This is a genomic window from Acinetobacter sp. SwsAc5, assembly GCF_013391485.1.
Lineage (GTDB): Bacteria > Pseudomonadota > Gammaproteobacteria > Pseudomonadales > Moraxellaceae > Acinetobacter > Acinetobacter towneri.
In genome coordinates this window covers 1-57671 of sequence record NZ_JACAXD010000015.1, presented here as the reverse complement: position 1 = coordinate 57671, position 57671 = coordinate 1, and the positions used below count along the sequence as shown (strand labels likewise).

General features: G+C 41.9%; 55 protein-coding genes and 2 pseudogenes (1 of these 57 running past the window's edge). 37 read left to right on the top strand and 20 right to left on the bottom strand.

The features are described 5' to 3' along the window. A protein-coding gene (locus HYG89_RS10060) for a thiolase family protein (RefSeq protein ID WP_178867343.1) crosses the window boundary here: on the bottom strand, positions 1-483 show its 5' portion. 693 nt of this gene lie to the left of the window's left edge; only the first 483 of its 1176 coding nucleotides appear in the window; the start codon lies at positions 481-483; the stop codon falls past the left edge of the window. A gap of 130 nt (positions 484-613) precedes the next feature. After that, a complete protein-coding gene (locus tag HYG89_RS10055; RefSeq protein WP_178867341.1) occupies positions 614-1132 on the bottom strand; it encodes a GspH/FimT family pseudopilin in 519 nt (172 codons plus the stop codon). A 375-nt stretch (positions 1133-1507) separates the two neighbouring features. Between HYG89_RS10055 and omp38 the strand changes: the two genes are divergently transcribed. Further along, positions 1508-2548, top strand: a complete 1041-nt coding sequence (gene omp38, locus HYG89_RS10050; protein WP_004972434.1) for an outer membrane protein Omp38 — start codon at positions 1508-1510, stop codon at positions 2546-2548. A gap of 502 nt (positions 2549-3050) precedes the next feature. Here the strand turns inward: omp38 and HYG89_RS10045 are convergent. From HYG89_RS10045 to HYG89_RS10035, 3 genes are all read right to left on the bottom strand, one after another. Continuing rightward, positions 3051-4514: an amino acid permease gene (locus HYG89_RS10045; RefSeq protein WP_178319470.1), complete on the bottom strand. Its 1464-nt coding sequence runs from the start codon at positions 4512-4514 to the stop codon at positions 3051-3053. Continuing rightward, entirely contained in the window at positions 4511-5548 is a 1038-nt protein-coding gene (locus HYG89_RS10040; protein ID WP_178867339.1) for a methyltransferase, read from the bottom strand. Before HYG89_RS10040 ends, HYG89_RS10045 begins: the two co-directional genes overlap by 4 nt. A gap of 65 nt (positions 5549-5613) precedes the next feature. Next, positions 5614-6984 carry a uracil-xanthine permease family protein gene (locus HYG89_RS10035; RefSeq protein WP_178867337.1) on the bottom strand — a complete coding sequence of 457 codons (1371 nt, stop codon included), beginning with the start codon at positions 6982-6984 and terminating at the stop codon, positions 5614-5616. Positions 6985-7156: 172 nt separating this feature from the next. On the opposite strand from HYG89_RS10035, the gene typA reads away from it, so the two are divergent. Beyond that, positions 7157-8995 carry a translational GTPase TypA gene (gene typA, locus HYG89_RS10030; protein ID WP_178867336.1) on the top strand — a complete coding sequence of 613 codons (1839 nt, stop codon included), beginning with the start codon at positions 7157-7159 and terminating at the stop codon, positions 8993-8995. A gap of 202 nt (positions 8996-9197) precedes the next feature. Continuing rightward, a complete protein-coding gene (gene mscL / locus HYG89_RS10025) occupies positions 9198-9632 on the top strand; it encodes a large conductance mechanosensitive channel protein MscL (RefSeq protein WP_178867335.1) in 435 nt (144 codons plus the stop codon). Between the two features lie 91 nt (positions 9633-9723). Here mscL and HYG89_RS10020 read toward each other — a convergent pair whose 3' ends face one another. Both HYG89_RS10020 and mutM read right to left on the bottom strand, forming a co-directional pair. Further along, on the bottom strand, positions 9724-10002 hold the full coding sequence (locus HYG89_RS10020; RefSeq protein ID WP_004972420.1) for a peptidylprolyl isomerase: 279 nt from the start codon (positions 10000-10002) through the stop codon (positions 9724-9726). Further along, on the bottom strand, positions 9999-10859 hold the full coding sequence (mutM, locus tag HYG89_RS10015; RefSeq protein ID WP_178867334.1) for a bifunctional DNA-formamidopyrimidine glycosylase/DNA-(apurinic or apyrimidinic site) lyase: 861 nt from the start codon (positions 10857-10859) through the stop codon (positions 9999-10001). Before mutM ends, HYG89_RS10020 begins: the two co-directional genes overlap by 4 nt. Positions 10860-11159: 300 nt before the next feature. Between mutM and HYG89_RS10010 the strand changes: the two genes are divergently transcribed. Then, positions 11160-12296 carry an NADH:flavin oxidoreductase/NADH oxidase gene (locus tag HYG89_RS10010; RefSeq protein ID WP_167845804.1) on the top strand — a complete coding sequence of 379 codons (1137 nt, stop codon included), beginning with the start codon at positions 11160-11162 and terminating at the stop codon, positions 12294-12296. A 124-nt stretch (positions 12297-12420) separates the two neighbouring features. Beyond that, positions 12421-13353 (top strand): AEC family transporter, encoded by a 933-nt coding sequence (locus tag HYG89_RS10005; protein ID WP_178867333.1) that lies wholly within the window; start codon positions 12421-12423, stop codon positions 13351-13353. A 102-nt stretch (positions 13354-13455) separates the two neighbouring features. On the opposite strand, the gene HYG89_RS10000 is transcribed toward HYG89_RS10005, so the two are convergent. Continuing rightward, positions 13456-14262: a tetratricopeptide repeat protein gene (locus HYG89_RS10000; RefSeq protein WP_178867353.1), complete on the bottom strand. Its 807-nt coding sequence runs from the start codon at positions 14260-14262 to the stop codon at positions 13456-13458. Positions 14263-14448: 186 nt separating this feature from the next. Next, a complete protein-coding gene (locus tag HYG89_RS09995) occupies positions 14449-15171 on the bottom strand; it encodes a folate-binding protein YgfZ (protein WP_004972410.1) in 723 nt (240 codons plus the stop codon). 256 nt (positions 15172-15427) lie between these two features. Here HYG89_RS09995 and acnD point away from each other — a divergent pair, with 256 nt between their 5' ends. The 14 genes and pseudogenes from acnD to HYG89_RS09925 all read left to right on the top strand — a co-directional run bounded on the left by acnD (position 15428) and on the right by HYG89_RS09925 (position 27830). Beyond that, complete coding sequence (gene acnD, locus HYG89_RS09990; protein WP_178867332.1) at positions 15428-18034, top strand: Fe/S-dependent 2-methylisocitrate dehydratase AcnD; 2607 nt, start codon at positions 15428-15430, stop codon at positions 18032-18034. Positions 18035-18183: 149 nt separating this feature from the next. After that, a complete protein-coding gene (locus tag HYG89_RS09985; protein WP_178867331.1) occupies positions 18184-19629 on the top strand; it encodes a hypothetical protein in 1446 nt (481 codons plus the stop codon). 44 nt (positions 19630-19673) lie between these two features. Continuing rightward, positions 19674-19913 (top strand): annotated as a pseudogene (locus tag HYG89_RS09980) (PIN domain-containing protein); the annotation flags it as partial. A gap of 130 nt (positions 19914-20043) precedes the next feature. Next, positions 20044-20187: a zinc ribbon-containing protein gene (locus HYG89_RS09975; protein ID WP_004972403.1), complete on the top strand. Its 144-nt coding sequence runs from the start codon at positions 20044-20046 to the stop codon at positions 20185-20187. A gap of 106 nt (positions 20188-20293) precedes the next feature. Next, on the top strand, positions 20294-20866 hold the full coding sequence (locus HYG89_RS09970) for a DUF4126 domain-containing protein (protein WP_178867330.1): 573 nt from the start codon (positions 20294-20296) through the stop codon (positions 20864-20866). A 563-nt stretch (positions 20867-21429) separates the two neighbouring features. Beyond that, positions 21430-21681: a DUF6868 family protein gene (locus HYG89_RS09965; protein ID WP_004972400.1), complete on the top strand. Its 252-nt coding sequence runs from the start codon at positions 21430-21432 to the stop codon at positions 21679-21681. Between the two features lie 119 nt (positions 21682-21800). Next, positions 21801-22514, top strand: a complete 714-nt coding sequence (locus HYG89_RS09960; protein WP_004972399.1) for an SIMPL domain-containing protein — start codon at positions 21801-21803, stop codon at positions 22512-22514. A 165-nt stretch (positions 22515-22679) separates the two neighbouring features. Continuing rightward, the gene (locus HYG89_RS09955; RefSeq protein WP_167845806.1) at positions 22680-23345 is read left to right on the top strand and encodes an RluA family pseudouridine synthase; all 666 of its coding nucleotides are present in this window, start codon (positions 22680-22682) and stop codon (positions 23343-23345) included. A gap of 280 nt (positions 23346-23625) precedes the next feature. Then, positions 23626-24558: a DUF5660 family protein gene (locus tag HYG89_RS09950; protein WP_178867328.1), complete on the top strand. Its 933-nt coding sequence runs from the start codon at positions 23626-23628 to the stop codon at positions 24556-24558. 182 nt (positions 24559-24740) lie between these two features. After that, complete coding sequence (locus HYG89_RS09945) at positions 24741-25118, top strand: ribonuclease E inhibitor RraB (protein WP_096901552.1); 378 nt, start codon at positions 24741-24743, stop codon at positions 25116-25118. Between the two features lie 115 nt (positions 25119-25233). After that, positions 25234-25599 (top strand): DUF488 domain-containing protein, encoded by a 366-nt coding sequence (locus HYG89_RS09940; protein WP_004972391.1) that lies wholly within the window; start codon positions 25234-25236, stop codon positions 25597-25599. 93 nt (positions 25600-25692) lie between these two features. Beyond that, positions 25693-26034, top strand: a complete 342-nt coding sequence (locus HYG89_RS09935) for a zinc ribbon domain-containing protein YjdM (RefSeq protein WP_004972388.1) — start codon at positions 25693-25695, stop codon at positions 26032-26034. Positions 26035-26274: 240 nt separating this feature from the next. Further along, complete coding sequence (locus HYG89_RS09930) at positions 26275-26616, top strand: YegP family protein (RefSeq protein WP_178867326.1); 342 nt, start codon at positions 26275-26277, stop codon at positions 26614-26616. 146 nt (positions 26617-26762) lie between these two features. Next, the gene (locus HYG89_RS09925; protein ID WP_178867324.1) at positions 26763-27830 is read left to right on the top strand and encodes a DUF1176 domain-containing protein; all 1068 of its coding nucleotides are present in this window, start codon (positions 26763-26765) and stop codon (positions 27828-27830) included. Positions 27831-28161: 331 nt separating this feature from the next. Here the strand turns inward: HYG89_RS09925 and HYG89_RS09920 are convergent, their stop codons facing one another. Together HYG89_RS09920 and HYG89_RS09915 are read right to left on the bottom strand one after the other, a co-directional pair. After that, a complete protein-coding gene (locus HYG89_RS09920) occupies positions 28162-29097 on the bottom strand; it encodes a tRNA-dihydrouridine synthase (RefSeq protein WP_178867321.1) in 936 nt (311 codons plus the stop codon). A 316-nt stretch (positions 29098-29413) separates the two neighbouring features. Continuing rightward, positions 29414-30223, bottom strand: a complete 810-nt coding sequence (locus HYG89_RS09915; protein WP_178867320.1) for an inner membrane protein YpjD — start codon at positions 30221-30223, stop codon at positions 29414-29416. Positions 30224-30362: 139 nt separating this feature from the next. Between HYG89_RS09915 and ffh the strand changes: the two genes are divergently transcribed. Continuing rightward, positions 30363-31772, top strand: coding sequence for a signal recognition particle protein (gene ffh / locus HYG89_RS09910; protein WP_096902093.1), 1410 nt, complete (start codon positions 30363-30365; stop codon positions 31770-31772). Between the two features lie 139 nt (positions 31773-31911). Here the strand turns inward: ffh and HYG89_RS09905 are convergent, their stop codons facing one another. Together HYG89_RS09905 and HYG89_RS09900 are read right to left on the bottom strand one after the other, a co-directional pair. Next, positions 31912-32652 (bottom strand): type III pantothenate kinase, encoded by a 741-nt coding sequence (locus HYG89_RS09905; protein ID WP_178319266.1) that lies wholly within the window; start codon positions 32650-32652, stop codon positions 31912-31914. Continuing rightward, positions 32649-33416 (bottom strand): biotin--[acetyl-CoA-carboxylase] ligase, encoded by a 768-nt coding sequence (locus HYG89_RS09900; RefSeq protein ID WP_178867319.1) that lies wholly within the window; start codon positions 33414-33416, stop codon positions 32649-32651. Before HYG89_RS09900 ends, HYG89_RS09905 begins: the two co-directional genes overlap by 4 nt. A gap of 28 nt (positions 33417-33444) precedes the next feature. On the opposite strand from HYG89_RS09900, the gene HYG89_RS09895 reads away from it, so the two are divergent. The 5 genes from HYG89_RS09895 (at position 33445) to ligA (ending at position 41940) form a co-directional block, all read left to right on the top strand. Continuing rightward, positions 33445-34254, top strand: coding sequence for a sulfite exporter TauE/SafE family protein (locus tag HYG89_RS09895; RefSeq protein ID WP_004972366.1), 810 nt, complete (start codon positions 33445-33447; stop codon positions 34252-34254). Between the two features lie 219 nt (positions 34255-34473). Next, complete coding sequence (locus tag HYG89_RS09890) at positions 34474-35169, top strand: GntR family transcriptional regulator (protein WP_004972365.1); 696 nt, start codon at positions 34474-34476, stop codon at positions 35167-35169. Positions 35170-35179: 10 nt separating this feature from the next. Further along, a complete protein-coding gene (gene smc / locus HYG89_RS09885; protein WP_178867318.1) occupies positions 35180-38644 on the top strand; it encodes a chromosome segregation protein SMC in 3465 nt (1154 codons plus the stop codon). 1 nt (position 38645) lies between these two features. Then, the gene (locus HYG89_RS09880) at positions 38646-39719 is read left to right on the top strand and encodes a cell division protein ZipA C-terminal FtsZ-binding domain-containing protein (protein ID WP_178867317.1); all 1074 of its coding nucleotides are present in this window, start codon (positions 38646-38648) and stop codon (positions 39717-39719) included. Positions 39720-39903: 184 nt separating this feature from the next. After that, the gene (gene ligA / locus HYG89_RS09875; protein ID WP_178867316.1) at positions 39904-41940 is read left to right on the top strand and encodes an NAD-dependent DNA ligase LigA; all 2037 of its coding nucleotides are present in this window, start codon (positions 39904-39906) and stop codon (positions 41938-41940) included. A gap of 86 nt (positions 41941-42026) precedes the next feature. Here the strand turns inward: ligA and HYG89_RS09870 are convergent, their stop codons facing one another. Further along, complete coding sequence (locus HYG89_RS09870) at positions 42027-43088, bottom strand: aldehyde reductase (protein WP_178867315.1); 1062 nt, start codon at positions 43086-43088, stop codon at positions 42027-42029. A 324-nt stretch (positions 43089-43412) separates the two neighbouring features. Between HYG89_RS09870 and bfr the strand changes: the two genes are divergently transcribed. From bfr to bioD, 6 genes are all read left to right on the top strand, one after another. Further along, complete coding sequence (gene bfr / locus HYG89_RS09865) at positions 43413-43877, top strand: bacterioferritin (protein WP_178867351.1); 465 nt, start codon at positions 43413-43415, stop codon at positions 43875-43877. A gap of 188 nt (positions 43878-44065) precedes the next feature. Next, complete coding sequence (locus HYG89_RS09860) at positions 44066-44797, top strand: hydrolase (RefSeq protein WP_178867314.1); 732 nt, start codon at positions 44066-44068, stop codon at positions 44795-44797. Between the two features lie 99 nt (positions 44798-44896). Further along, positions 44897-46180, top strand: coding sequence for an adenosylmethionine--8-amino-7-oxononanoate transaminase (gene bioA, locus HYG89_RS09855; protein WP_178867349.1), 1284 nt, complete (start codon positions 44897-44899; stop codon positions 46178-46180). Then, positions 46177-47334, top strand: coding sequence for an 8-amino-7-oxononanoate synthase (locus tag HYG89_RS09850; protein WP_178867312.1), 1158 nt, complete (start codon positions 46177-46179; stop codon positions 47332-47334). The genes bioA and HYG89_RS09850 overlap by 4 nt, the downstream gene beginning before the upstream one ends. An 8-nt stretch (positions 47335-47342) precedes the next feature. Continuing rightward, positions 47343-48152, top strand: coding sequence for a malonyl-ACP O-methyltransferase BioC (gene bioC / locus HYG89_RS09845; protein WP_178867311.1), 810 nt, complete (start codon positions 47343-47345; stop codon positions 48150-48152). Next, positions 48149-48799: a dethiobiotin synthase gene (bioD, locus tag HYG89_RS09840; protein WP_096902081.1), complete on the top strand. Its 651-nt coding sequence runs from the start codon at positions 48149-48151 to the stop codon at positions 48797-48799. Before bioC ends, bioD begins: the two co-directional genes overlap by 4 nt. A gap of 368 nt (positions 48800-49167) precedes the next feature. On the opposite strand, the pseudogene rluB reads toward bioD, so the two are convergent. The 6 genes and pseudogenes from rluB to HYG89_RS09810 all read right to left on the bottom strand — a co-directional run. Further along, positions 49168-50088 (bottom strand): annotated as a pseudogene (rluB, locus tag HYG89_RS09835) (23S rRNA pseudouridine(2605) synthase RluB); the annotation flags it as partial. 41 nt (positions 50089-50129) lie between these two features. Continuing rightward, positions 50130-50723 carry an SMC-Scp complex subunit ScpB gene (scpB, locus tag HYG89_RS09830; protein ID WP_004972340.1) on the bottom strand — a complete coding sequence of 198 codons (594 nt, stop codon included), beginning with the start codon at positions 50721-50723 and terminating at the stop codon, positions 50130-50132. Further along, positions 50720-51514, bottom strand: a complete 795-nt coding sequence (locus HYG89_RS09825) for a ScpA family protein (RefSeq protein WP_178867309.1) — start codon at positions 51512-51514, stop codon at positions 50720-50722. The genes scpB and HYG89_RS09825 overlap by 4 nt, the downstream gene beginning before the upstream one ends. 219 nt (positions 51515-51733) lie before the next feature. Beyond that, the gene (locus HYG89_RS09820; RefSeq protein ID WP_004972337.1) at positions 51734-52015 is read right to left on the bottom strand and encodes a hypothetical protein; all 282 of its coding nucleotides are present in this window, start codon (positions 52013-52015) and stop codon (positions 51734-51736) included. A 68-nt stretch (positions 52016-52083) separates the two neighbouring features. Beyond that, positions 52084-52701 carry an L-threonylcarbamoyladenylate synthase gene (locus HYG89_RS09815; protein ID WP_004972336.1) on the bottom strand — a complete coding sequence of 206 codons (618 nt, stop codon included), beginning with the start codon at positions 52699-52701 and terminating at the stop codon, positions 52084-52086. 91 nt (positions 52702-52792) lie between these two features. After that, positions 52793-53455 (bottom strand): elongation factor P hydroxylase, encoded by a 663-nt coding sequence (locus tag HYG89_RS09810; protein WP_154320993.1) that lies wholly within the window; start codon positions 53453-53455, stop codon positions 52793-52795. Positions 53456-53553: 98 nt separating this feature from the next. On the opposite strand from HYG89_RS09810, the gene HYG89_RS09805 reads away from it, so the two are divergent. The 6 genes from HYG89_RS09805 to lysM all read left to right on the top strand — a co-directional run bounded on the left by HYG89_RS09805 (position 53554) and on the right by lysM (position 57339). Further along, on the top strand, positions 53554-54111 hold the full coding sequence (locus tag HYG89_RS09805) for a DUF177 domain-containing protein (protein WP_131260705.1): 558 nt from the start codon (positions 53554-53556) through the stop codon (positions 54109-54111). Between the two features lie 76 nt (positions 54112-54187). Then, a complete protein-coding gene (gene rpmF, locus HYG89_RS09800) occupies positions 54188-54373 on the top strand; it encodes a 50S ribosomal protein L32 (RefSeq protein WP_000290730.1) in 186 nt (61 codons plus the stop codon). A 204-nt stretch (positions 54374-54577) separates the two neighbouring features. Then, positions 54578-55564, top strand: coding sequence for an ACP S-malonyltransferase (fabD, locus tag HYG89_RS09795; protein ID WP_096902067.1), 987 nt, complete (start codon positions 54578-54580; stop codon positions 55562-55564). Next, positions 55561-56295 (top strand): 3-oxoacyl-ACP reductase FabG, encoded by a 735-nt coding sequence (gene fabG / locus HYG89_RS09790; protein WP_019837736.1) that lies wholly within the window; start codon positions 55561-55563, stop codon positions 56293-56295. The genes fabD and fabG overlap by 4 nt, the downstream gene beginning before the upstream one ends. 83 nt (positions 56296-56378) lie before the next feature. Beyond that, positions 56379-56615: an acyl carrier protein gene (gene acpP / locus HYG89_RS09785; protein ID WP_001279871.1), complete on the top strand. Its 237-nt coding sequence runs from the start codon at positions 56379-56381 to the stop codon at positions 56613-56615. Between the two features lie 250 nt (positions 56616-56865). Continuing rightward, the gene (gene lysM, locus HYG89_RS09780) at positions 56866-57339 is read left to right on the top strand and encodes a peptidoglycan-binding protein LysM (RefSeq protein ID WP_004972325.1); all 474 of its coding nucleotides are present in this window, start codon (positions 56866-56868) and stop codon (positions 57337-57339) included. Positions 57340-57671: the final 332 nt, after the last annotated feature.

Here is a 57671-nt window from a genome sequence, read left to right as displayed (position 1 = left end):
TGCGAATGAGCCCATTAAACGCCCTGTTTCTGCATCTTCTAAGCCATCTAAGAACATGTGATCTTTCACATCACCGTGTCCCATGCGGTAACCTGCACGTGCTTTAGTCAGAATATAAGGTGCATTACTCATCGACTCCATGCCACCTGCAACAATGATGGAAGCAGAACCTGCTTTAATTGCATCGGCAGCTTGCATGACAGCTTTCATGCCCGAACCACACAGTTTATTGATGGTCACTGCACCTGTTGAATCTGGTAAACCTGCTTGACGCATAGCTTGACGTGCAGGACCTTGTTTTAAGCCAGCAGGCAAAACACAGCCCATAATGACTTCATCGATTTCTGTTGCTTGTACCCCCGCACGTTGAATGGCCGCTTGGATACTCGCCGCACCTAATTCTGGTGCAGTCACATTGGCTAAACTGCCTTGAAAGCCACCCATTGCAGTGCGTGCACCATTTACAATAACGATATCCGTCATTTTATTCTCCCAGTTTTTTATATGTGCTTTTGTCTAGATTTAATTCCAAGCAGGAATAGATCACTTCAGCAGTATAGGCAAAAAAAGATGAGAATAAAGTGACAATATAAAGATCATTTAGACTGCTCAGTTAACATCCATTGATGTCTTCAGCTCGAGTTTGCCCCATTTTACTAAGCACCAGTCGTTTGCTCGCGACGTGAGTAGAGCAGTAAAAGAAACTACCATTCGAGCCGATCGGCAAACCTTGTTGTGCATTAAAAGTTACACTGGGTATGTTTAAAGTGCCACGCCAATCCAAGGTACCGTATTTAAGTGCAGTTTTTTCTGTATAAAGAATGTATTCATTGTTGTCTATCTGACGATTTTTATTTCGATCAATAAAAATCATAAAACCCGTATTCCAGTTTTGCTTACTGCATTGGCTAAAGTCATGTGTTGGACAGATCACAACATTACTATGATGGGTGAAGGCATGGGAGCGTGCTATTTTCAGGCTGGACTGTAATGAATACTGAATTCGCTTGAGTTCTTGTTGTGCCATCAGCTGATGAAAATAGGGCAGGGCAATCATGACTAAAATCGCACTAATTGCTAACGTGACGATCAATTCAAACAGCGTGAAGCCGTTTTTGCTTATATTTGACATAAGTCTATACCTGTTATTGTTATGTTTTTTTATGATTAATTTGAGTAATTTGTTGTTTTATAGCGCTTTATCTGCTGTATAATAAATATTAAACAACTTTCGAGAAAGCTGTTAAAATAAAGCGCAAGAAAGATAAGCTATTCACAATAAAAAATTGAGTAGAAAGTTACCGAATTACAACGGAAATTGTAAGTAATTTTGTCAATAATTTACTTGATTAAAATTATCAAGCACTTGGAAAAGTAATAAAGTGTTTGTATGATTCAAAGTGACTAGCTTAAAAATAATACTGGGGTATAAGAAAGCCTATCTCAGGGTAGTCGAAAATTTAGGCTTGAGCTTGAACAACAATTGTTATCTCTGGAGGATAAATCCATGAAAATGAGTCGTATTGCATTAGCAATGCTCGTAGCTGCTCCTTTAGCTGCTGCAAACGCGGGAGTAACTGTTACCCCATTAATGCTTGGTTATACTATGTTTGATACACAGCATAACAATGGTGGTAATGATGGTAGTTTAACAAGTGGCGCAGAACTTGATGATGACTTGTTCGTTGGTGCAGCACTTGGTGTTGAGCTTACTCCTTGGTTAGGTTTTGAAGCTGAATATAGCCAAATCAAAGGTGATGTGAGTAACGGTGGTGAATACAAGGGTCAAAATATCGCAGGTAACTTCTATGCGACTTCTGATCTAATCACTAAAAATTATGACAGCAAAATCAAGCCATACGTACTTTTAGGTGCTGGTCACTATAAATATGACGTAGAAGGTGCTAATGGTGTCGGTTATATCCGTGATGGTGAAGAAGGTACTTTAGGTAATGCAGGTGTGGGTGCGTTCTTCCGTTTGAACGATGCTTTATCTCTTCGTACTGAAGCACGTGGTACTTACCACTTTGATGAGCAATTCTGGAACTACACAGCTTTAGCTGGTCTTAATGTCGTTCTTGGTGGTCACTTGAAGCCAGCTGCTCCTGTAGTAGAAGTTGCCCCAGTTGAAACCGTTGCTCCAGTTCAACCAGCTCCACAAGAGTTGACTGAAGACCTGAACATGGAACTTCGTGTGTTCTTTGATACCAACAAATCAAACATCAAAGATCAGTACAAGCCAGAAATTGCTAAAGTTGCTGAGAAGTTAGTTGAATATCCAAACGCTACTGCTCGCATCGAAGGTCACACTGACAACACTGGTCCACGTGCATTGAACGAACGTTTATCTTTAGCTCGTGCGAACTCTGTTAAATCTTCACTTGTAAATGAATACAATGTAGATCCAGCTCGTTTGTCTACTCAAGGTTTCGCTTGGGATCAACCGATTGCTGACAACAACACTAAAGAAGGTCGTGCTATGAACCGTCGTGTATTCGCGACGATCACTGGCAGCCGTACAGTGACTGTTGAACAACAAGCTCAATAATTTGAGTTAAGTTGAAAAAACGACTCTTCGGAGTCGTTTTTTTATACTTCTTTTTTTATGAGGTGTTTGGATTAAAGAGTGCCTGAAATAATTTACATTCAATACGTTTAAAAAATATTGTAAAAGTGTGATTTTTAGAATAAAGAGTAAATAAGGTAGAGGCTGATGGTGCTTAATATTTCGGTCTGTTGACTCGTAAACTTAGTCGAATTTTTATACCAAGTTTATCGTCAATTCATTAAAAAACTCCAAAGCGTCGTCGCAGATCAAAATTTTAAAATAAGATATATGTACTCGATGTCTATCAGTCGATCAAGTCGTTGTTTAGCGATTATAAAATCAACATTGAGCAGTCTGTGGCGTGATCTCTCGCCGTAATAATGATAACAAAATATGTTGTAAATCGAATTTGGTTTAAATTTACCCTAAAAAAACAGCCAAATGTTGGCTGTTTTTTTGAACCTTAGCTTCTTAAATGAAGTGAAATAGAAGAAGAACTTTTTTAGTCATGATCAGGGTGTAGTGGTTTCACATCCATATCCTGGTATGCAATCAGTTTGGTTTTGTGTTTCCATTTATAGCCTAACCAAATGACCAAGAACAAAAGAATACCAATATAAGTCGATAAAACTGCGAGCCATTCACCTTCAAGCACTGCTTGGTAGTTTTGCCCTAATACAACAATTGCACACAAAATAAAGGCAAACCATGGCGCAAAAGGAAAAAATTTAGCGCGGTAATCTAAATCTTCAAGTTTGTAGCCTTGTGCCAAATAGCCTTTACGGAAGCGATAATGCGATACAGCAATTCCGAGCCAAACGATAAAACCACACATGCCTGACATATTCAGAAGCCAGTTAAATACTTGTTTTTCGCCAATAAATGTTGTTAAAAAACATAGTGCAGCGATTGCTGTTGTGGCATACAGTGCATTCATTGGGACGCCACGAGCATCCAAGCGGGCAAAAGCTTTTGGTGCACTGCCTTTACGTGCCATATCAAATAGCATACGGGTCGATGAATACATACCCGAGTTACCAGCAGAAAGAATCGCAGTTAAAATTACTGCATTCATGACACTTGCGGCAAAGGCAAAGCCTGCCTGTTCATATAGTAAAGTAAACGGAGAGAGTGCAATGTTATCGGTGGCGGCTGCTTGAAGTAAACGTGGGTCATCATAGGCGATTAAGGTACCAATAATAAAAATACACACGATATAAAACAACAAAATACGCCAGAAGATTTGTTTAATTGCAATTGGAATGGTTTTCTTTGGATTTTTAGATTCACCCGCTGCAACGCCCACCATTTCAGTCCCCTGAAATGAGAATCCTGCAATCATCGCCACACCAATTAAGGCAGACAATCCACCTACAAATGGTGCTTCGCCTTTGCTCCAATTGGCAAATGTCGAAACATCAGGGTTGAGCATGATTTTGACAATCATGAAAATACCAATGATGATGAAGGCGACAATCGCAAGGACTTTGACCAGTGAGAAGAAAAACTCTGATTCACCAAATCCTTTTACGGTTAATGCGTTAATTGCGAAAACTACCGCTAAAAACAAGGCACTCCAGTAAAAGCCAGGAATATCAGGAAACCAAAATTTCATGATGAACTGCACCGCAACCAATTCAAATGCCACGGTAATGGCCCAGTTGTACCAATAGTTCCAACCCAGTGCAAAACCAAAACCACCTTCGACATATTTACTGCCATAGGTAAAGAACGCGCCGGAAGTTGGATTATGCGTTGCAAGTTCACCTAGACTGGTCATCAAAAAATAAATCATGACGCCAATTAGCGCATACGCAAGCAAGGCGCCACCAGGACCTGCATTGGCAATCGTCGCACCTGAAGCAAGAAATAAACCTGTACCAATTGAGCCACCAATGGCGATCATGTTTAAATGACGCGCACCGAGCTTACGCTGCAGTTTTCTACTGTTGTGTGAGTCGCTCATCCTACTTCCTTTGTATTTTTCTGTGTGCTGGCAAACAGCACTTTAAAGCCTTGTTGATCTGCCTTGATTGTGCATTGACCGAAACTTTGTTCAATTAAGAGTGGATAATTCAAAAAGCGATTAGCCACAATCCAAAGTTCACCACCCGATTTCAGGTGACGACGTGAGGTTTTACACAGATTTTCACTGGCATCGTAATGTGTGTGAATGCCTTGGTGGAACGGGGGGTTACTCACGATGGCATGCAAAAATAGCGGTGCATCCTCAATGCCTGTCACGGCTTTAATTTCAAGCTGTTGTGGATTGAGCTGATTTTTTTCAAACGTCATTTGCGTTGACGCTAAAGCAAAGGCATCGACATCTAAGGCAAAAATACGATTTTCAGGGTTAAGTTTGGCTAAGTAAGCACTGATCACACCCGCACCACAGCCAAAATCTGCAATTTTCCCAGCAGTAATCTGATTCAAATAAGGCAGTAATACAGCCGTGCCAACATCCAAGTGTTTTTGGCTAAATACACCCGGCAAGGCACAAATCTGTAAATCGCCTTTAGGTGTAGCAACTGTATAGTTTTGCGCCCAATCTGCTAAGGCTTTAGTTTGAACCTTGCAGTCTAAAATCAGCTGCCATAGTTGGCAGTGGCGGGCGCTATCTAGTTTGAGTGTTTTGCCATAAGGTTGTAATTGCTTTGCAGCCCGTTCAATTCCTGCTTTCTTTTCACCGACTAAAAATACGCTGCTGCCTTGTGGGAGTTGTGCGGCAATGGTGTGAATCAGGTAATTGAGCAGTTCCTTGGATTTCGGCACAAAAATAACAGCCTGATCAAATTCACCTGCAGGCGATTCTGCACCAAAATGCACTTGCGCCTGTCGATTTTGAAAGTATTGATAGTCGTTAAAATTCCATGTCCAAACAGAAGCTTGGATTGAGTCACCCAATTCTGCGAGGAGTTGATCGGTCGGGGCATTGATCAGTAGAACGCGACCAGACAAATAGTCATATTGTCTGAGTAAAACTTCGCTTTGGGGGTTCATGGTTCTCTCTCCAATAGAAAAACACTGCCCAAGTTCAGCTCAGACAGTGTTTTTTGGACATGCAATTACTTTTTAGTTTCAGGAAGCACAATATTTAAAATGAGTGCTGCAATACCGCCTGTTGCAACGCCTGAACTGAAAATATTACGGAATAATTCAGGTAAGTGTTCCAGAATTTGTGGCACTTGTGCAACACCTAAGCCTAAGCCCAATGAAATTGCAATAATCAGTAAGGCACGACGATCTAAAGCGACACCTGAAAGAATATTGATTCCCGAAGCGGCAACGGCACCAAACATCACCATCACAGCACCACCTAGTACGGCTTGAGGCACAGCCTGAATCACACCTGCAACTGCAGGAAGTAAACCTAAAATGATGAGTAGGGCAGCAATCCAAATACCGACATAACGGCTAGCAACACCTGTAAGTTGAATCACGCCATTATTTTGGGCAAATACCGAACTTGGAAAGGTGTTGAAAATCCCTGCCAAGAATGAGTTAGCGCCATTTACCAATACACCGCCTTTAATGCGTTGCATCCATTGTGGGCCATCGACAGGTTGATTGGAGAGTTTAGAGGTCGCGGTAATATCAGCAATCGCTTCCAATGAAGTCACCAAATAAATAAATGCCAATGGAATGAATAAGCTCCAAGAGAAATCCAGTCCAAAATGCATCGGAGTCGGCACTTGTACCAGAGGGGCATCTTTCAGACCTGAAAAGTCGAGATGACCCATCATGCCTGCCATTGCATAACCAATCACCAAGGCAATTAAAATGGCAGAGCTTTTAATCCACGTGATATTGATGCGGTTCAAAATAATAATAATTGCCAAGACGGTACACGACATAATCAGGTTGTCGGTATTGGCAAAGGTATTATTGCTCATGGCTTGGTAGCCACCGCCCATACTGATTAAACCTTCTTTAATTAAGGTCAAACCAATGAGAAGTACCACAATACCAGTGACCAATGGGGTAATCAGCTTTTTGACCCACGGTAAAATTTGCGATACGCCCATTTCAATAAACGAACCTGCAATGACCACGCCAAAAATTGCCGCCATGACCGATTCAACAGGTGTGCCTGCGGCGACCATAGCAGAGCCAATACCAATGATTGGGCCAATAAAGTTAAAACTGGTGCCTTGCACAATGAGCAAACCTGCACCAAAAGGGCCGACTTTTTTACATTGTAAAAAGGTTGCAATGCCTGAAATGACCAAAGACATTGACAAGATCATGTTGGTATCTTGTTTGGAAACACCTAAAGCCAAGCAAACTAAGAGACCTGGTGTGACAATTGGAACAATAATTGCCAGTAAATGCTGAAAAGCTGCTAAAAAAGCGATGAATGGTTTTGGACGGTCATTCAGACCATAGACCAAATCGAGCTGGTCTTTTGGGTGGGGAGAGTGGTTTAAATCAGACATGAGTCATAAAAAATTGCAAAAGTGGCGCTATTCTAATCGAGTTACACAGCTTTACAAAACCCAAAGCACGCCACTCATCAAAAAAAATTGTGTGTGTCAATAAAGTGTCACTATAAAACTTTAGTATTTTTCTGTATAATTTGCCCTCAAATTTATAGCGTATTGAATTTAAATGTCTGATATTAAAACTCTCCGCAACATCGCAATTATTGCGCACGTTGACCACGGAAAAACAACTCTTGTGGATAAACTTTTACAACAATCGGGCGCACTCGGTGAACGAGCGGGCGAGATTGAGCGTGTCATGGATTCAGGCGCTATTGAAAGTGAACGTGGTATTACCATTCTTGCAAAAAACACTGCAATCAAATGGTTAGACAAACGTACTGATACTGAATACCGCATTAACATTGTGGACACCCCGGGACACGCCGACTTCGGTGGCGAAGTTGAACGTGTAATGTCGATGGTGGATTGCGTACTTCTTTTGGTTGACTCACAAGAAGGCCCAATGCCACAAACACGTTTCGTAACGCAAAAAGCGTTCGCACGTGGTTTGAAGCCAATCGTGATCATCAACAAAGTAGACAAGCCAAACGCGCGTCCAGACTGGGTTATTGATCAAGTATTTGACTTGTTTGATAACTTGGGTGCAACCGATGACCAATTAGACTTCCCAATCGTATATGCATCAGGCTTACGTGGTGTTGCTGGTCCTGCGCCAGACGAATTAGCGGAAGATATGACACCGTTGTTCCAAACCATTGTCGATATCGTTGAGCCACCAGCAGTTGATGTTGATGGTCCATTCCAAATGCAAGTATCTTCACTGGACTATAACAGCTTCGTGGGTGTGATTGGTGTGGGTCGTATTCAACGTGGTTCTGTGAAGCTGAATACACCAGTAACCGTGATTGACCAAGAAGGTAAAACACGTAACGGTCGTATCTTAAAAATCATGGGTTACCACGGTTTAGAGCGTGTTGATGTTGAATCTGCTTCTGCAGGTGACATCGTTTGTGTAACAGGCATGGACGAATTACATATTTCTGACACGATTTGTGATCCGAAAAATGTAGAAGCTTTACCGCCGCTTTCTGTAGACGAACCAACCGTATCGATGACTTTCCAAGTTAACAACTCACCTTTTGCGGGTAAAGAAGGTAAGTTTGTGACTTCACGTAACATCCGTGAACGTCTTGACCGTGAATTGATTCATAACGTTGCACTTCGTGTAGAAGATACTGACAGTCCAGACCGTTTCAAAGTATCTGGTCGTGGTGAGCTTCACCTTTCTGTATTGATTGAAAACATGCGCCGTGAAGGCTTCGAAATGGGTGTATCTCGTCCGCAAGTCATCTTGAAAGAGATTGATGGCGAAATGCAAGAACCATACGAAAACGTGACTTTTGACGTAGAAGAACAGCACCAAGGCGCTGTGATGGAACAAATGGGTAACCGTAAAGGTGAGATGACCAATATGGAAGTAGACGGTAAAGGCCGTATCCGTATTGAAGCCACTGTGCCTTCACGTGGTTTAATTGGTTTCCGCTCTGAATTCATGACCATGACTTCTGGTACGGGTATCATGACGTCAAGCTTCTCACACTATGGCCCAATGAAAGCAGGTCAAGTTGCGAAACGTCAAAACGGTGTGTTGATTTCTATGGTTCAAGGTACTTGCCTTGGCTATGCATTGTTCACATTGCAGGACCGTGGTCGTCTATTTGCTAAACCTCAGTTAGAAGTTTACGAAGGTATGATCGTAGGGATTAACTCTCGTTCAGACGACATGACAGTTAACCCAACTAAAGCGAAACAGTTAACTAACGTACGTGCTTCTGGTACTGATGATGCGTTGACACTGGTACCTGCAATTGAATTCACGCTTGAACAAGCGCTTGAATTTATTGAAGATGATGAATTAGTTGAAGTAACACCGAAGTCAATCCGTATCCGTAAACGCTGGTTGACTGAAAACGAACGTAAACGTAACCGTTCTGGTAAATAAGTTTTAAAAATGATGTTGTCCTCATGCGGGGCAGCAAAATTTAAAAATGCCATCAATTTATTGATGGCATTTTTTTGTTTAAAATTAGCAAAGCAATATATAAAAGCAGATGATTTCCGAGTAAATTACGTGGAAATGAAGCTATAAAATTAATGTATACTTCGTCACATAAATTAAAGTCAAAAAAAAACTGGAGATTTAAATGAGTATTATTCAAGAGTTCCGCGAGTTTGCGGTAAAAGGCAACATGATCGACTTGGCTGTCGGTGTGATTATTGGTGGGGCATTTGGTAAAATTGTTGACTCATTAGTGAAAGATATCATCATGCCATTGATTACTGTGATCACTGGAGGTGGTGTGGATTTCACACAAAAGTTCTTTGTTTTGGGCGATAACCCAAACAATTTACAGTCTTTAGATGAGTTAACCAAAGCAGGTGTAAATGTCCTGACCTATGGTAACTTCCTTACGATTTTAATTAACTTCATTATTTTGGCATGGGTGGTGTTCTTAATGGTGAAAATGATTAATCGTATGCGCCGTAAACAAGAAGAAGCAGCGCCAGAACCAGCAGCAACTCCAGAAGATATTGAATTATTACGTGAAATTCGTGATGAATTGAAAAAACGTCAATAATTTTTAATACGCAATCAAAACAAACGGCGCTTTATGCGCCGTTTGTTTGCACCCTATTCTCTAGGATGGAGAGGCGCTGAAGGCATAAAAATTACATCCGAAACTTTACTTCTACCAAATGAAAACCAAACTGACTTTTTACAGGGCCGTGTAGTACGCGTTCTGCTGCGGTAAACACTAATTTATCAATCACGGGTACCAATTGTCCTTTTTTGACCTCACCCAATTCCCCACCTTTTTTTCCTGAAGGGCAGGTCGAAAATTGTTTGGCAATTTTGGCAAAATCAGCACCTGATTGAATACGCTTTTTCAGTTGTTCACAGGTTTCTTTATCTTTCACTAAGATATGACGCACAATAGCGGTTCTCATACTTTTTTACCTCGTTTGCTTGTTGCAGCTTTAGTCGAAGTGAGTACTTTTTTCAAAGGCTGACATTCAGGACAAAATACCGAGGCACGTTGGCCCAGTTTTAAATTTTCTAGTGTGGTTTCACAGTTCACACACATTTCACCTGCACGTCCATACGCCAACAAGGTTTGCTGAAAATAGCCATTTTCGCCCATCGCATTACTGTAATCACGCAAGGTCGAACCGCCTAAATCAATCGCTTGTTTTAAAATGCGTTTGATTTCGAGCACCAGTTTTTCAATCTGTTTCAAACTGAGTGATGATGCAGGTTGTGCAGGGTGAATACCTAAATTAAACAGACTTTCCGTGGCATAAATATTGCCCACACCCACCACGACATGGTTATCCATAATTGCAACTTTGATGCCAACATTTTTGTTTTTGAGCTTCTGTGCAAGATAGTCGGGGTTAAAAGCATCACTCAACGGCTCAGGGCCAAGTGGATCTATCAGTTTGAGTTGAGAGCTTTCATTTAGCCATAAAATACAGCCAAAGCGACGTGGGTCATGGTAGCGCAATTGTATATCTTCAAACTGAATAATCAGATGGTCGTGTTTGCGTAAATCTTCCTGCGCATCGCAAAGACGAAAACTGCCCGACATGCCTAAATGCCACAACATGCTGTCCTGTTCAAATTGCGCCAGAATGTATTTGGATCTGCGGGTCAATTGCAGTAATTTTTGTCCTGTGAGTTTATGTAGGTTTTCTGGAATGGGCCAGCGTAAATTGGCTTGACGCACTTCTACATTCAGGACTTTTTGATCAAGTAGCGGCAATAGACTAGTTTTGGTAGTTTCAACTTCTGGTAATTCTGGCATGGTACAAATTCAATCCGCTTGTAGAAATTAAGCAGGCAAGGACATACAGTAATGCGCTTAATATTGGGCATTATCCATAGAATGCAAGCCATAGAATACAAGCCATGGTGTGCTGTCGCAAAATTATTCTGTGTAAAACAAAAGCAGGCTTTGCAAAAACCATACAACACGTTATAAATAAATCATTTTTAAACATTTATTATAGAAAAAACCATCTAAAACAGATGGCAGATTCTGGGTGATTACTTCTTTATTTAATGATTCGCTTTTGGTGAATAGCACAGTATGAGGGCTTGCAGCGTGACATTACTTTTTCAGCCGATTCAATTTGGATCACTGCAACTTGCCAACAAAATTGTTATCGCCCCGATGTGTCAATATTCTGCCAATGAACAAGGTGAATTGAGCTATTGGCATGAGCAGCAATGGGCCAATTATGCCTTGTCGGGCGCTGGGATGTGTATTGTAGAAGCCACGGCAGTGCAGGCAGCAGGACGTATTAGTTATGCAGATTTAGGCTTATGGAATGACATGCAGCGTGCGCAGATGAAAGCACTATTGCATAAAGTCAAAAGTATATCGCCTATGCCATTTGCTGTGCAGTTGGCACATGCGGGTCGTAAAGCTTCAACCGATAAACCGTGGCAGGGCATAGGACAGTTTGCACCGAATGAAGAACATGGTTGGCAGACGGTATCGGCCAGTGAGTTGCCATTTCAATCGCACGAACATCCACCGCATGCTTTAACGCAAGATGAAATTCAACAGGTCATTGCAGACTTTGCCAGTGCTGCAGTACGAGCGGTGGATGCAGGTTTTGACTTAATCGAAATTCATGCCGCACATGGCTATTTATTGCATCAATTTATGTCGCCATTGTCTAATCACCGCCAAGATGAATATGGCGGCAGTTTGGAAAATCGGATTCGCCTTACATTGGAAGTATTTCAAGCGATTCAAAATGCTGTTCCACAAGGCTATCCAATTGGGGTGCGAATTTCTGCAACAGACTGGATGGATGATGCAGAGGGTTGGAATGTGGAATCTTCAGTAGGTTTGGCAAAAGCACTGGAGCATTTAGGTGCGGCTTATATTCACGTGTCGAGCGGTGGTTTGCATGTCGATCAAAAAATTGATTTACATGCGGGTTATCAAACACCATTTGCACATGCCATTAAGCAAGCTGTAAAAATTCCTGTAATTGCGGTGGGTTTGATTACCGAAGCGATGCAGGCAGAAGGTATTTTGCAATATGAACAGGCCGATGCGATTGCGATCGCACGTGCGATTTTATATGACCCTCGTTGGCCATGGCATGCTGCGGCAGAATTGGGTGAAAAAATTGAGATTGCCCCGCAATATTTGCGCTGTCAGCCGCATGGGTTTCGTACTTTATTTGCGCCGTTTAAATCCACAGATACGGAAGTGGAATCCTAATATTTTATCTGCTTAAAATAAGTGAAACTTACACTATTTTGCCGTGCTTTATCGGGAGCTTCGGTGTAAGCTAAATCAGTAAAAACCATGTCGATCATGGGCAACACTGAAAAAGGATGTCAGGGTGTTACTGAGTATTTTATTTCCCATTTGTACCGTAGTACTGTTGGGATATTTTGCCGTCAGAAGCCAATTTATTGAAACCAGTGCGATTCAGTTTCTAGGTCAATTTGTCATGAAAGTGGCGTTGCCTGCATTTCTATTGCAGGCATTGGCCAGTAAAAGTTTGTCAGAAATCTGGCATCCTGCTTATTTCTTAGGTTACGGTGGCGGTTCTATTCTGCTGTTTATCTTTGCCTTTTTACTGTATCGGCATTATTTTAATTCAAATTTGACCCATGCCAGTGTATTGGCAATGGGTGCATCAATGTCAAATACAGGGTTTATTGGCACTGCTATTTTGACTTTGTTGATTGGCAGTCAATCGGCAATTTATTTGTCTTTAACTTTAATTGTCGAAAATTTAATTATTGTAGCTTTGATGCTGATTTTGGCAGAACGAGGGCTACAATCTTCAGCGAAATCAGGTTGGCAGGTGTATGCCGAAACTGTGCAGCGTTTACTGAAAAATCCAGTAATTTTATCTATTTTATTGGGTATGCTGTGCGTATTGTTGAATTTCAAACTGCCGCAAGCTATTGCACAAGTGCTGGAAATGTTGGGCAAAACTGCTTCACCTTTGGCTTTATTTGTGATTGGTGGAAGTTTGGTCGGAATGCAAATCAAGTCGTTGAATTTGCAAAGTATTGTTTTGGTTGGATTCAAAGTATTGCTGATGCCACTCACGATTTTTGGGATTTTATGGGCTTTGGATGTGAACCGAGAAATGCTATTTGTCGGGACTTTACTAGCAGCTTTGCCAATGCCAATTGCCTTTGGTATTTTCGGGCAGCACTATGGTTTACATGAAAAAGCCTTAGCCCCCTTGGTGTTAAGTACAATTTTGGGTTTTGTGATGGTGGCGATTTTATTGACACAATCGGGTAAGTATTTATAGCATCGGTATCGAAGTGCTCAAATCATAAAAAAAGTCTGTACCATGCTGATACAGACTTTTTTAAAAATTTCTCTGATTAATAGCCTTTATAAAGAAACTATCTTAACTTTTCTTAGCGGTTGCCTTGTTTGAACCTTTGGCTTGATCGGCCATCATTTTTTCTACCGCAGCCAGTGACTCTTTGGCTTGAGGTACATTTTCCTGTGCCAATGATGAAAAAATCTTTTTCGCCTCAGGTAAATTTTGTGGCACAATATTGCCATTCACAAACATATTGCCCACCGCCATGAGCGCAGGAATATAGCCCTTTTGTGCCAAGTTTTGGATACTTTGTAGACCTTGTTTAATTGGTGCTTCATTTTTGTTTTTAAAGCCCGTGCTAATGTCGTATAAAGCTTTGGCATGAATAGCTTGAAAATGATCTTTTGCTATTAAAGGCTGTAATAACTTTAGTCCTTGTTGATCTGACGCTGCCGTATTTTCTGAGAAATATACAACGGCTAAATCTACAGTTGCATCGTGAAAACCTAGTTTAGAGGCACTTTGTAAATGCTGTTTAGCTTTGGCAGTATCTTGTTTTAAACCCAAAGCACCCGTCAGATAGTTTTTACCTAACACATAATGCGCAACAGGGTAGCCTTTTTGAGCAGATTGCTCGTACAACTGTAGGGCTTTCTTTTCATTTTTAGCGGTGCCTTGCCCTGTTTGGGTTAAATAACCCAAGTTATACATGGCTTGAGCATTGCCAGCTTTGGACAGTTTTTCTAACTCCTGATAGGCATCTTTGACTTTATTGGCTTGCATTAATTGTTCAATTTTGGCAAAAGCAGGATCGGTTGGAATGTTGCTATTTGCCATGCTGATGCTGCTAGATAGGGCAATCGCACCCGCAATGAGTAGTTTTTTCATCATTTGAGTTGTACCTTGTTCTCTTTTACACATCATTCCGTTGATGTGCGTTTTGTTTTTACAGTGGTGCATTCATCATAAGTTGAAAAGTGTGAATGTAAATATAAAAAATGTGTACGAATGCTTTTTCATTGTCACTTGAAGGGAATCTTGCGACTCCCTTAACCTGAGCGGGTGGAATCTATTTTATTGCGGACGTGCAACATCGCCATTCAAATGTTCAGGCAAAGCCAATACTTGTACAGCTAACTCTTCCAAAGCACTTGGTTTGGCAACCACCAACGCTTTAAAACCTTCTGCAGTCGCTATGCTATTCACCACTTCCACATCATTATTCAGTTTGGCGGCAGGTGCAGGTGCCTCGCCTGAACCCTGAATTAAATGCAACCAATGTTTTGGTTTGGCTTTAAACCATAAACGTGCCACGACTTCCTGACCCAAATAACAGCCTTTGTCATAATGCACGCCATCTCGTTGATGCAAACGCAATTCCTGCGGTTGAAACACTTCTGCTGTTGAGGCTTGAATCCATGCCTGACCTGTTTCAATCGCTTGTAGTTGCCATGCGTTTAAATCAGTCACTTCAGCTGAAAATTCAGTTTGATTGCCCTGAATGGTTGGGTAAACCGTACCGATGGTTTCAAGCTGCATTTTTGAAAATGCACCAAACTTTTTAATGTGTTTGGCTAAATCTTCGGCTTGGTCGGCTGTGCTGATGATTTCAAAACATTCGGACGAGATTTTTTTAAGCCAGAAGCCAAACTGAACGCGTCCTTTTAAACTGCAAATTGCGGTATAACAGGTTGTATTTTCAGCTAATGTTTCGACATTGACTGTTACCTGACCTTGCAGGAATTTTTGTGCATCGACACCGTTTAAACTTAAAGCACTGAAAGCTAAATCGCGCATGAATAACCTTTCACATTGAAATCTAAGACTAAAGAATGAGGTCAATTTTGCGCTATTTTTCAAAAAAAAGCATTTTTAGAGCAAGAATTTTACTCAAAATGTAATTAAATGTTTCAAAAACCCCTGTTTTTATATTTAAGTGTATGAAATATATAGGATTTGGGAAATGGGTTTTTGGCAGCGTACAATGCTTTCGACGGGTGGAAACAATCATCCCATAAGATGTTGAGAACAATAGAGTAAGGGCGAATACCAGATGAATAACAACTACCGCAAACCGCTGCAAGGCACTCAGCTCGATTTTTATGACGTGCGTCAAGCCGTTGAAGATATCCAGCCAGGCGCCTATGCCAAACTTCCTTATACCTCAAAAGTACTTGCAGAGCAGTTGGTGCGCCGTTGTGATCCTGCAATTTTAGAACAATCTTTAAAACAATTGATTGAGCGTAAACAAGAGCATGATTTTCCGTGGTATCCAGCGCGTGTGGTATGTCACGACATCTTGGGGCAAACTGCGCTCGTTGACTTAGCAGGTTTACGTGATGCAATTGCCGATCAAGGTGGCGATCCTTCTAAAGTGAATCCTGTCGTACCTACCCAGTTAATTGTCGATCACTCTTTAGCTGTGGAATATGGCGGTTTTGACCCAGATGCTTTCCGTAAAAACCGTGAAGTGGAAGATCGTCGTAATGAAGACCGTTTCCACTTTATTGAATGGACGAAAACTGCATTTGAAAATGTTGATGTGATTCCTGCAGGCAACGGCATCATGCACCAGATTAATCTGGAAAAAATGTCACCAGTCATTCAAAACCGTGAAGGCATTGCATTCCCAGATACTTGTGTGGGTACAGACTCACACACACCACATACCGATGCTTTGGGTGTCATTTCTGTAGGTGTAGGCGGTCTTGAAGCTGAAAACGTGATGTTGGGTCGTGCTTCTTGGATGCGTCTGCCAGACATTATTGGTGTGGAGTTGGTCGGTCAGCGTCAGGCGGGTATTACAGCAACTGACATCGTATTGGCTTTAACCGAGTTTTTGCGTAAAGAACGTGTGGTCGGTGCATATTTAGAATTCTTTGGTGAAGGTGCAGATAGCATGTCGGTGGGGGATCGTGCCACGATTTCCAACATGACACCTGAATATGGTGCAACTGCCGCTATGTTCTACATCGATCAAAACACCATCGACTATTTAACCTTAACAGGTCGTGAAGCAGATCAGGTCAAACTGGTTGAAACTTATGCTAAAGAAATTGGTCTTTGGGCATCTGAAATGACACAGGCAGAGTATCCACGTGTATTACGTTTTGACCTTTCAACAGTAACTCGTAACATTGCAGGCCCATCGAATCCGCATGCGCGTGTTTCAACTGCAGACTTAAAAGAAAAAGGCATTGCAGGTGTGGTTGAAAACCGTACTGATGGTTTAATGCCAGATGGTGCCATCATCATTGCTGCGATTACCTCTTGTACTAATACCTCAAACCCGCGTAATACTGTAGCAGCAGGTTTGTTGGCACGTAAAGCCAATGAGTTAGGTTTAGTGCGTAAGCCTTGGGTGAAATCATCATTTGCACCAGGTTCTAAAGCGGCTGCATTGTATTTGGAAGAAGCAGGCGTACTGAAAGACTTAGAAAAACTTGGTTTTGGTATTGTCGCTTATGCATGTACTACTTGTAACGGTATGTCTGGTGCATTAGACCCAGCGATTCAACAAGAAATTATTGACCGTGACTTGTATGCGACTGCTGTGCTGTCGGGTAACCGTAACTTTGATGGTCGTATCCATCCGTATGCGAAACAAGCATTTTTGGCATCGCCACCGTTGGTTGTGGCTTATGCGATTGCAGGAACGATTCGTTTTGACATCGAAAAAGATGCTTTGGGCACAGATCAAAATGGCAACCCAATTTATCTGAAAGATATTTGGCCATCTGATGCTGAAATTGATGCTTTGGTGAAAGAGTCAGTTAAACCTGAACAATTCCGCCAAGTGTATATCCCAATGTTTGATTTGGGTGAGTCAGAAAAATCTGAAAGTCCGCTATATGACTGGCGTCCACAAAGTACTTATATCCGTCGTCCGCCGTATTGGGAAGGTGCATTAGCGGCACCACGTACTTTAGCCAATATGCGTCCTTTGGCAATTTTGGGCGATAACATCACCACAGACCATTTATCTCCATCGAATGCGATTATTTTAGATTCGGCAGCAGGTGAGTACTTGGCAAAAATGGGCTTGCCAGAAGAAGATTTCAACTCTTATGCAACGCACCGTGGTGATCACCTGACGGCACAACGTGCAACTTTGGCGAATCCAAAATTGTTCAATGAAATGGTGGTACGTTCAGACGGCACAATTAAGCAAGGTTCTAAAGCGCGTGTTGAGCCAGAAGGCGAAGTAATGCGTATGTGGGAAGCGATTGAAACCTATATGAACCGTAAACAGCCGTTAATTATTATTGCAGGTGCTGACTATGGTCAGGGTTCTAGCCGTGACTGGGCTGCAAAAGGTGTGCGTCTTGCTGGTGTGGAAGCAATTGTCGCTGAAGGTTTTGAGCGTATTCACCGTACCAACTTGGTGGGTATGGGCGTATTACCACTTGAGTTTAAAGCGGGTGTAAACCGTAAAACTTTAGGTTTGGATGGTACAGAACTCTATAGCGTGATGGGTAATATTGCGCCACGTTCAGACTTAACTTTGGTGATTGAGCGTTCAACTGCAGACGGCAAAAATCAAATGATTGAAGTGCCTGTGACTTGCCGTTTAGATACCGAAGAAGAAGTGTCTGTATATGAAGCGGGCGGTGTATTGCAACGCTTTGCGCAGGACTTCTTGGAAGGGAATGTGGCTTGATGTAATTCTTTAAATCCTCCCCAACCCTCCTTTGAAAAAGGAAGGAGTTCCCCCTCTTTTTAGAGAGGGGTTAGGGGAGATTAAAGTTATTGAAATTGTTGTAAAAAGACCCTACTGTTAAGTAGGGTGTTTAATTGTCGGCTCATCTGATGAATACTGATTTATTACATAAGATAATAATTTACCAAAAATCGTATTTTGAAATTATTAATGAATTTTTTATAAAATTTGTGGGAAAGGAGCCTAGAAATTTTCATGATTTTAAAGAGCTAGGCTTTTACTTAAAAGAAATGTATGAAAGAAATAAAAATAATATGGCTTACTTTTCAAAGCTGAATCAAATACGTTTAGAATTTTTGGAAAAATTAACCAAATTATATTCTACTGAGTCACCTCAAGTTTTTAAATCAGCACAGAATTTAAATTTATTTAAAATTAACTTGGGAGGGAGTAGTCGTTTTTTAGAGACACAACTAAATGCAGTTCGTAAGTCCTTACTATTAACAGATATTGTTTTAATTCCTGATCCGATTCTACCTTGGATTGAAAAAGAAAGAGCAGAAGAAAGATTTACTAATATAAGAATGATAGAGGCTGTATTCTTTATTTTACATTTGAGAGAGCTTCTGCAAGAAGATTTTGAGGTTCCTCCATTTTTTATTTTTCCAAGTTGGGAAAAAATACTTGAAGATAAGGATTCTTATACTCAGAAAAGTATTTCGAATCTATTTGTTGATTTTTTTAACTTCTATCTAGGAACATCATTTCAAAGCAAAAATGATTTAATTTATTATGCTTTTAAGAATAATGATAAATTTTTAAGTACAGTTGAAAGGAAGCGCTTATTTATTTCACCTAATGGATTAGATCTCTCTGATTTAAGAAACTCCATTGATAATTATAAAAATTATGCTAATGAAAATAGGTCTGAGGATTGGTGTCGTCAATATTTAGACAATGATACTCAGATAGTTCTGAATGGGATAAGTGAAAGATTAGCACCACAGTTTCATCTTTTGGAGAATTCTCATGAAATGAGCAGCAATCCTTATATCTGTATTCCAGAACACGCTCATTACTATAATTTAATCTCAAGAATGAGTTGGTCATCCCAAGCGAATAATTCAATTGATAGACAGACCGATACAATTTTAAATGTTTTGACGAATCAACGATTGGATTATTTAGCTAATTTTAATGATGAAGAAATTAAGATGCTTAGAAAAGCAGATGAACATATTTTATTTAAAAATGAAATGAGAACTTTTATAAGTTCAATATCAACTTCCAAAATTGAAGATATAGATTATGTTTCGAGAGAATTTTCTCAATTTTTAGATAGAAAAGTTAAACAGCATATTCAAGAATTAGAAGGATTAAAAAGTAAGTATAGATCTAAACATATACAAACTTTAGGGCTTGTAGGGGGAACATTGGCAGTTAATTTTATGCCGCTACTTGGACAATTGATCTCAGTTATTGGAGCTGGAAGTATCGGTGTTAAATACTGTGGCGATAAGTTAGATGAAAAATATGATTTTCAAAAAGCTAAATCATCTTATGTTGGGGTAATTGCACTTGCAAAACAAAGATGACTCTAAATTAAGACTTTCCCCAACTGCCACAATCCTATACCAAAAAGGTAATACATGAATTAACGTCAACAATTCAAGTGGTTGAATTGGATGAAAATGTTGCACACCATTATGCAGAAATACGCCAGAACCTTGCATCTAAGGGGCAGATCATTGGCGCAAATGACTTATGGTTAGCAGCACATGCACGTGCAAATCATTGGGTCATGGTCACCAATAACGAAAAAGAATTTACTCGTGTCGATGGATTAAAAGTCGAAAACTGGGTATCTAATCCTTTGTAAGTGAGTTAGATTTTTTATAAAAATCATCCTTTGCCTAACTGCCATCATCACCTGTCAAAATGGACAATAGACAATCATCACAGAATAGATATACTGGATTGACCATTTCTAAACCACACGGAGAACAAAGATGGTAACTGCAGGTGATAAACCAGGAACAGGCTTCTATTTTTGTGTCCAATGCGGGCATCGCGTTTACTTAGAAATTGGTACAGACCGTCTACCACCGTGTACCAAATGCCATGGCACCCAATATAACAACAAGGTTGCCTAAGCTACACGACATAAAACAGCAGATCCTGTTTTAATCTAAAGCCCTATCACCCGATGGGGCTTTTTGCTATTTTAGCCATAGAAAACCCAAGGCAAAGAGGTACAACATGGAAACAATACTCGGTTTATGTGTCGGCATTGGGCTAAGTGCTGCCAGTGGTTTTCGGGTTTTTGTGCCTTTGCTGGTCATGAGTGTTGCGGCGCTCATGGGTTGGTTTGAACCCTTGAAAGGTTTTGAATGGTTGGCGATGCCTGCTGTTTGTCTAGCTTTGACCGTGGCAACAATCAGTGAAATTGCTGCGTATTATGTGCCGTGGGTTGATAACTTACTCGATACCGTTGCAACGCCTGCCGCCATGATTGCAGGTACACTCACCACAATGGCTGTAAGCAGTGGCGAAATGTCGCAATTTGCCAGTTGGGCTTCTGCCATTATTGTCGGTGGTGGAACAGCAGGTGTGTTGCAAATGAGTACAGTTGCGGCACGTGGTGTATCAACCGCAACCACAGGCGGTGTTGCAAATCCTGTGATTTCTACAGGAGAGTGGATTGGGGCTGCCGTACTTTCAGTGTTGTCCTTCATTGTGCCTGTATTGGTGGTTTTTGTGGTGCTCCTGACCTTAATTTGGGCAATTCGCTGGATTCGAGGAAAAAAGAAAGTTGTTGAATCCTCCACATAGATTTTTAGTCAGTTTGAAAATATTTAAAAATAAGTGTGGTAATAAATTTAATATTTAAGCTTTATTTGATAGTTTAAATGCATAAAAAATGCCTATTTGGGAAATTTTTTAAAATATGGCTTAAAAGATGATAAAAATTTTAAAAACTAATCAAAATAAAATCATTTCGGGGAAACAATCCCATCCTCAAATCACTACTATAGATCTCAAGGGTGTGATGGGGATCGAAAAGAGTAGATTGCTACCAGTTGCGTACAACGTGCGTGTAGTACTTACCCAAAAGGTCTCGATTCGGCTTAGGACGCTATAAATCAGAAGTTTATAGGCTATAAGATCATGACTTATCCAGCATGATAGTTGAAGTAAACCACAGTTGTTTTCCCTAACACCCTAAAGAATATTGTTAAAAATATAAAAAACAAAACAAGATCAAGAAAATAAAATTTAGATAAAATAAAAGCTTAAATAAATTTTAAATCATCTTTCCGCTACAAAACTCTCATCAAGTTTTTCTTTTAAATCTGTTAATTTGCAATGATCATCCACATCTAATTAGGTGGGATATGAGTGTTGATTACGATTTTTGGTGTCGTTTATTACTGACCTGCGCACTGATTAACTATGCCATTTTAATGCTGTGGTTTGTGGTGGTGATTTTCGCGCATGACTGGCTTCGACAGTTACATGGCAGATGGTTCAAATTGTCAGATGCAAGTTTTGATGCCATTCATTATGGCGGCATGGCAGTCTATAAAATTGGGGTATTGCTATTGAATATTGCGCCACTCATTGCGCTGTATATGATGCGACCTTAATTTAAAACTCTATAAACAAGCATCGAAAAGCATAGAAACAACCGCTTTAGACAGTACATTAAAAACACACGGTCATTGAAATAGAGGCGAAAAGCCCGCAATTTGAGGAGTTGGCAAACATGAATCAATTTAAACCTGCATTGATTTTAGGCGGTCTAATTTGTTTGGGAATGGTGCTCGCAGGTTGGATATTGGGCAATAGCGCACTCAAAATTAAACAATATGAGCGTGTGGTTTCAGTCAAAGGTTTGTCTGAACGTGAAGTAAAAGCCAATGTCGCGGTGTGGCCAATTCGTTTTAGTACCGCCAGTCAAGACTTGGCCGCGCTGTACGACACCATGCAAAGCCAAACATCCCAGATTCAAAACTTTTTAAAAAATGAAGGTTTTAGTCCTGAAGAAATCACCATTGCTGCTCCTGTAATTACCGATAAATACGCCCAGCAATATGGTGGCGATGGCAATGTTGCTTTGCGTTATACCGCACATCAAACCATTACGGTCTATACCAAAAATATTGATAAAGTGCGCAGCGCACAAAGCCGTTTGGTCGATTTAGGCAAAAATGGAATTGCCTTTGGTGGTGAAGATTACGGGCAACGTACCGAATATTTATATACACAACTAAATGACATTAAACCTGCCATGATTGAGCAAGCCACACAAAATGCCCGCAGTGTTGCAGAAAAATTTGCCGCAGATTCTGACAGTCGTCTAGGTAAAATTAAATCAGCCAATCAGGGTGTATTTAGTATTGAAGACCGTGACAGCAACACGCCATATTTGAAAAAAGTACGTGTGGTGTCTACGGTGGAATACTATTTAGCAGACTAAGTTTGGCAGACTAAGTTTCGCAGACTAAGTTTGACAGATTAAGCTTGGCAGACTCAGCCAATTTAAAATCTAAATCTTTACACTAAAAAGTACATCGCCCGACTGAATTGACAGTTTGGGCTGTGCTTGATATTTTGCCCGCACCGCTTTGCATGCTGTATGTTCATGGCTTTAAACGACAACTTTATTTATGCACCTCCACAAGAACCCTTAGTGATTGTCTATGAAGATGACGATTTATTGGTGATTGATAAGCCAGCAGGTTTATTGTCTGTGCCTGGACGTTTGCCTCAACATCAAGACAGCGCATATTTAAGAGTGCTCGCAAATTATCCTCAGGCAAAAATTGCCCATCGTTTAGACATGGCCACCTCAGGTATTCTCATGTTTGCCAAGCATCGTGATGCAGAAGTCGCATTGAGTAAAATGTTTCAGGCACGAACAGTAGAAAAAAACTACATTGCTTTAATTCAAGGCAAACTTGAAGGTGAGGGCAGTGTCGATGTGCCTTTAATTACTGACTGGGAAAACCGTCCACGCCAAATTGTGCATTTCGATTTAGGCAAGCCTGCGCAAACGCTGTATCAAGCTTTGGAATATTGTGCGGTTGAAGATATTACCCGTGTTTTGCTCACCCCAATCACAGGGCGTTCGCATCAGTTACGAGTACACATGCAATATATTGGACATCCCATTACAGGTGATAAGTTATATCATCCTGAACCGAAAAAAAGTACGTTAGGTCGGATGGCGCTGCATGCCAGTTATTTGGCTTTCACACAACCTCTAAGCCAGGTTCCTGTTGCAATTCGGGCACAGCTTCCTTTTTAGAGATTTTCGGATTCAATTTTTCTAACATGCGCATATTTTTCAATTTTTTTGTGAAAATACTCAAAAATTGGGATAGTCTTCGTGCCGCTAACTCGCTAACGTATCCTTAGAGCTTTAGTTATTCATTTGCCTTGGCATAAATGAAGGAGGTGAATGACTCGCTGTTCTAAAATTTTGTGTTTTGAGTGTGGTGGGCTGTCAAAGCGGGTTAAAAAGCATCTTTAAAAACTGAAGATGACTTTTCAAAATATGGCAGACCAATGCGGGTGGGAGATGTTATATGCTGTATATATTGGTTGCAATCATTATTGTTTTGGTGGTGATTATTTTTTGGCAATCTCAGCGTAGCCGTGAGTTGTCTGCCAGCATTCAATCTTTACAAAGCAATTTAGACCGCACTCGCTCCAATTTAGCGTCCGATGAGTTGGAAAGTAATGAATTAGAGCATCAGTTGGCTGTGCTACGTATTGAATTAGGCAGTTTAAAAGGTCGTTTAGAAACCTTGCAGCACTATCAACATATTTTAGACGTTGAGCAATATGTATTAGAACGTCGCCAACAAGTTGAAATGTTTGTAGAAATGGTTAAATCCGAAGCGGAAAATACGCGGGAGCAGTGCAAGCAACAAGTTGAAAAAGTCCGAGATTTTTTAGCCGAGCATGAGCAAAAAACCAAAGCCAAAATGCTTAAAACTGCACAAGATCAATTGGGTGCTTTTTATAACTTGGTTGAAGAACGTCAGCAACTCGAACAGGTTATGACCGCGCTGTATCATAAAATTGAAAATCAAACGCCTGCTTTTCAGTTGCCTGCGCAGCAGCTATTGGATGATCTGATTGAAGGCTATGGCTATAGTGATGCAGCACAACACTTGCAGCAAGTACGACACAAGATTCAAGATGCAGTCAAAAATCAAGAAGTTGCACATTGCGCCTTTGTCGATGAGCAACGCCGTCTAGCGGCAGTGACTTTACTGACTCAAGCATTTAATAGCAAAGCAGATTTGTATTTGGCGCAGCTGACTGAACAAAATCTGGCTGAATCGCTTCAAGCTTTGCAGGATGATTTTACTTTACTGAATCATTATGCCGCTGCATTTGGACACGCAAAAATTCTGGATTCTTATTTGACACTTCGACAAGAAGAATTAAAGTTTGCCGCTTTGCTGTTGGCATTTAAACAGGAAAGCATCTTGTCAGATGCCACAAATTAAACTGGCAGCAAATACTTAGAGTAATTGCGGTGTCTAAAAACAAGCTTTTGGGTGTTTCAGACTAAAGTCAGTGTATAACGAAATGAAAATTGAGTCCTTCGGGCAAATTTGTGCTATGTTGAATTCACTATTTTGTCACTTGCCAAATATATATTGGCTAAAAAGATAACAAGGATATTCGCATGACACGTGACTATGAACAATTCCCTGATGATGATAATGGCAATGTACTTTGGCAAATGCATGAAGATGGGGATGACCTGACAGAGCCACATGAGATTGAGTACTCCATCGCTTTTACCACACAAGAACAAGCTGAAAAATGTGCTTTGTATTTGTTGGCCGAAGAACAAAAAATTTCATTATTCCAAGATGAAGAATCTGACGCAGTTGAATGGATCATTACCATTTATGTTTACATGGAACCAGAGTATTCAGACATTATCGATTTAGAGCAATGGTTCAGCAAAATTGCTGAAGAACATGGCGGTGAATACGATGGCTGGGGCTGTATGGCTTACGTCTACGATGATGAAGACGAAGACGATTACGAAGATTAAATCGGGTATCTGAAAAGCATGTGTTGATCACATGCTTTTTTATTTGTGATACATAATCTGCTGCCTAAAACTTTGGCGCTGATGACGTCGTCATAAAAGATGCAGAGGTGCAAATATGGATATTGCAATGAAACGCGCTTATCTTGAAGCGACTCAGGCAGATGGAACACGAGTGCTGGTTGATCGCTTATGGCCGCGTGGTGTGAGTAAAGAACGCGCTCGTATTGACTTATGGCCCAAAGAAATTACGCCTTCGACTGGGCTGCGTAAATGGTATCATCAAAACCCTGAACAACATTGGGATGAGTTTCAGCAGCGTTATATAGCTGAATTAGCAGAGCAAGAAGAGGCTTTACAGGCGTTGTGTGAACTGGCACAGCAGCAAAAAATCACTCTGGTCACAGCAGCTAAAGATGAGCAGCACAATCATGTAGTGGTATTAAAACGCGTGATGCTGCAACGCTTAGCACAGTCCAATTAAAGAGTTTTATTTGATTATCCTTGTGCTTTATAAGGATTTTAAGTTTATGAAAATTCAGTAAAAAATGCTATAATATAGTTTTTGAGGTTTTTTATGTCTTTGCCAAATTGCCCAAAATGCCAATCAGAATACACTTACCAAGATGGCGACCTACTGATTTGTCCTGAATGCTCACATGAGTGGAAAGAAGGGGAACAGCTAGAAGAAACTGCTGCTGTGATTAAAGATGCAAACGGCAACGTGTTGGCAGATGGCGACACGGTGACTGTGATTAAAGACCTGAAAATTAAAGGTTCTTCGGCTGCTGTAAAAGTGGGAACGAAAGTGAAAAATATTCGCTTAATTCCAGATGCAGCAGATGGTCATGACATTGATTGTAAGATTGATGGCATGGGGGCTATGAAATTAAAATCTGAATATGTGAAAAAAGCTTAAGTTTAAGCAGATTTCAACAGCGCAGGCGACTTGAGTTGCCTGCGCTTTTTTATGGAGTTTATAAAAGTATTTTAGTATTCAAATTGAGCAACAATAACTTTAAGAGTGTACAAAATTAATACTGTTTTCTTGTGCCTAAGTCCTTTATATTTTAAGTGAAAAGAATAATTTTTAGGCAGTTTAAAGCCTAGCATCATTCAACAACACACTTCACCACTCATAAGAAAACTGGGGGCAAGTATGTCAGGATGGTTTGAGATTTCACAAGCAAGCAATGGTCAGTACCGCTTTGTACTTAAAGCTGGGAATGGCGAAATTATCTTAACCAGTGAACAGTATAAGGCGAAAGCATCGGCAAAAAATGGCATCGCTTCGGTACAAAAGAACAGTCAGGATGATGGGCGTTATGATCGATTGACACCTAAGAATGATAAGCCGTATTTTAATTTAAAAGCTGCCAACCATCAGATTATTGGTACGAGTCAGCTCTATACTTCTGAACAATCACGTGACAAAGGCATTGAGTCGGTGAAAACCAATGGCGCAAGCACCACGGTCAAGGATTTAACGCAGGAATCGTAATCTTTTGCATTAAATCTTGATGTTAAATTGCATTAGAAAAGCATGCTCTGGCGTGCTTTTTTATTGAGCTAAGTAGGCAAGGTGTTAAATCTAGCCTTGATTAAGCCGTTGAATCACAGATGACAATTTCAGGAGTTGCGAAGATTATGAATTTCAAATGCAATCTAAAAATATTACTGGCGATCGGTGGTTTGTTGGGTAGCGTAAATATTTTTTCAGCACCCATTACTGCTGAAAAAATGATTGCTGCAAGCCAGTCGACTGCTTTGCAAGGACTGTATTTTCAGCATCAAGATTGGGAGTTGGCCTGTGATAATACAGGAACCTGCCGTGCCGCAGGCTACCAAAGCGATGATGATTTTGAACAACCGATCAGTATGTTATTGACCCGTCAAGCAGGTGCAAAGAGTGCTGTACAAGGGCAATTGCAAATTCAAGAAGATATTGCTCAAGCGACTTTATTTTTAAATGGACGCACTTTGCAACAATTAAACTTTCATGAAAGTATCGCCAATTTATCTGCTGCCAGTGTGCAAAAGCTGTTGGCGCAGGCGCGTCAGCATGTCGTGATCGAGTTAAAACATGGTCAACAACGCTGGAAATTGTCTGATGCAGGCATGAGTGCAGTGTTGCTAAAAATGGATGAATTTCAAAAACGTGTGGGTACAGACTCCGCAATATTGGCAAAAGGCAATCAAGCATCCACACAGGTCTTAAAAGCGCAAGCGATGCCTAAAATTAACATTCTCATGCAGCCTCAACACCGAACCGCCAAAGCACAGGTGCTTACCGCGGCCAGTGCAGAAAAGTTATATCCAATTTTACAAAAAACCGTAGATCGTGAAGATTGTTATATGCTGTTTGAACCTGAACAAGCAGAACAGCAGATTCATACTTATCCCTTAAATCAAGATAGCGTGTTGGTTGAGGCAAGCTGTTGGCGAGGGGCTTATAATTGGGGTGTGGCTTATTGGGTTATGGATAAAAAACTGCAAAAGATACAGCAATTTGTAACTGATTCTGCTTCAGAATTTAGCAATGGACAGATTTTTGCCTATCAAAAAGGGCGTGGAATTGGCGATTGTTTCAGTCAAATTGAGTGGGCGTGGAATGGTCAGCAGTTTGTCAAAAGCTATCAATTCGATGCAGGACAATGCAAAGGTTTTGCAGGCAGTGCATGGGAAATGCCAAGCTTTGTCAGCAAGGTTGAATAGCCGATATTCACTAGGGGCTTTTGACATTTCATAAATGGCTTGCGCTGTAGGCTAAAACTGAGCAGATCAGGCATGAAACGCAAGTAATAGCGAGACTATTGCTAAGTTTCATAACACAATCTGAGAAAGTTTTAGCCACAGCCTTTCAGGGCGAGCATATTTTTTGCTGCTATTGCGTTATGTGCCAGTCATTTAGAATGACTAAATTTCCTGTCCCATGCCTTATATCAGCTAAAAAATATGCATCGCCGCAAACATAGACGAATTGTCAGCAGACCCTAATAAAAGCTGAAATTTTTTAGATGAAGCTTGAGTTTGATGGATTCAATGTTTAAGTCGTGTGCGCGACTAATTTTTCAATGATTTCATCCAGCTTTTTCAGACGCCTGATTTCATCCCACAAAGCTTTGGCTTCGGGATAATGTTTCGACATCATGCCGAGCCATTGTTTATAACGTCCCAGCATCCCAATTTCTGTTTTGGCAGGGCCGTGAATAAAGCGAATTTGTAGTTGCAGCAAATCTTGCCAACTCAGCAAAGGCAGGTCTGAATTTTGACGAATACATTGGGTCAAATCTGGGGTGGTGACCGCACCACGACCAATCATCAAATCTTCACAGCCCGATTCTAACTGGCATTGTTTGGCATCGGCATTGTTCCAAATTTCACCATTGGCGATGACGTTAATCTTCAAGGCTTCACGAATAGGACGTAGCTGATCCCAAAATGCGGGAGGCGTATAGCCATCGGCTTTGGTACGTGCATGTACTGTAACCCATGCTGCGCCTGCATCTTCAATGGCGTGCGCATTTTCTAGCATGAAGTTCCGATCCATATAGCCTAGACGCATTTTGGCGGAAACTGGAATATGAGCAGGAACGGCATCGCGAACCGCTTTAACCAGTTCATATACTACTTCGGGTTCATCGAGTAAAACTGAACCGCCACGATGCCGATTGACTGTTTTGGCAGGGCAGCCAAAGTTCATATCAATTGCAGGTGCACCCATAGCCGCAACTTTGGCTGCATTGGCGGCTAACATTTCAGGATTATTCCCCAAAAACTGAACATGCACAGGCGTACCTGCCGCAGTTTTGCCATTGGTGAGTAGTTCTGGGCAATAGGTGTGGTAGATATGGTCTGGCAAAATGCTGTCTGTGACCCGAATAAACTCTGTTACACACCAGTCAAAACTGCCTACAGACGTGATTACATCACGCATGATGGGGTCGGTTAAGCCTTCCATGGGTGCAAGAATCAGTTTCACAAGATGCTGCCAGTTCAAACAAAAGTGGAGTTATACGTTTTTTTCTGTGGGTTGTCTAGGAAAAGGGTTTTGAATTGAAGTGGTTGTAGCTAAGGTTCTGGTATTTAAGCTGTTTTATTTGACACAGTGATCTGTATCTCAAGTTTTATCTAGTCCATGCAGTTGATGTGCATCCTAGACTAGATCTTTTAATTGAGTTCTTACATCGTTAGAAATCATTTAAATGATTGGCTTAATTTAAACAGCCCATTCCCCCTCGACTATGCTATTAAATAATTGATCATCCTACACTTTGAATGAGCAAAATAAAAACACCTTACTTACTCAAAATCATTTCCAACACAAATTTAGAACCAATAAAACCGAGCGCCAATAAAAAGAAGCCAATAATGGTAAAGCGAATCGCTTTTTGTCCACGCCAGCCAAACTTATAACGCCCAAGTAACAACGACCCATAGACAAACCAAGAAATAATACTAAAGGCAGTTTTATGTGCTAAATGCTGTGCAAAGAAATGTTCTACCGTAAAGAAACCAAAACCTAGTGCGACTGTGAGTAAGGCAAAACCTGCAATCAACATATCAAACAGCAAAGATTCCATATCTTGCAAAGACGGCAGCAAATTTACCCAAACCCGACGTTTTTGTTTGTTTTTCAGTTCGCGGTTTTGAAACCACATGAGCACGGCATGAATGGTCGCCATCAACAATACGGCATAAGCAGACAGCGATAAAATAATATGAATATCTAAACCAATCGAGTTTTGGTTAATAAATAAATTATGTTGGCTGAATGAAAAACCTGCAATTAAACCCACTGCTGCTACAGGAATACCAATCAAATTTAGCGCAATTACAGGTCGGTAACTGCTGAACAGCAAGCTCAATAACAACATTAAACCCGCAGTAAATGACATTAGGTTAAACACGTTGTAGTTGACACCCATCGGCGTGCACATATCGTTATACAACACGGCAGCATGCAGCAATAAGCCCAAACTGAGCAGAGAACGAATAAACCAGTGATTTGGCGCACGTTTAGACATTAAATGTGAAAATAAATACCAAAAAGAACTGGTATAAGCGATTAATGCTAAAATCGTATAAACCAAGGGGAGACTGATCATGTCAAACCTTTTTCAGGATGATGAATATTCATTTATATAAATTCGATGCGAACTACAGTATCCTATAGCATCTTGTGCATAAATTTTCTATTTTAAAGAAACATTTTTTTGCTAATGGCTATTTTAAGCGGAATTTGCAATGTTTGATACCTTAACAGAACGACTCACGCAGAGTTTAAGAAATGTTACTGGCTCAGGGCAGCTAACCGAAGACAATATTAAAGATACGTTACGTGAAGTACGTATGGCACTTCTTGAAGCCGATGTGGCGTTACCTGTAACTCGTGAATTCATCGCGAAAGTTAAGGAAGAGGCATTGGGTCAGGAAGTGATGACTCAGTTATCCCCTGGTCAGGCGTTCGTCAAAATTGTCTATGACGAACTCACAAAAATGATGGGCGAGGCCAATGAAAGCCTTGACCTTGCTGCCAAGCCACCGGTTGTGGTGTTATTGGCAGGTTTGCAGGGTGCGGGTAAAACCACCACTGCAGCAAAATTGGCACGTTTCTTACAAGAACGTCAAAAGAAAAAAGTGGCGATGGTGTCTGCCGACGTTTACCGTCCTGCGGCAATTAAACAGCTACAAACGGTTGCAGGCGAAGTTGGCGCAATTTTCTTTGACTCGAATGCCAATGAAAACCCTGTTGATATTGCCAACCGTGCCATTGAACAGGCAAAAATTCAGTTTGCTGATGTGTTAATTGTCGATACTGCAGGTCGTTTGCACGTCGATGATGACATGATGGATGAAATCAAGGCATTACATTCAGCGATTAAACCGACTGAAACCTTGTTCGTGGTCGATGCCATGACGGGTCAGGATGCGGCAAATACAGCCAAAGCCTTTAATGATGCCTTGCCATTAACAGGTGTAATCCTTACTAAAACTGATGGTGATGCGCGCGGTGGTGCAGCACTTTCAGTTCGTGCGATTACGGGTAAACCAATTAAATTCTTGGGGATGGGTGAAAAACTCGATGCCCTAGAGCCATTCCACCCAGAACGTGTTGCACAACGTATTTTGGGCATGGGTGACGTGCTGTCTTTGGTCGAAGAAGTTGAACGTAAAATCGACAAAGAAAAAGCCGAAAAAATGGCGAAAAAACTGCAAAAAGGCGGCAGCTTCAACTTTGAAGATATGCTGATGCAGTTTGAACAAATGAATAAAATGGGCGGCATGATGGGCTTCTTAGACAAGTTGCCTGGCATGAGCAACTCAGGTATTCAAGATGCAATTGCGCAAGCCAATCCTGAAAAGCAAGTGAAAAAGATGGAAGCGATTATCCAGTCGATGACCATCAAAGAGCGTCGTAACCCAGACCTGATGAATCCAAGCCGTAAAAAACGTATTGCTGCGGGTTGTGGTATGGATGTGTCGGAAGTGAATAAGTTGATCAAGCAACATGCACAAATGGCAAAAATGATGAAAAAATTTGCCAATCCATCGGGCATGGCAAAAATGATGCGTTCACTGGGCGGTTTACAAAAGCAATTTAGTGGCGGCGGTATGGGCCCATTGTTTGGTGGCAACGACCCAACTAAGAAATAATTGTTTTTAAAGCATCTTAGAATCTAAGTGTTAAAAAAGCAGGCGCATAAAAATGAGCCTGCTTTTTTTTGTTTTTTTATTTGCAGATGACAGCTACACCGAAAGACTGATCAGCGTAGATGGACGCAATGTTTGGTTTTTAGTGCACTCCATGCGTTGCATACTGAATATAACGCTGCAAACCTTTGAGCAATAAATCTTGCTCGACTTGCGGTTGATATTGCTGCAAGAATTTGGCAAACAGCGGTGCATCGCCACCCGTTAAAATCAGTTTACGTGGTGACTGTCGAATTACATGCTCAATGGTGCTGAGCAAGCCGAGTAAAATACCATGATGAACAGCATCAATGGTGCTGCGTCCTGGGGTGAGTTCATCAAATGCAGCATCGGGAATTTTAATGCCTTTGGTGTTTTGAATCAGTGCATCACGTTGCAAATATAAGTTCGGTAAAATATAGCCGCCTAAATGCGTCAGTCCATCCGCCAAATCAATAGTCAGCGCCGTACCACAACTAATGACACAATAATTTTCTTGTGGGTCATTTGCCACGGCAAGCACTTGCAGCCAGCGATCTATCCCCAGTTGTTGAATATCATATTCACAATGCAAACCTGCATAATCTGCATGCACTGTGGCATAAATCACAGGCACATTCAGGGTTTTTAAAATCAAGTGAATGCGTTGATTATTCTTCTGATCTTGTACCGATGACACGCCTACTTTATGCACATTCAGACTTTTAAAGTGTTGAATCAAACCCAGCAACAAATCGGCAGGAGATTGCAAATGCAATTCTGCTTCATGTTCGATGATGCGGTCTTGTTCTGTGACCCAATATTTCAGGCGGGTGTTACCAATATCTAGCCATAAATTTTTCATGAAGATGACTCGGCATGATCGATAGGGCGTAAACGTCCCTGATAAAAAACTTCAAGCCCTTGTGCCGTTTCAATTTGCACTGCGCCATCATCCTGAATGCCTAAAAAAGTACCCTGACAAGTACCTTTAAAATGTTCAAATTCAACTTGTTGTTGCATAAATACGGCATGATGATTGAAGCGAGATGCCAAATTATAGCAATCGTGATTAAACCAGTCGCAGGCTTGTTGAATGGCAAGATAAAGCTCTGCGATCAGGCGCACACGATCAATAGATACCAAACCCAGTTCGGTTAAAGATGTGGTTTTTTGATCAATAACTGCTGAGCTGACAGGTGCAAGATTAAGCCCAACCCCAACAATGACTTGCTGTGCAGAAATTGGCTCAATTAAGATGCCGCCCCATTTGCCTTGCGGGCTGTATAAGTCATTTGGCCATTTTACTTGTAGATTCAGCGCCTGTAGACTCGGCATTTGCAAGATATTTAACGCAATTTCTAAAGCCAAACGCCCATTTACAGGTGTTCGTAAATTTAGCAATGTGCTTAAATAGATGTTCCCTTCGGGTGATACCCATTGCCGTTGACGTTGTCCTCGACCATGCGTTTGTCTGGTACTGCATACCAAGACACTCTGCACACCTTTTTGTGCAATTTCCCGTACATCATCATTGGTGGAAGTGGTAATCGGCTTCAGGATGAGTACTTCTGGAAGCTGTCCTGCTTCTGTGAGTTGTTGTTGCAGTTGTCGGGTTTCTACATCCATACGAATTTACAAATAGTGGAATATATTTATGGAGTTAATCATATATTTATTGATTGGTGCAATTGCTGGATTTGCAGCAGGGCTGTTTGGCGTGGGCGGCGGCTTAATTATTGTGCCAATTTTATATATTGTGTTCACTCAACTCAATTATGACCCATCGGTGTTAATGCACATGGCGGTGGGGACATCATTGGCAACCATTATTGTAACTTCGATCAGCTCGGTTACGGCACACCATAAAAAAGGTGCGGTGATGTGGCCTGTATTTCGTAATCTTGCGCCTGGTTTAATTGTGGGTGCATTTGTTGGTGCAGGTATTGCCGATTTCCTTTCGGGGCAAGGCTTACAATTATTAATTGGCGGTTTTGCACTGTGGGTGGCTTTTAAGATGTTTAGAGGCGCAAATATTGCGGTTGATCCTTCACATCATTTGCCTTCAACTGCAAAGCAAGTCATGGCGGGCGGTGGGATTGGCATTGCCTCTGCAATTTTTGGGATTGGCGGTGGCAGTTTAACAGTGCCGTACTTAAACCGTTACGGCGTGGTCATGCAAAAAGCGGTAGCAACCTCAGCCGCTTGTGGTTTGCCAATTGCGGTGGCGGGCGCATTAGGCTTTATGTGGTTTGGTAAGCAAGCCGAAGTTGCAGTACCCAATACCATTGGTTATATCCACATTTATGCATTTATAGGCATTAGTGTGATGAGCTTTATTACTGCCAAAGTTGGTGCGAAAGTGGCACATTTGTTATCGCCAGCGATGTTGAAAAAATGTTTTGCCTGCTTGCTGACCACCGTTGGCTGTTATTTTGTATATCAGGGTATGCGAGTATTTTTCTAAGTTGAGTCGCTATTTTCTTTGTTTTAAGCCATGTAAAATTGGCTCTAGCGCCATGAAATTGTCGGACAATGTCATGGCGTTGTGATCTGTTTCGCAGTAAAAAGAAAGATGCTTGTATCGGAGCTATGCTTGCAGTCGAAGGATGATCCTGAGATGTCTTAAATGAGAGTAGCTCCGAATTTTCATCACTGCATCTTATAAAAACAAGATAGGAACAGTATGCAACAACAAGAATCAGAAAGTTTATCGGAACAAATTGCCCGACACATCGCAGAACAGATTATTAGCGGTGATTTGGTTGAAGGTGAGCGTATTCAGGAATTGCGCATCGCCAAAGAACTGGACGTGAGTCGTGGTTCGGTACGTGAAGCGCTGTTGTTATTGCAACGTACTCATCTGATTGAAATTTTTCCACGTCGTGGTGCAATTGTGTCGGAAATGTCGGCACAGCAAGTCCGAGCTTTGTTTGACAGCAGCAGTTTGTTATTGGGTTATATTGTGCAGCGTATTGCGGACACGTGGCGAATGCATGAAGCCGAAGCCTTACAACAACTTTTGCTGCAACTGGCAGAGCAATGTCGCTTGGGCAATACTGAAAAGTTTTATGATTTAATTTTTCAATATCTGGCACGGCAGCCTGATATGGTGGGAAATTTATATTTAATGAAGTTCTATCAAGAGTTATTGCCATCGTTAAGACGCAGTTACTTTTTGACCTTAAATACTTCGCGTCGGGAGTTACAAGAATCTTTTGAATTATTTAAACTGGTGAGTGATGCAATTTTAAGCAGAAAATCACAACAAGCCACTTTATTTATGGAAGATTTTTGCCGACACTTGCGCAACTTGGTGTTGGAATCTCTGACCCGTATGAAACAGATCGAGCTTGCATGGGCAAGACGTTCACGCCGTTAATTGGGACATTATGCGTTTAAGCAGTTTAAAACTTTCTGGCTTCAAATCTTTTGCCGACAGTACGACCTTACATTTTAAAGCCAACCGTACCGCTGTGGTGGGGCCGAATGGTTGTGGTAAATCCAATGTGATTGACGCCATTCGTTGGGTGATGGGCGAATCTAGTGCGCGCCAGTTGCGTGGCGGCAGTATGCAGGATGTAATTTTCACAGGAACTGCCAAACGCAAACCTGTAGGTGTAGCCAGTGTTGAACTGCGTTTTGACAATACCTATGGCAAATTGGGCGGTGCTTATAACGCCTATAATGAACTGTCGGTACGTCGGCAGGTCAACCGTGATGGTAAGTCTGAATATTTTTTAAATGGAACCAAGTGTCGTCGTCGTGACATCACCGATATTTTTCTGGGTACAGGTTTAGGCCCGCGTTCTTATGCAATTATTGAACAGGGCATGATTAATCGTTTGGTTGATGCTAAACCTGAAGAAATGCGGGTGTTTATTGAAGAAGCGGCAGGCGTGTCACGTTATCAGGCGCGTCGTCGTGAAACCATGCTGCATTTGGATCACACCACGCAGAACTTGGCGCGTTTGGAAGATATTGCTTCAGAACTAAAATCGCAATTAAAAACCTTAAAACGTCAGTCAGAAACAGCAATTCAATACAAAGCGCTTGAGAGCGAAATTCGCACCATTAAAGTCGAAGTGTTGTCTTTTCAGTGTGAACAAAGTGCACGTTTACAGCAAGAATATACCCTGAGTATGAATGAGTTAGGGGAAAGTTTTAAATTGGTGCGCTCTGAGCTGACCACTTTGGAACATGACTTAACTGCGACCAGTGAGTTGTTTCAGCGTTTGATTCAGCAATCGACACCGCTACAGCAAGAATGGCAACAGGCAGAAAAGAAACTGGCTGAACTCAAAATGACACTGGAACAAAAACAAAGTCTGTTTCAGCAAAATACTGCAACCTTATCGCAGTTAGAACAACAAAAAGCACAAACCAAAGAGCGTTTGCAGTTAATTGAATTGCAGCTAGAGACTTTGTCCGATCAACAAGATGAACAGCAGCGTAATGTGCAGCAGCAAGATCAGTTAGCGCAGCAACATCAACAGCAGTTGCAGGATTTAAAAGCCCAGCAAAGTGGTCAAACCGAGCAGTATGCACAAATCAAGGCACAAGTAGAGCAACAACAACAAAAACATGTGCAAATGCAGGCACAAAGTGAGCAGCTTGCCAAAAACATCAGCCGCATTGAACAGCAAAAACAAACCTTGACTCAGCAATTTGCTCAGATTCAGCAGCAGGATGGGCAAGACAACCTGCAGCAATTACACGATGAAAAGCAGCGTTTGCAGATGGAATTGGGCGTTTCAGAACAGCGTATTCAGGAAACTACGCTGCAACTGAGTACCTTGCAGGCACAGTATCAAGCGCACCAAACCCAGTGTGCAGCGCTGAAATCCGAAATTCAGATTTTGCAGTCTGAGCAGAAAAATCTAAATCAATTGCTTATTAAGCAAAGCCCCAAAGTGGCAAACGATGTAGTGCAGTTGATGCAAGTATTACAACTTGCAGATACAGCCAAAGCACATGCCAGTTTGATTGAAAAGTTTTTATCTAAATGGCTGTCTGCACAGCTGGTCGATTTAAATAGTACCTTTCAGGACAGCTGCGCACGTCAGTTAAAAGTTAATGCTGTTATAGATCACCAAACATCGGCCATGCAATTGTCTGGCTGTGAATGTTTAAGTGACTGGATTACTGCACCACAAAGTTCTTTATGGCAACAGGTTGCGATTGCAGAAAATTTATCACAGGCTTTTGCTTTGCAAGCGCAATTGCAAGCAGGGCAATCTATTTTAAGTTTAGATGGTTATCATGTTGGCCCTGATTGGGTGATTGGGCTGTTTTATGATGAAGCCGCGCAGGCGGGGCAAGGGGCGCTCAGCCATCGGATTCGTTTGGATGAAATTGAGCAGGCGTTGACGCAGCAACTGCCACAATGTGAGCAAGCAGAACAGCAACTGCCTGAGTTACAGCAACAAGTACAACAGTTGCAGCAGCAATTACAGCAGCAACAGCAGACACTGAAACAGCAGCAACAGGCTGTGCAGGCCGTGGATGTGCAAATTGCGAAAGCTGAAAGTGCAGCGCAGGCCTTTGCTTTACAGCAACAGCAATTGCAGAATCAATTGGCACAGTTAGATGAGCAACTTGAAGAAGATGCCATGCAAAAAGATGATCTGGAAATTGATTTGCATGCTTTGGCATTTAAACTTGAGCATGCTTTGCCGCAATATAAAACTTTGCAATTTCAGGTCGAGCAGCTGAACGAGCAATTTGATACAGCACAACAATCATTTCAGCAGCAGCAACAAGAGCTAGAGTTACTGCGTCGTCAAGCAGTGCAAACCCAGCAGCAGACTGAATTATTGGAAAAAGATGCCACCTTTTTAAAAGCACAATATCAACAGATTGTAGCGCAAATGGAACAAGCCAAAAAGTTTGTTGATCCAGTCCAACTAGAATTACCTGCGCTGGAAACTCAGTTTTCTGAGCAACAGCAACAGACTGAAAAACTGCAAAAAACTTGGTTGGAATGGCAAGTAGAATTGAACAGTGTGCAGTCCAAACAGCAGCAATTGACCGAACAGCGCCAGCAACAGCAGCAGCAAGATGAGCAGCTACGTGCACAGCTTGAAGAAAAGCGTTTGGCGTGGCAGTCGGCCAAGTCGGACTATCAGCATTATTCTGAACAGTTAAAAGATTTAAACAGTGAAATCATTACCGGTTTACAGATAGATGTCACCGCACATCAGCAGAAACTGGCGAAAGCGCAGCAGCAGTTTGATAAATTGGGTGCAGTCAATTTGGCAGCATCGGAAGAATATGAAGAAGTTTCCACACGTTTTGCGGAACTGAGCCATCAAATTGAAGATTTGGAAAATACTGTATCGCAGTTGCAGGCGGCCATGAAAAGTATTGATCAAGAAACTCGTAAATTGTTTATGAGTACTTTTGATCAGATCAATGCCGAATTGCAGGACCTGTTTCCAAAAGTCTTTAATGGCGGTGAAGCGAGTCTGAGTTTGGAAGATGATTGGCAGTCTGGGGTAAAATTAATGGCACGTCCACCTGGCAAGCGCAACAGCTCCTTAGCTTTACTTTCTGGTGGTGAAAAAGCACTGACTGCGTTGGCATTGGTTTTTGCAATTTTCCGTTTAAATCCAGCGCCATTTTGTGTACTCGATGAAGTTGATGCACCGCTAGATGATGCCAACGTAGGACGTTTTTGTAATTTAGTAAAAGAACTTTCTGAACAAGTCCAATTCATTTACATTACACATAATAAACTTGCTATGACGATGGCAACCGACCTCTTAGGTGTTACCATGCTTGAACCGGGAACCTCAAAATTAGTAACCGTAAATTTAGAAGAAGCCGCAGAATACGGCCTAGTCGCGGAGGCATAATATGGAAATCACCACAATCGTTGGAATTGTCATCGCTATTATTATCATGGCGTTTGGTTTAAAAATGATTCTGAAAAAACCAGCAGATTCAGCGCCGTCATTGGACTCTGAATTGCAGTTTAATGCAGATAGTCAAAAACCAATTATTCCACGGCATGTACGTGATCAATTGCAGAGCGACGCCACTCCAGTTCGGGTAGAGCCGACTTTGACTGCAGATGCCGTTCATGAACCCCCAGTTTCTGCCAAGACTGAACCACAGGCATTTTCTGATGATACTGCAGATAAAAGTACTGAAGCGACTCAATCTACGGCAAATCTACAGACCGATGTGTCAGCTCAAGATGCCTCTGAAACGACTGCTCAGGTAACGACTGAAACAGCGCCAGTAACTGCCGATGTCGCTGAGCCAAGCACTGCAACAGTATCGACCACATCTAACACGACCGAATATTCATTGTCAGATGAAATTCAACAGGTCATTGCAGAAACTGAGCCAAACACCAGTGAACAGGCCAAAACATCAAATGAATACAGCCTGAATCAACACATTGAAACTGCGGAAATTTCAGAATTTAACGAAGAAAGCAGCATTTTAGATTCGCACTTGCATGAACAAAAAATCATGGATGAAGAAAGTGCTTTGGCCACAGCGGAATCTTTTATTGCGCTGAATGTATTCCCAGAGCGTCGCATACTTTCGGGTGATAAGGCCTTAAAAGTATTGATGAAATACGGTTTGCGTTTTGGTGAAATGTCATGTTTCCATCGTTATAACGAAGATGGCACTAAGCTATTATTTTCTGTGCTACAAATTAATGATGAAGGCGCAGATGGCTTTGATTTAGAAACGCTATCGACTGAACAGGTTAAAGGTTTGGCATTTTTCCTCGCTTTACCGCATAGCGATGTGCAAAATGCTTTTGACACCATGGTTAGTATTTCGGGACTGATTGCGCGTGAAATTGATGGTACGGTCTATGACCAAAACCATTTGGAATTTACCCCACAATTACGTGAGCACTGGCGTCATCAAGCGATTGATTATCGTGCTGGTCAGGCAAGTCATGCCTAGAATTGCGATCTCGTACTGGGTATAAGCTACGTCAAGTGTTTGGCAATTGAACTGAGTGCAGTAGGATAAATTGCAACTTTGCAGCCGCATTTTTATAATGTGCGCAGCAATACAAGCTGTAGCATGCGCTACATAGAAAAAATTGAAGGGCGGAACAAGACCGCCCTTTTTTATGGTGGAAAATATGTCTGTAGATTTAACCGTCGTGGCGCAAATGCGTCAATTGATTCAACTGCTTGCCAAGCACAATCATGCCTATTATGTGATGGATCAACCGACAATTGCAGACAGTGAATATGATCAGCTTTTCCATCAACTAAAAGCGTTGGAACAACAGTATCCAGATTTAGTTCAACCCGATACACCGACCAATAAAGTCGGTGGCACACCTTTGGCAAAGTTCACCACGGTTACACATGCTGTGCCAATGTTGTCTTTAGGCAATGTGTTTAATCAGGAAGAATTATTTGCCTTTGCAAGACGTGTCGAAGAGCGTTTGCCCAACCAAAATATTGAATACGATGTCGAACTCAAATTTGATGGTTTGGCGATTTCACTTTGGTATGAGCATGGGGTATTGGTGCGTGGTGTGACCCGTGGTGATGGCGAAACAGGAGAAGATATTACCCACAACGTCAAAACCATCCGTAATTTGCCTAAAGTCTTGAGTGCGGATACAACTACCATTCCTGAATTTTTGGAAGTGCGTGGCGAAGTGCTGATGCCAAAACTTGGTTTTGAAAAACTCAATGCGGCCAATACAGCCAAAGGTGAAAAAACCTTTGCCAATCCACGCAATGCAGCAGCAGGCAGTTTGCGTCAGTTAGACCCGAATATTGCGGCTTCACGTCCTTTAGCATTCTATGCTTATGGCATTGCGCAATGTGTGCCGCCTCATGGACAAAGCACCATGTCCGACAGTTTGGCATGGTTGGGGCAGTTTGGTTTTGAAATTGGCGAACGTCATTTTGTCTGCAAGAGCATTCAAGATGTTCAGGCGGCCTATGAGCAAATTAACCTTGAACGCCCGAATTTAAGCGTTGAAATTGATGGCATGGTGGTCAAGGTCAATGACTTGAAACAGCAACAGCAATTGGGCTTTTTAAGTCGTGAACCACGTTGGGCAACTGCTTATAAATTCCCTGCCGTGGCGGCTTTAACCACCATTGAAAATATTGACTGGCAAGTAGGTCGTACAGGTACGCTAACCCCTGTAGCACGTTTAAACCCCGTTGCGGTAGGTGGTGTGACGGTATCCAATGTTACTTTGCATAATATTGGTGAAATTCACCGTTTGGATGTGCGTTTAGGCGATACGGTCAGTGTTTACCGTAGTGGTGATGTGATTCCCAAAGTTGAAAAAGTCTGGCCTGAATTTCGCCTTGCCGATGCGCAAGAAGTGCATTTACCTGAACAATGCCCTGTGTGTGATTCGCCTGTGGTGATGCCTGAAGGTGAGGCTTTGGCGCGTTGTTCAGGCGGTTTGTATTGTGCGGCACAGCGTATTGAAGCGATTCGTCATTTTGTGTCACGTAAAGCCATGGATATTGAAGGTTTGGGTGATCGTTGGGTGGAGTCATTACTGCATCTGAACTTGCTACAAAATGTGGCTGATATTTATCATTTACACGAACACCGCGACACTTTGCTCGGCATTGAAAAAATGGGTGAGAAGTCGGTTCAAAACTTGATTGACTCGATTGAAAACAGCAAAAAAACTACTTTGGCTGCGTTTATTTATGCCTTGGGAATTCGTGGTGTGGGCGAAACCACCGCGCGGATGCTTGCCAATACTTTTCAGACTTTAGAGGCTTTGCGTGAAGCTGATTTAGAAGCGTTAAAGAAAACTCCAGATGTGGGAGATATTACGGCAGAATGGATTTTGGACTTTTTCCAAGCGCCGCATAATTTAGAAGTGTTGGATCGTTTATTAGCTGCAGGCATTCATTGGGATGCTCCGATTGCACCGACACGTCAGCCTTTGAATGGTGAAAGTTGGGTGATTACAGGGACGTTGAGCCAAGTGGGACGCGATGAAGCGACTCAGTTGTTGCAGGCTTTGGGTGCACGGGTGAGTGGTAGTGTTTCGGGTAAAACCAAATGTGTCGTGGCGGGTGAGAAAGCTGGCTCAAAGCTGGAAAAAGCCGAGAAGTTGGGTGTGCAGGTCATGAATGAAGCTGAGTTTATTCAGCTGATGCAGGAATATGGTGTGCTTGAATAAGCATCATCCTACATTTTATCCACTAATAGGTACAAAGGCACTTCAACGATGAAGTGCCTTGGTTTTTACTGAGAGAAGTCGAAGGTTTAACGTTTCTTCACAATGCCATCATCAATGAGTTGCTGAAAATGTTCGACTAGACTGGTTTCAATATTGCGGTAGTGCATACCCAATTCATGCTGACTTTTTTCCGCATTAAAATAAATTGGGTAGCCCATATTCAGTTCCACAAATTTACGGGAAAAACCAAGTAGAGGGCCAAAGGCTTTAAAGGCAAATTTAGGTAACTGATTGCGTGGGAAAGGGTATTTACGTCCAAAGTGCTGCGCTAAAATTTTGCCCATTTCCAATAAGCTGAGTGTGCCACCGCTAATAATATAGCGACCTTCAGCAGCAGGGTTGAATGCGGCCTGAATGTGAGCATCGGCAACATCACGCACATCGACAATGCCATTCCACATAGCAGGGACACCTGCCAAGGTCATACCGTTGGCAAACTGCAATAACACTTCCACGCTGCCCGATTGGGTGTTTTTGGTCAACGATGGGCCAAGCACCAAAGCAGGGTTGATACAGACCAAATCCCAGCGGTTTTGTGCCTTTGCCATTTCCCAAGCTTTGCGTTCAGCTGCCACTTTTGAATAAGGATAAGGCTGATGCTCAGTGCTGCTGCTAGTATTCCAGTGACTTTCATCAAAGCGATTATTGGCCGTATTTAAAATATCAATCGCATCGCCATAGGTTGCAGCAATACTTGAAGTCACCACTACACGCTTTACCGATGCAGTACGATTAACGCTGTTTAACACATTTTCAGTGCCAATTACGGCAGGCTCAATAATGTCTTTGATGGCATCTTTATAATTGGTGACCACAAAAGGCGAGGCCATGTGCAGCACGATTTCACAACCTTGCATGGCGGGATCAAAAGCACCTTCTTCAAGTAAGTTGGCTTGGAATAATTGTAAGTTGCCTGTGCTTTTTGCCGCGATATCAGTCAGATGTTGAAAACTGTGGGTTTTTTTCAGATCACGCACCGTCGCGTGTACGGTATGTCCTTGTTCAAGCAGGTTTTTAATGACCCAACTGGCAATATAGCCTGTTGCGCCTGTGACTAAAATGGGTGCAGATGTATTTAGATTTGTCATTATTTTAAGAAAGTGATGGAACTCGTGACTATCATAAAGCAGCTGGGTTTTAAAATCCGCTTTTTAGGCGTTTTTTACGATACTTGAGCGTCAAAGTATGGTTTCTTTCAATATTTACAAAATGATGCAAAATCATTGTATTGTCATTTTTAAAGCTAAGTTTTGCCAAGCAGTTGTTTTATATATGGGAATTTTTAAGTTATATTGCAAATGCGTATGTTTCTCATTTTAATTTTATAAAAATCATGGGTTTACAATAATTAACTTTTGCAATTTTGCCTGAATGTGTCCATAATGACTGGATTAAGAAAGGGAGTACAGCAAATGCGTGGCAATCCAGAAGTCGTAGACTATTTAAATATGTTGATTGGTGGCGAACTGGCTGCTCGCGATCAATACCTGATTCATTCGCGTATGTATGAAGATTGGGGTTTAAGCAAAATTTTTGAGCGCATTGACCATGAAATGCAGGAAGAAGCGCAGCATGCCGATGCTTTAATTCGTCGTGTATTGTTCCTTGAAGGCACTCCAAATATGCAGCGCGATGACATCGACGTGGGTGAAGATGTGGTGTCTTGCTTAAAAGCCGATTTAAAACTGGAATACGAAGTACGTGAAAAATTGGCGCAAGGCGTAAAATTGTGTGAAGAAAAAGGCGATTATGTCAGCCGTGATATGTTGCGTCAGCAAATGACCGACACAGAAGAAGATCATACGTACTGGTTGGAAAAACAATTACATTTAATTGAATTGATTGGTTTACAAAACTACATTCAATCGCAAATGTAATCTGATCAAAGCAAAATAGACCAAAACCCGATTTATGATAAGTCGGGTTTTTTTATAGATCGGTTTTTATAGATTGGCTTTTTTATATCAATTGGTTTTTTTAAGGATGTATCTTGGTGCTTTGCAGATGTCGATTGAGCCGATTCAGTATTATACTGAGGTGATTTTCTAACTTGAGAGCAAGCCACGTGCAACAACAGATTTTATTGATTACAGGCTGGGGCGGTGGTACTGCACTCTTAAATCCGTTACAGCAAGCCTTAACTGCACAAGGTTTTCGGGTTGAGCTCATCAATATTTTTAACGCTACTGATGCTCAAGTCATGCAGCAACAGGTTGAATTTGCACGTCAGTTTGATGTAATTATGGGCTGGTCACTGGGTGGGCAATTGGCAACGCTACTGGTCGATGCGATTGCCAGCCAATATGCAGGATATAAAACCTTAATTACCATTGCATCCAATCCGTGTTTTGTTGCACAAGCCGATTGGGATACCGCTATGCCACAAGCCACGTTTGCCCAGTTTAAACAATCTTTTGCACAAGACCCAATTCTGACCCTAAAGCGTTTTGGTTTTATGGTGTGTCAGGGTGTCACTAGTAGTAAAACCGACCTATTACAATTACAAAGTTTGGTTCAGCCACAGCCGCAATCTTTGCTTCAACAGGGTTTAAATTTATTGGAAAACTTAAACTTGGTGACTAAGCTTAAAAATTATACAGGTCTGCAGTATCATCTTTTTGCCGAGCAGGATGTTTTAGTTGATTGCAAAGTTGCAGCTAAACTGCAAAATTTAGCTGCAAAGTTTTTAAGCGTAGATGTTTTGCAAGGCTCGCATGGGCTGCCATTGTTCCATGCCGATGAGTTGACTAGCAAAATCTGCCAATATTTACAGAAAAACCTGCCAACAGATCCATAAGTGACAAATCTCGCAATTTATTTTATCTGTAGACAGGTTTAAGATTTAGCACATCAAGTTTTTTACAAGATCAAGGATGATGGTGGGATGACAGAACTGATGGATTTGGCTTTTGATCGTGAACATCTTTGGCATCCTTACACCTCTATGACTCAGCCTTTAACAACCTTTAAGGTTAAGCGGGCGTTTGGCAGCACTATTGAGCTTGAAGATTGTCGCCAGTTGATTGACGGCATGTCATCGTGGTGGTGCGCGATTCATGGTTATAACCATCCTGAGCTGAACCGTGCTGTGACTGAGCAACTCGACAGTATGGCGCATATCATGTTTGGTGGATTGACCCATCGTCCTGCTATTGAGTTAGGGCGTTTGTTGCTCGAAATTACCCCACCGAGTTTAGATAAAATTTTTTATGCAGATTCAGGCTCCGTCGCCGTTGAAGTGGCGCTGAAAATGGCGGTGCAATACTGGACTGCACAAGGCAAAACTGAAAAAACCAATTTTATTACCACCCGTTCTGGCTATCATGGCGATACATGGAATGCCATGTCGGTTTGTGATCCTGTTACAGGGATGCATCAGGTTTTTGGCTCAAGTTTGGCGCGTCGTTATTTTGTATCTGCACCACAAACAGGTTTTGACCAAGAGTGGAATCCTGCCGATATTGCAGAATTGGCACAAAGTTTGGCCGAGCATCATCAACAGATTGCCGCCATGATTATTGAGCCGATTGTGCAAGGTGCAGGCGGCATGCGCTTTTATCATCCTGAATATTTGCGTCAAGCCAAATTGCTCTGTGAACAATATGATGTGTTGTTAATTTTTGATGAAATTGCCACAGGTTTTGGGCGTACAGGCAAGTTGTTTGCATGGGAACATGCACAGGTCGAACCCGATATTATGTGTATCGGCAAAGGGCTGACAGGCGGTTATATGACCTTGTCTGCCACATTAACTACGAAGCATGTTGCAGAAACGATTTCGCAAGGTGAGGCAGGTGTGTTTATGCATGGTCCGACCTTTATGGCAAATCCACTGGCCTGCGCGGTTGCAGTAAAAAGTACCCAATTATTATTAGAACAAGACTGGCAAGCCAATATTCAACGTATACAACAGCAACTTGAACAGCATTTAACACCATTGGCTAATTTGGCATGGGTGCAGGATGTGCGAGTTTTAGGTGCAATTGGTGTGGTAGAACTTAAACATGCTGTCGATATGCAAAGCCTGCAACAAGAATTTGTGCAACGTGGTATTTGGGTACGTCCTTTTGGTAAATTGGTCTATGTGATGCCGCCGTATGTGATTACAGCAGCAGAACTAAATACTTTATTGCAGCAATTGGCTGAGGTGGTGACAGGTATGCAAGGAGCGAGCGCATGAGTTTACTCGATCACTATGCAGAACAGCTTGATCAGCTTCGCCAACAGGGTAATTTTCGTCAGTTTCGCAGCAATCAACAGCAAGGTAAAACGATTGAAATTCAGCAACAGCAGATGCTGAATTTATCTTCCAATGATTATTTGGGTTTAGCCTCTGATTTGCGCTTACGTGAACAGTTTTTTGATGAAACACCGAATGCACAGCGTTTAATGAGTGCATCTTCATCACGTTTACTGACTGGAAATTTCCCTGCCTATGAACAGCTTGAAGCCACATTAACGCAATTATTTCATGGGCGAGCTGCCTTGCTGTTTAATAGCGGCTATCACATGAATATTGGTATTTTACCTGCATTGGCAGATGCGAAAACCCTAATTTTGGCCGATAAACTGGTACATGCCAGCATGATTGACGGCATTCGTTTGTCATCTGCCAAATATTTGCGTTATCGGCATAATGATTTGGCACATTTGCAGCAATTGCTGATGCAATATCATGCTGATGATAATTATGAACGCATTATTGTGGTGACTGAATCCATTTTTAGTATGGATGGTGATGAAACTGATTTAGCCGCATTGGTCGCGCTGAAACAGCAGTTTGCCAAAGTTATGTTATATGTCGATGAAGCACATGCGATTGGTGTGCGTGGGCAGCAAGGTTTGGGCTGTGCCGAACTATATGACGTGATTGATGCCATTGATTTTCTGGTCGGGACGTTTGGTAAAGCTGTTGCTTCAGTTGGGGGATATTTGATCTGTGATCCGATTATCCGCGATTACCTGATTAATCGAATGCGCCCGCTAATTTTTAGTACCGCACAGCCACCTATTTGTATGGCGTGGACGCAGTTTATGCTGAATCAGATTGTGCACATGCAGGCACAGCGTCAGCATTTGGCGGCCTTGAGCCAATCTATACAGCAGGGGATTCAGGCCAAAGGTTTTGCTTGCCCATCAACTTCGCAAATTGTACCTGTGATTATTGGCGACTCTACTGCAACTGTAAGCAAAGCCCGACAGTTACAGACTGCAGGTTTTTATGTGATGCCTGTACGTCCACCGACTGTGCCGCAAGGCAGTTCAAGACTGCGGATTTGTTTAAATACGCAATTTGAAACGGCAGATTTAACACAGTTACTGGATTTGCTTTGAGTGTGCGTATGCGTATAGATAAGGCACAAGTGGCACAGCGTTTTGCCCGCGCTCATCAGAGTTATAAAACGCATGCCGTGGTACAGCAGCAAATTTGTCAGCAGTTAATGGCAAAAATGCAGCAATATATTGTGCAGCAAAAGTTGTCAGATCAACCTCAGCCTTGCTTTGAAAACGTCTTGGAAATCGGCTGTGGTTCAGGGAATTTAACCGACTTGCTACTGCGTGAATTTCAAATTCAACAGCTGACTTTAAATGATTTATATGCCGAAGTGTTGCATGCGTATCTGCATCATCCTCAAACAACTAGTACGCAAATTCATGGCTTAATTGGCGATATAGAACAGCTCGATTTTCCGCAGTCTTTGGATTTAATTTGTTCGAGTTCGGCTTTGCAATGGGTGGAAGATTTTGGAGCATTATTGCGCAAGGCGAATCAAGCGTTAAAGCCGCAAGGGTATTTGTGCTTTTCGACGTTTGGCCCTCAAAACTTGACTGAAATTAAGCAATTAACAGGTCAAGGCTTACATTATTTGAGTATGGATGCGTTACAACAACAGCTTAAACAGCAGGGCTTTGAAGTATTACACTGTTCAGAGCAGCTTAAATCATTAAGTTTTGAACATCCCAAACAGATTTTGCAGCATTTAAAAGCCACAGGTGTCACGGGTACAGCACAAGGGCAGCGTTGGAACAAAACGACTTTAACCGAATTTTATCGGGGCTATGAACAGTTTAGTCAGCAGCATAGCTCACAGCAAAAAAGTTATACGCTCACGTATCATCCTATTTATTGTCTTGCACGGAGAATGCCATGACAGCTCAAGTCTATTTTGTGAGTGGTATTGATACAGGGATTGGCAAAACCTATGCCACGGGTTATTTAGCCAAGACCATGAATGAACAGGGTATTCAGACCATTACCCAAAAACTGATTCAAACGGGCAATCAAGACGTTTCAGAAGATATTGAGCAGCATCGTAAAATTATGGGCAGTGAATGGTTGCCTGAAGATGATGACAAACTCACCATGCCTGAAATTTTTAGCTATCCTGCTTCACCGCATTTGGCTACACAAATTGATGGTCGTGAGATTGACTTTGCTAAAATTGAGGCTGCGACTGCGCAACTGGCAGCAAAGTATGATGCAGTATTATTAGAAGGTGCGGGTGGACTCATGGTGCCGCTGACCACAGACCTACTCACCATCGACTATATTGAGCAAAAACAATATCCTGTTATTTTGGTGAGTTCTGGGCGTTTGGGCAGTATTAACCACACTTTGCTCAGTTTGGAAGCTTTAAAAACACGTGGTTTGAATTTACATGCATTGGCATATAATTTGAACGATGAATCACAAGACCCTTTAATTTCGCAGGATACTGCCAAATATTTAAAAAATTATTTGTCAAAAAGCTTTCCAAAAGCACAGTGGATTGAAATTCCTGTATTGCCAAATATTTAATTTTTATTATTTTTTGTCCAACCAATTTGCCCAATAAAAAAGCCACACATGAACGTGTGGCTTTTTATCAATTTGGCGTATTTCAGCTTTTAGAATTTTTTAAAGCTTTTATTGCCAAACGGTTTGCGTGGTGCATTTTCGTCACGACGTTCACGGTTGCCGTAGCTGTTGCCATCCTGACGTGGTTCACGGTTGCTGTAGCTGTTACCATCCTGACGTGGTTCGCGGTTGCCATAGCTGTTACCGTCTTGGCGACGCTCACGGTTGCCATAGCTATTGCCGTCTTGGCGACGTTCGCGGTTGCCATAGCTGTTACCATCTTGACGACGCTCACGGTTGCCGTAACTGTTACCGTCTTGGCGTGGTTCGCGGTTGCCGTAACTGTTACCGTCCTGACGACGTTCACGCGGTGCAAAACCTGTGTTTTGTGCAGCTTCTTCGGTGTCACGACGTTGCTGACGCAAGAAACCACCACGACGTGCTGCCAACGGTTTTTCCTGCATACGCTCATTGCGACGTTTTGCCATGCCGTACAAACCTGTGCCTTGACGTGGTTTTAACTCAACCGCTTTGGCAAGGTTATCGATGTCATTTTTATCCAATTCCATCCAGCGACCTGTACGTAATTCACGCGGTAAAATTACCGTGCCGTAACGGGTACGCAATAGACGGCTGACTTTCAGACCTTGTGATTCAAAAATACGACGAACTTCGCGGTTACGACCTTCTTTTACCACCACTTGATACCAGCGGTTAATACCATCACCGCCAATTTCAGAGAAAGATTCAAACTTGGCAGGGCCATCATCTAGCACTACGCCGCGCAGCATGTTGTTTTTCAGTTGTGGTGTCACTTCACCCATCACACGAACTGCATATTCACGTTCAATTTCGTTCGATGGGTGCATTAAACGGTTGGCTAATTCACCATCGTTGGTGAATAGCAATAAACCTGTCGAGTTAATGTCCAGACGACCAACCATTACCCAACGATCATTGGCAATTGCAGGCAGGTTATCAAATACAGTTGGGCGCTGTTCTGGGTCGTTGCGTGAGCAAATTTCGCCTTCTGGTTTGTAGTAAATCAGAACACGACGACGAATTTCATCTTCAATTTGGAACTGAACTTTACGACCATCGATGCGAAGCTCATCACCTGGTTCGATACGTTCACCCACTTGGGCAACTTGGCCGTTGACACTCACACGACCAGCGGCAATGACTTCTTCCATATAACGGCGAGAACCCAAGCCTACTCGTGCGAGTACCTTTTGCAACTTTTCACTCATGACAGCATAACCTTAGAAATGATCATCAACAGTTTACCTATTCAAGACACAGACGCAGATGCATCGAGTGCCATGAAAGCTTCCTTGGCATCCTGTAGGGGAGGCAATTGACTTAAGGAATTCAAGCCAAACGCATTTAAAAATTGAGGCGTTGTAACCAACAACGCAGGTCTTCCTGGGAGTTCTCGGAAACCTGATTCTTTAATCCAGTTCCAATCAAACAATGTACGTAAAATTTGACTATTGTTTGATACTCCGCGAATTTGTTCAATATCTGCACGGGTCACAGGTTGGTGGTAGGCAATCACAGCCAGTATTTCTAGCAGTGAGGGTGAAAGTCGGGTCGGACGTTCAGGCCATACCTGTGTAATAATTGTACGATACTTTGCCCGCACCTGAAAACGGAAACCTTGTGCGGTTTCGATCAGTTCAATCGAGCGACCATGTTGTAACATGGCCAATTGTTGTAAAAACTGGCGCAATTGCGCTTTGCTGTACTTATCTTGAAACGCTTCTTTCAGACGTGCTAAAGACACAGCACTGTCACTGGCAAAAATAATTGCTTCGAGTTGCATCAGTACTTCATGCTGTTGTTCGCCTTCAGACAAGCTTGAAATTATTGGTTCTGGATTCATGTCTGCGCCCCTTGAATGCTCAATGGTGCTTCAATACCGCTGCTGATAATGCACACTTTTTGCTGGCGGGTCAGTTCTAAAATCGCCATAAAGGTCACCACCATGCCCATGCGTCCCTGACTTGGTTTAAGCAACGCGTCAAAACTTAGTACTTCACCCGATGCGAGTTTGGCTTCAATAAATGCAATCCGTTCTTCAAGTAAAACAGGTTCTTGCAAAATTTGATGGGTGACAGGTTCAGGACGATTAAAAATGCAGAACAAGGCATCACGTAATTGATCGGCTGCATAGCCGACATTATTGACTGCGGTATGCCCTAAGCTAACATTGGTAGCAAAAGTATCGCGTTCTAAAACAGGCATTTGCCCCAAGCGTTCAGCTGCTTGTTTGACTCTTAAATAGGTTTCTAAACGGTCAATCAGCTCTTGTTTTGGGTCTTTTTCAATGCTGCTGATACTGGCAGGTTTAGGCAACAATAGGCGGGATTTTAAATCGGCCAGTAATGCCGCCATCACCATATAATCGGCAGTCAGTTCAATATTTAGCGATTTCATGGCATCCATATACGACAAATATTGCGATGCAATCGGGGCAATATCTAACTGAAGTAAATCGAAGCCATTTTTTTGAATCAGGTAAATTAAAAAGTCGAGTGGTCCTTCGAAATGCTCTAACAGAATTTCAAATGCTGCAGGAGGAATATACAAATCCTCAGGAATCGACTCTTGCCACTCATCTAACACACGAATGTGTTGGGCAGGTTCCATCGCATTGTGGAGGGATTGATTCATTACAGTGTTGGGCCACGCGAATTTTCAAAAGCATGCAAATGCTATTTCCGCTTCAGATAAGAAGGAGATGGAGAAATAGCTCAGAATTAATAGCGGCTAGTCTAAAGGATATCGTGATTGAAATAAATCTGTTCTACGACCAAATATCAAAAAAAGCCTAAAATAAATCGGGATTGAGGGAGATTTAAGGCAAGTTGTAAAAATTAACTCATTCAATCTTTAAGTATTTATTTCTGTTTTATTCTGTAATGCGTATTCAATCATTGCCATGCAGCTGTCTTGTAAACACAGATTACGAGTTTGCGATTGCGCTAAAAGTGCTTTACATAGTGCTGCATCTAAAAAGTAAGTATAAGAATCGGGAGGTTCAGGTATTGTTGCTGTGAATGCAGTTTGGGAACACACGATTGCATCGGACTCTAGCGTCCACGGATGTTGCACATAAATGTGCATCTCATCCGAAAACTGCTGCAAATTTAACAATACCTGAAATAAAGTCATGGGTTTAATTCGTGCAAGTAAGGCTTTTAAACCGTAGTGCTGTCAATCGCTTTGCAGGTGGTGAATGCTTATTCAAAAGCACTCACATCTCCCACACCACGACGCACAATTTGCGGGTTGTCGCCCGATAAATCAATAATACTGGTGGTGCTGAGTGTGCCTAAGCCACCATCAATCAGTACATCAATACGTTTGTTGAGTTGTAGATCAATCTCGTATGGATCATCTAAAGGGTCTTCTTGCCCCGGTAAAATCAGGGTGCTGGTCAGTAAAGGTTCGCCTAATTCTTTAAGCAGCATGCGACAAATGGGGTTGCTTGGAATACGCAAACCAATGGTTTTTTTATTGGGATGCATCAAGCGACGCGGAACTTCACTGGTCGCAGGTAAAATAAATGTGGTGACCGCAGGCGTATTGTTTTTCAGCAGACGATACATGGCATTGTCCACTTTGGCGTAGGTGGCAATATCCGATAAATCGGCACAAATAATGGCGTATTGGTGTTTTGCGCCTAAACCACGAATTTGTGAAATGCGCTCCATCGCGTTTTTATTACCAATTTGGCAACCAATCGCATAAGCAGCATCGGTTGGATAGACCACCACATCGCCTGCGCGTATGCGTTCAACCGCTTGGCTGATTAGACGCGGCTGTGGATTTTCAGGATGTACTCTTAAATGCAACATATGAATTCCTCAGTAGCGTAAATGTGACGTTAGGCTCATTATGAAAGGGGATTGATGTCAGTTGCAATCATTGCCTTGTGCTTTATTACATTTAATCCAAATTTTTTCGTTCAAACTCTGCAATTTGTAATGTTTTGCCACCTCGGGTGCAGTAACAAATACATTCAATAAAGCGTTTTGCATCGCGTGGTAATTTGGCTTCTCCGTTAAAATAACGCTGCACTTGGGCAAAGACATTGTCTTTAAATGTGCGGCCATCTCCACCTTCACCGGTCAGGTTATCTAAAGATACACGGAATTTTCGTCCAAACGCTTGAGCAAACAGCCATTCAATGGCTTGAGGTTTAATTTCAACCTGTTCAAATAAGGCTTGTTGTTCCTGAGTACGACCATCGGGAGCATACCAATAGCCTAAGTCTGGCAGTAAACGTCGTTGTTCGCCTGCGATGCTCCAATGGCTAATTTCATGTAAAGCGCTATTAAAGAAACCATGTGCAAATTGAATACGTGCAGGCTGTGTTGCCGTGGCAGGAAAGTACTCAGGTTCAAAATCACCTTTGACCAAGTTCACATTTAGGTGGGAAAACCAGTGATTAAAGTGTAAGATGAGCCAGTCCACCTGTTCCGTTTCTGTATTGAGTTTTGCCCAGTCCGAGAGTTGCACTTGGGGGGGCGAAGTGTCAGAATTGGTGGTTGGAAGTGTGCTCACAAGTGATGAAAAATTCACTTCTGTTTGCGGCTGCAACAGATGCATGACTGTGTTACCCAAAATTGGTCTGTCTAAATAAGTACAAAATTGTATCTTAATCTTTGACAGAGTACTGATGAATTTGTAGAATTGCCGCCTTAATTATGTCAGCAAATACCTTTCCGGCACAGATTGAGCCGTTTAAATGGGCTGAACAGGGCTTTACATGGTCAGGTAACCTGCCATTGTCTCGCTTTGCTCGTATCGCCCGTGAAGCTGTTGGATCAATTGATGATCAATTGGTTAACATAGACTGTAAGCTATCAATGGATGCGTATCATCGCATTGTATGGCTAGATGGTCATATTGAAACGAGAGTTCCAATGGAATGCCAACGCTGCTTGGGTTCTGTAGAAATAGACCTCGTTTCAGATTTTCATCTAGCTCTTGTGGATGATGAGTCACTGATAGAGCGCTTGGATGAGGATGCTGATTTCATTGTATTAGGTGAAAGTGAAGCCACCACCAAAGGCGATTATGATTCGCCTGCGACGGCTAATTTACTGTCACTTATAGAAGATGAATTGTTATTGTTGTTGCCTTTATCTCCTAAGCATGACGCTTGCGAGCATAAGCATCAACCTGCCATTCAGAACATTGCTGAAGAAAAACGTGATAATCCGTTTGATGTTTTGGCAAGTTTGAAAGGTAAACTTAACTGAAAATTATGTTATAATTTCCAGTTAAGACAACTCAATTTGTTCTGATCCATTTTTTCGATCTTTGTAAGGAGCCATCATGGCCGTTCAGCAAAACCGTAAAAGTCGCTCTCGCCGTGACATGCGCCGTTCACATGACGCTTTAACCGAGAATGCATTAACTGTAGACCAAGCTACTGGTGAAACTCATCGTCGTCACCACGTAACTAAAGATGGTTTCTACCGTGGTCGTCAATTATTCGCTAAAGCAGCAGATGCTGAATAATTGGTGATGTATTAAGCGTCAAGCTTAGTAGAAAAAATGGGAGCGTAAGCTCCCTTTTTTTGTGCCCGATTTTTGTTGTATTTGGCAATTACTAAAAGCAAAATTAAGTGTTAAATTTTCGCTCCATAACTGAGCTTACATGAGAGGGTGTGGATTGTAGCTGCTAAAAACTACAATTTGCGCATCTTAATTAAAGGATTTTTTATGTCTGCTAAACGACTCGAGCAAGCAGCTCAAGCCACTAAAACTGCATTTGTCTTTCCTGGTCAAGGCTCACAAAAAGCCGGTATGTTGGCTGAGCTTGCAGAACAGTTTAGCGGTGTGCGCGAAACATTTGCAGAAGCCTCTGAAGCAATTGGCTTTGACTTATGGCACATTGCACAAAGTGGCGAAGGTTTAGACCAAACAGAATTTACTCAGCCGGTATTACTCACTGCAAGTATCGCATTATGGCGTGTGTGGTTAGAGCTGGGTGGTGTTGCACCAAAATACTTGGCAGGGCACTCATTAGGCGAATACAGCGCATTGGTTGCAGCAGGCAGCCTAAGCTTGGGCGATGCAGTCAAATTGGTGAACTTACGTGGTAAGTTAATGCAAAATGCTGTACCACAAGGGCAGGGCGCTATGGCGGCTATTTTGGGTCTTGAAGATGCCAAAGTGCTAGAGCTATGTGAACAAGTGAATGTGCAAGGTCGTGGCTCGGTAGAAGCAGCGAACTACAACGCGCAAGGCCAAGTCGTGATTGCAGGCGATAAAACTTTAGTTGAAGCTGTGATGGCGTTGGCTAAAGAAAATGGTGGCAAAGCCATTGCCCTGCCTGTATCTGTACCTTCGCACTGTTCATTGATGAAACCTGCGGCAGAACAGTTTGCACAAGCTTTGGAACAAACTGCCATTGAGCTACCGCGTATTCCTGTAATACAAAATGTCAACGCTGGAATCGCGGCAGATGTTGCGCAATTAGGTCAGGCACTCACTGCGCAATTGTATCAATCGGTGCAGTGGACACAAACTATGCAATACCTACAAGATCAAGGTATTGAATATATCGTGGAATGTGGCCCAGGCAACGTATTGGCGAATCTTGCGAAGCGTTTACCGAATATCGAAAAAGCATTCCCACTCGACACACAAAGTCGTATGGAAGATGCGCTAAATGCCATTTTGGTGGCAGAAGGGAAAATTGCATGACACAAGAACGTAAAGTTGCATTAGTCACAGGTGCAAGCCGAGGGATTGGTGCAGCCATCGCTCAGCAACTTATTCAAGACGGTTTTTTTGTGGTAGGTACTGCCACTTCTGAAGCGGGCGCAGAAAAATTATCGGCAAGTTTTGCAGAAAACGGTGCAGGTAAAGTTTTAGATGTTCGTGATGGTGCTGCCATTGATGCCTTAGTTTCTGACATTGAACAAAGCTATGGTTCAGTTTTGGTATTGGTCAACAATGCAGGCATCACCAAAGATAATTTGTTACTGCGTATGTCAGAAGATGACTGGGATGACATTCTCAATATCCATCTGAAAGCAGTTTACCGTTTATCTAAACGTGTCTTGAAAGGCATGACCAAAGCACGTTTTGGACGCATTATTAATATTAGTTCTGTGGTGGCACATTTTGCGAACCCAGGACAAGCCAACTATTCTGCGGCAAAAGCCGGTATTGAAGCATTCAGCCGAAGCCTTGCCAAAGAAATGGGCAGTCGTCAAATTACAGTAAACTCGGTTGCGCCGGGCTTTATTGCAACTGAAATGACAGATCAGTTAAGTGAAGAAATTCGCAAAAAAATGAGTGAGCAAGTGGCATTAAACCGTTTAGGTGATCCACAAGATATCGCAAATGCAGTGAGTTTCTTGGCTTCTGACAAAGCTGGTTACATCACTGGTACAGTGTTACACGTAAATGGTGGTTTATACATGAGCTAAGCTCAAGTATAAACTTTCAAAATTTTATAGATTCAATTAAACTAACGGCATTAAAAACGCCACAAGCAATGAGGAGAATTCCTGTGAGCGATATCGAACAACGCGTTAAACAAGCGGTTGCAGAACAACTTGGTCTTAAAGCTGAAGAAATCAAAAACGAAGCATCTTTTATGGATGACTTAGGTGCTGACTCTTTAGACTTAGTAGAGCTTGTAATGTCTTTCGAAAACGATTTTGACATCACAATCCCAGACGAAGATTCTAACGAAATCACAACAGTTCAATCAGCAATCGACTACGTAACTAAAAAACTTGGTTAATTGTTGATTTCAGCTCTGCTGAAATGAAAGCCACCGCAAGGTGGCTTTTTTATGCGCTGTCGTTTTTACAATCGAATATGAAAAAGGCGCATTTTGTTAAATGTGTGATGTAGCTTACATTTTGTTACCAGGCTAGTGTCTAATCACAACCGAAGTCGCTTATTTTTTTAGTTATAAATGAATGAGAACAGAAACGTGCTTATGTAAGTGAGCGACGCTTTATAACAGCAGAAAAAAATAGGAGTACCTCATGGGTCTTTTTGATTTTGTAAAAGGGATTGGTAAGAAAAATACAGCACCTGCAGAGCCACAAGCTGCACCAAGCACACCTGCAGAACCATCAGCACAAGAAATTGCCAATAAACTTTTGGGGCATGTGAAAAGTTTAGGCTTACCTGTGACAGGTTTATCGGTGAGTTATAACGCAACTACTGACTTAGCGACAGTGCGTGGACAGGTCAACAGTCAGGCAGACCGTGAAAAAATTATTCTTGCAGTGGGTAATATTGACCATGTTGCACAAGTAGATGATCAACTCACAGTTGCAACCCCAGAACCAGAAAGCAAGTTCTATACAGTAAAATCAGGCGATACCTTATCTAAAATTTCTAAAGAATTTTATGGGGATGCCAACCAATACAACAAAATCTTTGAAGCTAACCGTCCATTACTAAAAAATGCCGATGACATTTTCCCTGGTCAAGTGTTGCGTATTCCTGCTTAAATGTGAGCAGTCTGAATAAAAAAGGCGCGTGATGCGCCTTTTTTTATTTTGTTTTTTGTCGTTTTTGGGGTGTTAGATTATTGTCCTATTCTCATAATGAACAAAAGAAGTAAAAAAAGACTTTGTTGTATAAATATTTTGTAAGATAACGATTTTTAAAAGTTTGTGGAAATTTTAAAAAATAAATAAATTAAATAAAGCATAGCGCAGATTCAAATCCCAAGTGCAACACATTTGTAGTTAGTTGAAAAAGTTAGGTGTATTCATAGAATCATTAGACTTTTTCAACTCGCAATTGGAAAGCACACAATGAAGAAATACACCCAACTTTC

Bases quoted from the DNA above. Each gene is read 5' to 3' on its own strand.
- HYG89_RS10055 (WP_178867341.1), bottom strand. From the start codon at position 1,132: ATGTCAAATATAAGCAAAAACGGCTTCACGCTGTTTGAATTGATCGTC.
- omp38 (WP_004972434.1), top strand. From the start codon at position 1,508: ATGAAAATGAGTCGTATTGCATTAGCAATGCTCGTAGCTGCTCCTTTA.
- HYG89_RS10045 (WP_178319470.1), bottom strand. From the start codon at position 4,514: ATGAGCGACTCACACAACAGTAGAAAACTGCAGCGTAAGCTCGGTGCG.
- HYG89_RS10040 (WP_178867339.1), bottom strand. From the start codon at position 5,548: ATGAACCCCCAAAGCGAAGTTTTACTCAGACAATATGACTATTTGTCT.
- HYG89_RS10035 (WP_178867337.1), bottom strand. From the start codon at position 6,984: ATGTCTGATTTAAACCACTCTCCCCACCCAAAAGACCAGCTCGATTTG.
- typA (WP_178867336.1), top strand. From the start codon at position 7,157: ATGTCTGATATTAAAACTCTCCGCAACATCGCAATTATTGCGCACGTT.
- mscL (WP_178867335.1), top strand. From the start codon at position 9,198: ATGAGTATTATTCAAGAGTTCCGCGAGTTTGCGGTAAAAGGCAACATG.
- HYG89_RS10020 (WP_004972420.1), bottom strand. From the start codon at position 10,002: ATGAGAACCGCTATTGTGCGTCATATCTTAGTGAAAGATAAAGAAACC.
- mutM (WP_178867334.1), bottom strand. From the start codon at position 10,859: ATGCCAGAATTACCAGAAGTTGAAACTACCAAAACTAGTCTATTGCCG.
- HYG89_RS10000 (WP_178867353.1), bottom strand. From the start codon at position 14,262: ATGAAAAAACTACTCATTGCGGGTGCGATTGCCCTATCTAGCAGCATC.
- HYG89_RS09995 (WP_004972410.1), bottom strand. From the start codon at position 15,171: ATGCGCGATTTAGCTTTCAGTGCTTTAAGTTTAAACGGTGTCGATGCA.
- acnD (WP_178867332.1), top strand. From the start codon at position 15,428: ATGAATAACAACTACCGCAAACCGCTGCAAGGCACTCAGCTCGATTTT.
- HYG89_RS09985 (WP_178867331.1), top strand. From the start codon at position 18,184: ATGAATACTGATTTATTACATAAGATAATAATTTACCAAAAATCGTAT.
- HYG89_RS09975 (WP_004972403.1), top strand. From the start codon at position 20,044: ATGGTAACTGCAGGTGATAAACCAGGAACAGGCTTCTATTTTTGTGTC.
- HYG89_RS09970 (WP_178867330.1), top strand. From the start codon at position 20,294: ATGGAAACAATACTCGGTTTATGTGTCGGCATTGGGCTAAGTGCTGCC.
- HYG89_RS09965 (WP_004972400.1), top strand. From the start codon at position 21,430: ATGAGTGTTGATTACGATTTTTGGTGTCGTTTATTACTGACCTGCGCA.
- HYG89_RS09960 (WP_004972399.1), top strand. From the start codon at position 21,801: ATGAATCAATTTAAACCTGCATTGATTTTAGGCGGTCTAATTTGTTTG.
- HYG89_RS09955 (WP_167845806.1), top strand. From the start codon at position 22,680: ATGGCTTTAAACGACAACTTTATTTATGCACCTCCACAAGAACCCTTA.
- HYG89_RS09950 (WP_178867328.1), top strand. From the start codon at position 23,626: ATGCTGTATATATTGGTTGCAATCATTATTGTTTTGGTGGTGATTATT.
- HYG89_RS09945 (WP_096901552.1), top strand. From the start codon at position 24,741: ATGACACGTGACTATGAACAATTCCCTGATGATGATAATGGCAATGTA.
- HYG89_RS09940 (WP_004972391.1), top strand. From the start codon at position 25,234: ATGGATATTGCAATGAAACGCGCTTATCTTGAAGCGACTCAGGCAGAT.
- HYG89_RS09935 (WP_004972388.1), top strand. From the start codon at position 25,693: ATGTCTTTGCCAAATTGCCCAAAATGCCAATCAGAATACACTTACCAA.
- HYG89_RS09930 (WP_178867326.1), top strand. From the start codon at position 26,275: ATGTCAGGATGGTTTGAGATTTCACAAGCAAGCAATGGTCAGTACCGC.
- HYG89_RS09925 (WP_178867324.1), top strand. From the start codon at position 26,763: ATGAATTTCAAATGCAATCTAAAAATATTACTGGCGATCGGTGGTTTG.
- HYG89_RS09915 (WP_178867320.1), bottom strand. From the start codon at position 30,223: ATGATCAGTCTCCCCTTGGTTTATACGATTTTAGCATTAATCGCTTAT.
- ffh (WP_096902093.1), top strand. From the start codon at position 30,363: ATGTTTGATACCTTAACAGAACGACTCACGCAGAGTTTAAGAAATGTT.
- HYG89_RS09905 (WP_178319266.1), bottom strand. From the start codon at position 32,652: ATGAAAAATTTATGGCTAGATATTGGTAACACCCGCCTGAAATATTGG.
- HYG89_RS09900 (WP_178867319.1), bottom strand. From the start codon at position 33,416: ATGGATGTAGAAACCCGACAACTGCAACAACAACTCACAGAAGCAGGA.
- HYG89_RS09895 (WP_004972366.1), top strand. From the start codon at position 33,445: ATGGAGTTAATCATATATTTATTGATTGGTGCAATTGCTGGATTTGCA.
- HYG89_RS09890 (WP_004972365.1), top strand. From the start codon at position 34,474: ATGCAACAACAAGAATCAGAAAGTTTATCGGAACAAATTGCCCGACAC.
- smc (WP_178867318.1), top strand. From the start codon at position 35,180: ATGCGTTTAAGCAGTTTAAAACTTTCTGGCTTCAAATCTTTTGCCGAC.
- HYG89_RS09880 (WP_178867317.1), top strand. From the start codon at position 38,646: ATGGAAATCACCACAATCGTTGGAATTGTCATCGCTATTATTATCATG.
- ligA (WP_178867316.1), top strand. From the start codon at position 39,904: ATGTCTGTAGATTTAACCGTCGTGGCGCAAATGCGTCAATTGATTCAA.
- HYG89_RS09870 (WP_178867315.1), bottom strand. From the start codon at position 43,088: ATGACAAATCTAAATACATCTGCACCCATTTTAGTCACAGGCGCAACA.
- bfr (WP_178867351.1), top strand. From the start codon at position 43,413: ATGCGTGGCAATCCAGAAGTCGTAGACTATTTAAATATGTTGATTGGT.
- bioA (WP_178867349.1), top strand. From the start codon at position 44,897: ATGGATTTGGCTTTTGATCGTGAACATCTTTGGCATCCTTACACCTCT.
- HYG89_RS09850 (WP_178867312.1), top strand. From the start codon at position 46,177: ATGAGTTTACTCGATCACTATGCAGAACAGCTTGATCAGCTTCGCCAA.
- bioC (WP_178867311.1), top strand. From the start codon at position 47,343: ATGCGTATAGATAAGGCACAAGTGGCACAGCGTTTTGCCCGCGCTCAT.
- bioD (WP_096902081.1), top strand. From the start codon at position 48,149: ATGACAGCTCAAGTCTATTTTGTGAGTGGTATTGATACAGGGATTGGC.
- scpB (WP_004972340.1), bottom strand. From the start codon at position 50,723: ATGAATCCAGAACCAATAATTTCAAGCTTGTCTGAAGGCGAACAACAG.
- HYG89_RS09825 (WP_178867309.1), bottom strand. From the start codon at position 51,514: ATGAATCAATCCCTCCACAATGCGATGGAACCTGCCCAACACATTCGT.
- HYG89_RS09820 (WP_004972337.1), bottom strand. From the start codon at position 52,015: ATGACTTTATTTCAGGTATTGTTAAATTTGCAGCAGTTTTCGGATGAG.
- HYG89_RS09815 (WP_004972336.1), bottom strand. From the start codon at position 52,701: ATGTTGCATTTAAGAGTACATCCTGAAAATCCACAGCCGCGTCTAATC.
- HYG89_RS09810 (WP_154320993.1), bottom strand. From the start codon at position 53,455: ATGCATCTGTTGCAGCCGCAAACAGAAGTGAATTTTTCATCACTTGTG.
- HYG89_RS09805 (WP_131260705.1), top strand. From the start codon at position 53,554: ATGTCAGCAAATACCTTTCCGGCACAGATTGAGCCGTTTAAATGGGCT.
- rpmF (WP_000290730.1), top strand. From the start codon at position 54,188: ATGGCCGTTCAGCAAAACCGTAAAAGTCGCTCTCGCCGTGACATGCGC.
- fabD (WP_096902067.1), top strand. From the start codon at position 54,578: ATGTCTGCTAAACGACTCGAGCAAGCAGCTCAAGCCACTAAAACTGCA.
- fabG (WP_019837736.1), top strand. From the start codon at position 55,561: ATGACACAAGAACGTAAAGTTGCATTAGTCACAGGTGCAAGCCGAGGG.
- lysM (WP_004972325.1), top strand. From the start codon at position 56,866: ATGGGTCTTTTTGATTTTGTAAAAGGGATTGGTAAGAAAAATACAGCA.